Genomic DNA, 57,671 nt, shown 5'->3' on the forward strand with positions numbered 1-57,671 from the left:
TAGGGTGAAGATGCGATTAGAGTTTCACCATCAATTTTTGTTACAAAACCAAATTTGTCATTGGCCTGTGAGTTGAGGGCCTTGTTGTACGATTCAAAAACCCACTGATTATCTTTAAAAAGGTAAGTTGAAATTGAACCAGCGTTAGGTGCATCAATATCATTTGGAAGTGGTTGTGTACTCCATGATGCATTTCCTGTAGTTGAATCGCCATGTGCTGCGATTGCAATAGCGTTATGTGAGATAGAAACTTTACTACCAAAGTTTTGACTTTGATTTGAGTTTTCGGCTTTGAAATATGCTTCTTGCTCCCATAATGAATCAGAATTTCTTTTAAATAGATATGCTGAACCAGAGTTAGACATACCATTTGATTCTAAAAATGTAGTACCTACATGGACTCCAGAGAGATTGTTGTCTTCATATGGTGCACCTACAATTATTCTTTGGTCATAAATATCGACAGATGATCCAAAGTTATCCGAACTTCCTGGGTTTGAGGCCTTGAAAAAGGCAGCGAGACTCCAAGTTGAACCATCTCGTTGATAGACATAGGCTGCACCGGAATTACTGAATGAGTTATTTGTGGAAGGAGAAGAACTATTAGATACACCCGATAAACTCGTATCTTCTTGAGGTGAACCGACAACAATTGTATTTTCATAGATAGCAACAGAAGTACCAAAGAGATCATTTGAACTATTGTTAATAGGTTTTATGTAAGCTTCTTGAATCCAGTTTACACCTGTTCGTTTATAGACATAAACGGCACCAGAGCCTGTGAACGAGTTATTTATTGATGCTGATGGACCATTAGTGATTCCTGATGTACTGGAATCTTCGCCCGGAACACCTACAACAATCGTGTCTTGATGGATATCAATATCAAAACCAAAAGAGTCATTATCATCAGCATTTACGGATTGAAGATAGGCCTCTTGTGCCCATGTTGTTCCCGTTCTAGTAAAGATATAAACAGAACCACGATTATTGGCAACGTTGTCCGTACTTCCAATTGGGCCATTGATAATGACATTCGTTGATGAATCATCAAGAGTCGCTCCTACGATTAATGTGTCACCATTGATCGCAATTGAAGTACCGAACTCATCGCCAGCATCAGGCGCAGTCGCTTTGATGTAGGCTTCTTGAACCCAAGTGTCACCAGTTCTTTTATAAACATAGACAGCACCACTATCTGCGCTAGAGTTGTCAGCACTTGAGCCTACGCCATTTGTAATTGTCGTTTGATTGCTGTCTTCTTTTGGCGCACCGACTACGATAGTGTCTCCGGATATATCAGCACTAAATCCAAATGAATCATCAATTCCAGAGTTAGAGCTTTTAATAAAGGCTTCTTGATACCAACCTTTTTTGATTGTTATCATGTGATTGGTTAATGTCGCAGCAGAATTTGTAAAGCCCACAAAGTCTGAAATTAATCCTGCTCCAATATTGATCCCAATCACTCCTTCACCAGAAAGTCCACTTAGGGTTACGATGAAGTTGGTATTATCCCCAGTGTTCGTTATGGTTATTGTTGATGCAGTAATATTTGAGCCTGATGCAAATTGAATATCAGAAGTCGTGAAACTTGTGGCATCAATTTCTTCAGAAAAAGTTACTCTGTATCTCAATGGTTCAATTGATGCAGGATTGGCCTGATTGATATCGCGTGAAATAGTAAGAGTAGGGATATCCTGATCGTATTTGACGATATTATCTACAGAGGTAGAGGGAAGATTTCGGTTGTAATATGGATCATAGACAGTGAAGCGCTCAATCACGGGAATAATTGTTCCACCACCATTAATACTCGTTGTTGTGATTAAGAAGTTTCTGTTGTCACCACAGTTTGTGATTGACCAATCTAAACCACCAGCGCCAGCTGTACCCATATTTTTGATATCGGAAGTCGTAAATGAACTAGTGAGAATTTCCTCTGAAAAAGTTACGAGGTAGTTAATACTTGGATCATTTGTAAATGAAATCTGAGTTGAAACGATCGGACAAGAACCGACAACTCCACCAGGGTGTTTTTCAATTGCTACACTTGGAGCTGTGATATCAAAGTAGATCGAATTATTTATACTAGTAGAAGCGCTTCCTAAATTATTAAAAATATCTTCAACAAGATTTGCTCCAATTGTCGGTTGGATGAATCCATCACCTTCAACAGCGATGGCCTCTAAAAGAAAGGTCATGTTGTCGCCACAATTAGTGATAGACCAACTAAGATTTCCACTTCCCCCTGAACCAGCATTTGAAATATCACTTAAATCAAACGTTTCAGGAAGAATAACTTCATCAAATTGAACCAAATACTTAAGGGATAGTTCTCGTGTGATTTCTTCTTGCACTGGAATAAGTGCACAGTTTCCGTAAGTACCACCTGGATAAATTTCAATTGAGACTTCAGGACCTTTTACATCATATAAAACAGAGTTATCAACAGAACTTGAGGCCAAGTTGATATTACCCGCAATATCATTAACCATATTTGCGGGTAGAGTCGGTTGAATTGTTCCATCTCCAGTTATCGCATTTGCACTAACTAAGAAATTCAAATTATCCCCACACGAAGTAATATTCCATGTGAGTGCAGTAGAACCACCTGTTCCTACGTTTACGATATCTGAAGCTGTAAAAGTAGAGGGATCAATCGGATTATCAAAAGTTAAAATATAATTGATATCGAGGGCCGCTACAGGATCAGCTTGTGTAGTGATATTTGGACATGAGCCAATAACTCCACCAGGGTGTTGCTCTATGGTTGGATTGATGGCCAAAGAACTGTAAAGAACACTTCCATCACTACTACTTGATTCATTGTTAAAGTTTCCTAGTGTGTCTTGAATAGTGTTGGCCAAAATCTTAGGCCATATAGTTCCACCGCCTACGATTGCAGTAGTTGTGAGAAGATAATTTCTTTGATCACCACATGATGTAATATTCCAACTCAGGGTTGTCCCGCCACCAGTTCCAATATTACTGATATCACCGATTGTGAATGTTGAATTCGTGATTTGTTTTGAAAAAGTGATGAGATAATTTATTGTCTGTGAACTCGTCGGATCAACTTGTGCAGTAATATTTGGACAGCTTCCAACGACACCTCCAGGGTGTTGATTAATAACTACATATGGACCCGCATTATCAAAAGTAACTTGGTTATCAACGCCATAAGTTGGAAGAGCATTACTATTGCCGGCCTTGTCATAAACTTTACCGGCCTGCATATTTGGAATGATTGTTCCTGAAGTACCTACGGCAGTTGCTTGCAATGTAAAATTTTGATCGTCACCAGAGTTCACAATCGACCAAGAAGAAACGTAGGCACTGGCTCCAGAGTTTAAGTAAATATCATCAGTCGTAAATGATGTTGGATCTATGGCCTCATTGAATACAACATCAAAGAGGATAGGCGTTGTGGCCGTAGGATCTTGCTGAGTAGGTCTTTGAGAGAATATTACACTTGGTGCAGTGGTATCATATCTGACATTATTTCCATTTCCAGTAGGAATACTTGCTGGGAAGTCCTGTCCACCTAGAGCTTTAACTGTATTGGCATTTAGCGAAGGAATGACTGTACCATCATTACTTGCTGTAAGGGCCTTTAGGATAAAATTCTTACTATCTCCAGAATCTGTAATTTCCCAAGTAATACCTGTAACTGTCCCATTTTGAATAATATCAGATGTACTGAGAGTTGCTTGATCGACAACAGTATTAAATGTAATTAGAAATTCAATGGGCAAACTATTTGTACTTGCATTCACTCCGTGAGATGAAGCAATTGTCGGTGCTGCGATCAGAGTATTGTCTACTGTAACAATATTATCTGCACCATAGATCGGACTTGTATTAAAGTTTCCTGCCAAGTCTCTAACAACTCCTGCAGTCATTCTTGGTGAGATGGTTCCACTTGAACCGATTGAGACGGCTTCGATAACAAAATTCTGTCCATCTCCTGTGTTAATAACGTTCCAGCTTCCAACTGTGTTTGTTGAAGAACCATCAAGAACAATATCTAAACTTGAAAATGAACTCGTATCTATGGGCTCACTAAATTGCACATCGAATCGAACTGGTGCTCCCCCTGTGGGATCATCTTGATCAGCTCTTTGGGCAATTGTCATTGTTGGAGAGATTGAGTCAAAGGTTACGGTATTATTTAATGAAGATGAAGGAGTATTATTTTTTAGAGAAACAGTTTGAACAGAGGATGCACTCAATCGGGGAATGATGGTCCCTTGTCCAGTGATCGCTGTTGTTTGCAATTTAAAGTGAGTACTACTACCACAATTTGTAATTGACCAATTTAGAGTTGTTGCCCCACCTGTTCCATTATTAATAATGTCGGAAGTTGTAAATGTTGAGGGGTCAATAGGGTTGTTGAAAACGACTTCGTATTCTATGAGCTGTGAATTCGTAATACTTGGAGTTGTAGAAAAGGTACAACTACCAACACTTTTGGCAGTGGCCTTTTCAATTGTGACGTTCAAAGATGTATTGACATAGGTAATGGAAGAATCAGTGCCTGAAGAATTGTTGTTCAAAAGTCCTGTAGCTGTTTCAACAGAGTTTGCAGCGATTGTTGGAATTACTGAACCATCACCTTCAATTGTATTAACGACTAGTTGAAAGTTTTGATTGTCTCCACAATCAACAAGGCTCCAATTTAAGTTTAAGCTACCTCCCTTTCCAGAGTTCGTAATGTCAGAAATATCAAATGATGTAGGGTCAATTGATTCCGAAAACGAAATTTTGAAAGAGTTTCCAGCTGTTGTTGATGGGTCGAGAGTTTCTGTGAAAGTACATGATCCGATAGTTTCGTTAATGGCCTGATTGATTTCGACATTTAAAGTTGGACCGGGAGTAGGGCCGCCGGAAGGAACTTCTTCACTATTGTCGCCACCGAATAATTGATTAGACGTAGGGAGGCTAACTCTAATTTTAGAGTTATCACAGCTAGAATAGAGAGCTATCATTGTTAATAGGAGAAGAATCTTTAAAAACTTAATGTTGAACCCTACTTCTTTTTAAGTTTTGTTTTCGCTACCCATCAACGCAATTTATTTGCGCTTCCTAAATTATAAATTTTTATTGAAATTCTTTCACAAATAGAGTTTCGTTACGTGTTAAAAAGGTTGAAGAGTGCCCTAATGTCAGGCGGTTAAGTGAGGTGTAGGGGGTTTTTGTTGAGAATATTTTGCCTAATGAGTGAGCTAAAAAATAGGCAAATACGAATAATTGAGGTCCAAACTTGTTGGATTCTGATGACCTTTAGTCATTTAGTGGTATGTCGAAATTATCTAAGAAGCAAAGACAGTTGCGAACCATTTAGAGAGAATTTTTCGGTTTCCAGATTTGGTGTTGATTTTGAAGAGTTCGCCATTGGACTCAACATAGATGTACGTTCTGTCTTTGTTTATCCATATTGCATTGATTTTTGAAGGAATAATATTTCCTTTCCCTTTTTTATAAGGAGTACTGATAGACGCTTCGTTACCTGTTGTCGCATCTAATTCTGTAATATCACCATTGAGAGCTATGATGAATTGATTTTCATTGTCCGTTGAAAGCACTAGCGGCTGGTTAAAATCTAGGTCGAAGTTAAGTAATAGAGCATCAGTTTTTGTCGTTCTTTGAAGTGTTACAAGGTCTATCTCGACAAAACCAGAAGTTGAACAATTGAATGAATAGAGTTTTGTTTCGCTTTGGTTAATTGTAAAATCTTTTGGCCCACACAAAGAAACACCACTTCCAACTCCAGAATTGTCGGCAATTTTTATAAAACTTCCGTTGTCTACATCGAGGCGATATATTTCGTCATTAAATTGACTCGTAAAATAGAGATATTGATTCGTCGGGCCTAATTTCATTAAGGAAAATGTTGCGAATGGAAAAGACGGTGAAGACGTAGCGTCGATGATTATTGTTCTATTTCCTGTGGCAATTTCAACTTTCAATACATATTGAGACTTTTGCCCAAAATAATAAATGAAGTTGTCATCACTCGTAATTGCAATCTGCGGGTTGTCTTCATTATCGTAAAGTGGTCCTGTCCCTAGAGAGTTATCAGATGTGATTGATCTATTTCCAGTTTGGGGATTAACTTCTTTGATACCAAGTTCATAAGTCGATGAAAAAAAGATTCTCGATTCATCTGAAGTTACTACCATTGATGAACTTTTGATTATATTGGGGCCACTTGCGGTGTAACCAGAAGCGACTAAAGATCCTGATGGTGCTGTCAAATTCATTTTGTAGATTAAGGGACTATTGCTCCCTCCATTTAAAAAAGCAAAAGATTTGTCAAAAGGATCGAGTGTAAATCCTCTGTAGTTGAAGATGTCAAATCCAGGAATATCGCCATCATCAAAGAGAACAACTCTATCACCTGTTGTTTTATCTACTTCGAAAATATATCTTTCAGCATATGCATAAAGATAATTGTTATCAAATTGTTCTATATTTAAAATATTTCTGAAAATGAATGATGTTCCTGTTCCAATATCGTAGTTTGAAAAAAGAGATTTGTTTCCAGTTGTTAAATTAACTTTAAAAATATACCCCTGTGAGAATGGTGTGAAATAGCCATAATCTGTAATGTAAGCTTCATCGTTCAGCTCATCAACATAGATATCTTTCGGCGAATTAAATAAAGAACCGCCTGTTCCAATTGCGTTACTTGAAATTAGCGTAGCTAAACTTGATGTGAGGTTTAATCTTATCAATGATTGAGAACCACCATCTAAGATATAAAGATTTTCACAGGCCATATCGAGACGAGCACCATTGGGGAATTGAAGTTCTGCGATATTTGAATCTGTTGAAGTAATAACAGATGTCACTTTTGTAGAAAGATCTATTTTTAAAAATTCAGTAACATCTGTCTGTGTATTTTGAACTTCTAGAATTCCAAAGTTTTGAGAAGTACAGAGGTAGAGTTGCTTCATTCTTTTGTAATCAGAAGACTGCAATTCATAACGTAGAAAAATAGGATTGTGCACACCTGATGTTGTATTAAGTTCAAAAATGGCCTGCGCATTATTATCGAGAAAGTAAGACTTGTTATCTACACTATTTGTCTGAATGAGTCCTGGAGCAGAAAGGATGTAATTAAAATTATCATCTTCTGTTGCATCGGAATCATTGTTTGCATCGGAAGATTTTCCAGCAGAAGAATTGCCAAGAACTTTTTCAAAGGACACGGTAATGTTTGAGTTTATACAGGACGTAAACCCAAGTGCTAAAAATAGAATATAAATTAAGCCTCTACCCATAACTATATTATCGGTGTGTTTTCAAACTTTAGTTAAGGACCATTGAAAATCATATGAGTCAGTGTGGCAAAAATGAAAATTCCACAACAATGGAATGGATAATTTATTGTTAATAGGTGAGGTGCGCTAATTGACCGTACAGTGCTTTTAAGGCTTAAGCGGGGATCACTTAGCATCTTTTGGAGGCATTTACCTTATATTAGGCCCTTGAAGGAACGTGATTGATTAGGGTATTTTAATTAGATGAAAATATACGGTTTTACCCTTCTAAGAAATGGAATTAAGTTCGATTACAGTTTTCGCGAGTGCTTAAAAAGCTTATCGCCTCTGGTGGATAAGATTTATATCGCCGTTGGAGATTGTGATGATGGCACAAAAGAGGCCCTAAAAGAATTTGATAATCTCGTCATCATCGACACTATCTGGGATCCAGCCATCATGGGTGATGGTGGACAGATTCTTTCACAACAAACGAATATTGCTCTTGAAGCTCTACGTAAAGATCATGGTGCAGAAAATGATGCTTGGGGATTTTATCTTCAATGTGATGAACTTTTGCATGAAGATGAGATTGAAAGAATTAGGCATGATATTGAAGAGGCCCAGAAAACGGGTTGCGATGCGGCTCGATTTAGATATTTCCATTTTTGGCAAAGCCATTACGAGATCGCTCTTTCAAGAAGATGGTATCCTCATGAAGTGCGTGCCGTAAAACTTAATTCAAATATCCAAAGCTACGGGGACGCTCAGGGCTTCAGTGGCATCACAAAGGCCTATGAGTCAGAATGTAGAATTCTTCATTATGGTCACGTTCGTGAAGCGGGAAGTTATGCTGAAAAGCAAAAGCTCCTTATTCAAATGATTCGCCCAGCTGAAAAGTTCAAAAAATATTTCAATCGTGAGAAAAAAGCATTCGCTGCTACAGAAACGGCCAAAGTTCTCATGAAGCATCCTGCAGTCATGCAAAAACGTATCGAGAGAATGGGTGAGCCATACTCATTTGATACTCGTGAGATTGTTTATGTTGTCGGAGATTGGACTGAATTTTCTGATGAGCTTGTTGCGAGTATAAATGCTAAAGAAGTTCATTTCGTTAGCTCGACAGAAGAAGTTCCTTTTGAACACAGATTCAAAAATATGGTAGTCATGAATCCAAGTCTTATGGATCGCTTCCAATATAGTCAGAAAAAAGACTTCAATATGAAGTCTGATTTCGCAAGACCTTGGGGAAAAGATCTAGAACTACTTATGAGATTGTCTGCGATTGGCGTCTCTCAAAGATAGGTGCCACGTTCCCTAAATATATCTTTAGGGAACATGGCACATCTCTTTTTATTTATCACAACTATTGTAATCCACTTCAAATGATAGATTGGAATTATTAAATCCTGACGATGTCCAAGATGTGCCGTTAAAGATGTTAATATCTGAGACGGCGATTTTGGTTGGTGAAACGTAGGGGATCGTGAAAGAGCCGCCAGTTGGAGAGAGAACGAAGTAGTAGCTGTTTCCAACTTCAAAATAAATTTCAGATGAAAGCATGAATTCAATTTTCGTTCCTGTGTCACTACTTCCAAGGCCGGAAGTTACTGTCGTTGACCCAAGTAGCGTTCCTGTATCATTTGAGCCAGTGTCACCTTTGTAAACGTCTAGTTTAATCGCAGTAAGATTACTTGACTCCATTTGGAAGGTGACTTTATTGGAATAAATCTTAGTTCCAACAATGCCGTTCATGTGCATTCGTTGGGAAATTTTTTGAGTGGCCCCAACCGTAACAGAGCTTGTGTTGCCATAAAAGGTTTCTTTGTCTGGACAGGCGAAAATTGATTCAGGGTCAATTTCTCCACATGATTGGAGAAGAACAAATAAAGGTAGCAAAAATAATAACTTCATATCTCTATTGTATTCTTTTTGGAATTATTTTCACTATCTTTATTGTTAATTTATCTTAATCTAGCATTTTGATTATGCAGCAATTTTTGAATTTAGCTTTTGGTAAATAATTTGATTTTGATAATCAAACATTGCTCCAATTTGTGAAATACAAATTTTCCCGTCATTTAGGTCCATGTAGAATTGTCTTTCAATTGATTTAAAATCAACATCATCACGCAAAATCTCATTTCGAACTATTTTTAAATTTTTCAAAAAACCCATATGCTCTTTTGTATTTATTTCTTTGAAAGCTTGAAGAGTTATATTTACAAAAAACTCACTAAAATTCTTATGGGCCCACAGGTCATCATGAAGTATTTCAAGTGCAATTGCGGTGGATTTTAAGAGGTAGGCATCTTTATTGGGAAGAGTATTTTTAGCTAGATCATCCATATATTTATTATAGCTATCTAAGCAGCTTTTAAATTGTGAACTTTTCCTTGAGTATAATTGCCAGGTTGCAACACTTATAAAACCAAAGATTGCTGCAATAAAAGAAAGGAGTCTTTGTTTTTTAGTGTTTGCAATCGCTAGGATGATATTCGCTCTTTGGTACTCTAGAGATGGCGAATTAACATTATAGCTTAAGTTTTTGTTATCTGTACTAGCATATAGTCTACCCTCATCTTTGATGAAGTTAGTTACAACTAACGCATCTTTTTTTTCTAAGAAATTTAGATTTGATGAGTGTCCAAGAAAGGAAGAATAATTCAGAGTTAGAAAAATGAATCCATGCAAAAAAATTGGAAAAGACATTCTAAAGAATATAACGTCCCATTTTGGATAATTTCGAAAAGTACTAAACTTCAAGAATAAAATTTTATTAATAAAGTGATTAATTGTTTTTATGAATGAATGCGTGATCTTGTTTATCTGATCCATTCTAAATCTATTTTTAAAATATCTATTTAAAAACTCTAGGATAAAAATCAGAGAATAACCAAAGAGTATGTAGAAGTAGTATGTGTTTTTATTAGTTTCAAAATTGTAATATGTTGTCGTGTCATTAAAAAAAGATACTAGAAAGTAAGTTCCGAGAGATATAGGAACTAAAAGATACATCCATCCAAAAAAATCATCCTGTGTTTGAGTCTGTAGCTTAATTGGAGAATGGACCTCATCTATAACTCTTTGTCCGTTCTCTTTGATGGAAAAGTGTGACATGTTTATACACTCCTGAATGGTTAATGTTTTAGAAGCATAAATAACTTTTGACTCATATCTATATCGAGTAACGCCTAAGATTTAAAATTTATTTTAATATCAGAGAGTTATAAAACTATTTTTCTGCAGAGAGTTAAGGAATCTTGATTTTAATAACGATTGAGATGTCTTGTTTTTGTGTCGCTACTAACAATGTGTCTTTTACAAAATTCAAAAAATGAATTAATTTATTTACTTAAATTATTGATTACTTGTATGGTTTTACGCCATGCAAATTGAGAAGGTTTGGGGTATGAAGGGAATTATTCTCGCAGGCGGTTCTGGAACACGATTAAATCCTGCAACTTTATCGATATCAAAACAAATTATTCCCATCTACGACAAGCCGATGATTTATTATCCGCTGTCAGTGTTAATGCTCTCTAATATCAGAGAGATTCTTATTATCTCGACTGAAAGAGATATCATTCATTTTGAAAACCTATTTGGAAATGGCCATCAACTTGGTCTTGAGATTTCTTATAAAGTTCAACCTTCTCCGGATGGTCTTGCACAGGCCTTTATTTTAGGTGAAGACTTTATTGGTGATGATAGTGTTTGTCTTGTTTTGGGAGACAACATCTTCTACGGACAAGGTTTAACTGGAAAATTAGAAGAGGCGGCAAGACTTGAAAAAGGGGCCACTATTTTTGGTTACTATGTTCAAGATCCTGAGAGATATGGGGTTGCTGAATTTGATAAAGATTTAAAAGTTTTATCTCTTGAAGAAAAGCCTGAAGTTCCTAAATCTAATTATGCAGTAACTGGCCTTTACTATTTTGATAATAAAGTCATTCAAATTGCTAAGAACGTTAAGCCATCTGATCGTGGAGAGTTAGAGATTACAAGTGTAAACCAAGAGTACTTGAAAAATGGCGAGCTCTCGCTTCAACTTCTTGGAAGAGGAGTGGCCTGGTTAGATACGGGAACTCACACTTCACTCCTAGAGGCTTCAAACTTCATTCAAACAATTGAGAAAAGACAGGGGCTAAAGGTCGCTTGTCTTGAAGAAATTGCTTATAATAAAAAATGGATTACGAAAGACGTTGTAAAAGAAGCGATTCAAAAAATGAAAAATAGTGAGTACGGAAAGTACTTACAACGTATTATAAAAGAAGACTAAAATGAAAAATATTCTTGTTACTGGCGGCGCAGGCTTTATTGGTTCAAACTTTGTTCACTACTTTTTGGCAAAGCATAGCGATTACCACCTCATTAACCTCGATCTTCTAACTTATGCGGGAAATCTTGAGAACTTAAGTGGTGTAGACGAGTCAAAACATACTTTTGTAAAAGGTGATATTTGTGACCGCCCTTTAGTGGAAAGTCTTTTTGAAAAATATGATATTCAAGGTGTGATTCATTTCGCAGCTGAGTCTCACGTTGATAATTCAATTCTTGACCCTGATGAGTTTGTGAGAACAAATGTAATGGGTACATTTACTTTAATTGATGTTGCTAGAAAGTTTTGGATGGATGGTCCGTTTAACTACAAAGACAAATATAAAAATTGTCGATTCCACCATATTTCAACTGATGAGGTTTATGGAACTTTGGGAGATACTGGTTATTTCACTGAAGAAACTCCTTATGCTCCCAATTCACCATACTCAGCGTCTAAGGCATCTTCAGATATGATCGTAAGATCATATTTTCATACTTTTGGTATGAACGTCGTAACCACGAATTGTTCAAATAACTATGGCCCTCGTCAACATGATGAAAAGCTTATCCCAACTATCATTCGTTCGGCGCTTGCTAGTAAACCTATTCCTATTTATGGGGATGGGAAAAATATTAGAGACTGGTTGTTTGTAGATGATCACTGTTCGGCAATTGATGTTGTTTATCACAAAGGTAGAGCAGGAGAGACATACAATGTTGGTGGAGATGCTGAGAAAACAAACTTAGAAGTTGTTCATACGATTTGCGAAATTTTAGACAATAAGAAGCCACGTGCAACTGGAAGCTATAAAGACTTAATTACTTTTGTAAAAGATAGACCAGGTCACGATAAGAGATATGCTATTGATGCTAGTAAGCTCAAGAGCGAGCTTGGGTGGAAGCCCGAGCATACTTTTATGCAAGGGCTTGAGACAATAGTTTAATTGATTATTTCAAAAACTTTATTCTTAAGAATATTGTTTACGTAATAAGATAAGTGGTCTGTGTCAGTGAACAGAAATTCCATGTGGTCAAAACCATAGCATTTATTTTCTGTTCCTGAGCAGGTTATATCCATAGGGTCGATAAAGACAATATTTGGATACTTCTTCTGCATTTCATAGAGAAAATCTGTTACTTTACTTCTTCTTTTTTGAGCAACATTCTTATCAATCACAAGAAGTTCTTTGAGCTCACTTGGAGTTTTTACTCTTTTTTCAAGTTTAATTGCACGACTGATTACATCCCATCCATTCGTATGTCCTGGTAGAATTATGATAAGTTTATCAGCATTCAAAGACATTTCAGTTACACTCTTCTCAAGTGATTTAAAAAACAAAGCTTCTCTTTGTGCTAGAGGAAGTCTTGGTTCTGTTGAGGCGTAGTATGGCTCTCTTTTTTCAACACCACCCATTTCGTTATCAAAACCATCACCGTAAAGATAAAGAGGAAGTCTCGCTGTTGTCACGATAGTAAGATTATTCTTTATTTCTTTTCTCAGTTTTCTAAAATAAGAAAGTCTCTTGTTCTGATACTCAGGTGTACATCTTGTTGTGTGGTGATTGTGATAAATCTGAAGATCAAGTAAGAAAGGACATCCCCCACCACTTAGATCATAAAAATTTGAATAACCAGAGTTGTCTCCATAAAAAGACTCAGTCAGAACACGAGCGTGACTGTCTCCAACAATAACGACACTCTTGTCTTTCTTTTGCCCGCTTGTATTACATACATATTCATCAATCGGTGGAAATGGACAACTTTTCTTATTCTCTTCATGGCCACCGTATTTAACAGGAACTTCTTTTTCATAGAAAGGGAAAGTTACTTTTTCAACAGGCTTAGTTGTTAAGCTACCATATCCACCAACGGCAATGAATATTACTGATGATACAACTGCAAAACGAACAAGTGATGGAATAGAAATTCGTTTTGAGAATCGAATTGGTTGTTCAACAAATCTCCAGCTAATATATCCAAGTGCAAGTGATGAAAATACGAGCATTGATTTTTCAAAGACTGTAAACGAAAGCATTTTGTAGGCATGGTAAAAGGCAATAAGTGGCTGGTGCCATAGATAAGTACTGTAGCTTATCATTCCAATCCCAACGAGTAACTTGTTTCCGAGAAGTTTTGCCGTGATTGATTTTTCGTTGTAGAAAAATAGTATCAGTGCCGTACCGATTGTTGGGAAAAGGGCATAGAAGCCTGGAAATGGAGTGTCTGCATCAAAAGCAAAGATACCAATTAGAATTAGTGTTAGTCCAAGAAGTCCCATGGAATTTGATTTTCTTAATGTATAGGCCTTCACTGGAAGAAATGCTAAAAAGGCGCCAAGGGCGATTTCCCAAGTTCTCCACGGATGTAAATAGAAATTTGCAGTTGGATTATGGCGGCTTGAGTAACAAGATGCCGCAAAACTTAGAATCATAAATCCTGTTAAAAATTTAAATATTTGGTTTTTACTCCATTTTTTATACGCAAAAAGCATCAATGGAGGAAATATCAAATAATATTGTTCTTCTACCGCTAAACTCCATGTGTGAAGTAGTGGTTTCAGCTCAGATGCCGTATCAAAGTAGCCGCTTTCATACCAAAATAAAAAATTTGAAGAAAACAGTGGCACAAAAAATAAACTTTCAAAAAAGTTCTTTAAATCAAGGGCCGGTAACAGTTGGGGTGCGATAATTACACAAGCAACCATGACAACCGTCAAAGCAGGCATCAAGCGTTTAACTCTTCGTAAATAAAAGTCCTTCAAACTGAATGAATTATCATCTAACGATTTAAGAATAATTGATGTGATGAGGTATCCACTAATGACAAAGAAGACATCGACTCCGGTATAACCACCTTCGAAAAGTTTAAATCCTGAGTGAAATAGTATTACTGGCAATACAGCAATGGCCCTAAGACCATCTATATCTCTTCTGTACTTTATGGACATGAAAACGCCTTATTGAACTGATTTTTTTAGAATAAATGTTATGAAAATATAAAGAAATGAATGCCGCTGTGTCAATGTGCGAGAGGGATGACGCACTTCTGTGTATCAATGAAAAAATCCAAACTTAGAGTAAGCAAGTGCTGGAAGTCTCGTAATTTCTAGTGTTAAATGAGTACATCAAATTTATTTTTATGAATCTGACCTTTAGAGAGAGAGTCTTTCGTAAATAAGTAGAGAGAAAAAGGTAATATATGAATGAGGTCACTAAGCGTCAGGCTAAGTCTTTGTTGAATCTCCAATCAATCAATAAATTAATGAATACGGTGGAAAATAACATTCCATTGTCCCTTAAAAACATCATCAGCTTCTCTCTCTTTTTCTTCCTTGCACTTTTCTTAATGAGTTTTGGCTATTTCCAAGAATTTAGTGAAATGCGCTTCAATATTTATTTTGTGGCAATACTGTCTTGGGGAGTATTTTTTGTTCTATGGGCATGGCGTAATTTAACTTACTTTCAAACATTTTATACTTGGCTAATTTTTCTTCTCTTTTTTCCTAAGAAAGAACTAGTGGGGCAGAGCACGCTTAATCTTTTTAATCTCGGGTTTGGCCTTTTAGAAGATGCGGGATCAATTCATCTTATATTGGAGTTCTTTTTCATCATTGCGCTCTTATTCAATTTAATAAAAGAGCGTAAGAGTGTTCTGAACTTTGAAAATAAAGTATTCAAATATATTTTCTATTCATTATGTACGGTAGGGCTTATTGGTCTTATGCACATTCTAGTAGTGGGTCACAGAGTGGACAAAAACCCATTCATCTCGTTATTTGAATTAGATCAAATATTTTTAGCAATTTTTGCCCTGTTGTTCGCTCCACTGATTCAGACAAAGAAACAAGTGAAGACAATTTTGATTCCATTTGTCGTAATGGGGACACTGCTTGCTCTTGAATACTTCCTTGGAAGATTTAGAATTTCACCATTATCTGTTCGCTATTATTCTTTCAATTATAGAAATGCTTTTAGAAGCATCTTTATGGCGAACGATTTGATGATGGGACTCATGAGCTTTGCAGCGATTGGTTCTGCATTCTATTTTTATTTAAATACTAAAAAGAATAGATATTTGATTATGTTTATTGCTTTTCACTTATTAGTTCTTGAAACATTTAATAGGGCACATAGTTTTCCACTCTATATTGCAATTTTCTTGGCCTGTTTAATAAGCCGAAAAATAAAATTTATCGCCGGCTATATTGTTATTGTGATTGGCTTAAATTTAATATCACTTAAACTTTCAACAATTCAACCGCCAAAAGATATGGGTAGAGATTCTTTGAGTGAATATGAGTGGGTGGCAAATTATTCTGGTTACTCAAAACCTGTTCATTATGGATATGACAGACCTGGTGGTTATCTTTCTAAGACTTCATCACTAGAGAGATTCGGTGCATTTTATAGAGCATTTGATTTAATTGTGACAAATCCTCTTATGGGGATTGGACCAGGAAATTCTAAGAAGGCCATGATGTCTGATAGATTTAAATCATATTTTGATTTATCAAGTCTTCCTTATTCTTCTCAAGAATTTTATCAAAAAATCAAAAATGGTGAACATCCATCGAACTCGCATAATTTGTATATCCATCTTGTTGCTGAGTACGGGATAACTATACTTCTCGCATTACTAGCGATTGGATATCTGATTTTTAGGAAAACGGCGCAAATAATTGTGAAAGGCGTAAGTGCAAATAATGAGAACTTATCTTTTCTCTTTGTAACTTATGCCATGGCCGGATACTTTTGTTTTCAAGTAAAACCATTGTTATTGGCCTTATTTATTCTGTTTATGTATTTATTTATTAGATTTGATGAATTGAGAGAGGAGTAAAATGGAACAACCATTTGTTTCAGTCATTATTAATTGTTTAAACGGCGAAGACTACCTTAAAGAGGCCATCGATTCAGTTTACGCACAAACATATACAAATTGGGAAATCATTTTCTGGGATAATAACTCTACGGATTCCACTGCTGAAATTGCCAAGTCTTATGGTGAAAAAGTAAAATACTATAAGGCAGATGTTACTGTTCCACTTGGCGAGGCAAGAAACCTTGCTTGGAAAAAAGCGACGGGAGATTTGATTGCTCTTTTAGATGCCGACGATATTTGGCTTCCAACAAGACTAGAAGAAGGGATAAATGCTCTTTGGAATTCTCCCCACTCTGTTTGTTATGCTGGATTGGAGAAAATTACAGAGGATGGAGCTCACATTGATAATGCTCTCCCACTATATGAACCAGGAAATTTATTTTCAAAATTACTACGCCAATTTGATGTGAATATTTCGACACTATTGATTAAGCGTAAGGATCTTGAAAAGTATAATTTTGAATTTGATAAGAATATTACAGCAAGTGAAGAGTACAATCTCTTCGTTAGAATTGCTGCAAAATTGACTTTCTGTCCAATTCACAAAGTATTGGCAAAACTTAGAATCCACGGAAATTCTCTTACAGATAAGGCCATAAGTAAGTGGGCCTATGAGAGAGAATATACTTTAAATCAAGTTCGTAATGAAAATCCTGGAATTGAAAAAGATTTTCCTAGAGAGTTCGAAGAAGCTTATGCGAGAGGAAATTATTATAGAGCAAGATATTTAATGAGCTTGAATGAAAAAAGTAAGGCGAGAGAGGAAATGGGCAAAGTAAAAAGTGTCGATTTCAAATACTTCCTTCTTTATGTGACACTCTTTTTCCCTAAAGAAGTATGGCATCTAATTCATACACCAGAGATGAAACACAAAATTCTTCCTCTGGTCTTTGGAATAAACAATAAAAAAAGCTAGCATAAGCTAGCTTTTTTTATATTTCGAATCCTTCAACCGAATCCACTAATTTATACTTTTCTCTCCATTGATCATCAGCACAGTAGATCTTGTATACAAGTTCCATTGTTTTGAAAGCATCTCTAGAAGTTCCAAACTTAATTGGAGTATTATCAAGAACGGCATTAGCAAACTCTTGAATTTCATCACTCCAAGAATTGTCTTGGTTGTAACGAATAGTCGTTTCCATTGGGTCTCCAGCATCATCTTCACCTGGGCGAACAATTGTAATTGTCTCTGCACCATAGCTCTTTGACCCTGAAAGGATACCAGAGAGAATAATTGCACCTTTAGAAAGTGAAATTTCTAGGTGAAATCTATGTCTCCATTGAGTTGCAGTAGAATTAAGGAAGGCCACAACGCCTCTTTCTGATTTCATAAGAGCGTATGCGTTGTCTTCTACATCATGACCCCAGAAATGATTGTCTACATAGCTTTTGAATTCAACAAATTCTCCAGCGAACATTCTCATCAAGTCGGCCATGTGGATACCTTGATCTAGAAGGATTCCACCACCTGCGATATCTCTTTTTGCACGCCAAGTTGACTGGTAAGAAATAATTTTCGATTTACCATAAACACCTCTCATATTGATTAGTGTTCCCAGTTCACCTGATTCAATGATCTCAAGCGCCTTTAGAATTGACTCATGATATCTGTGGTTGAAACCATATTTAAGTTTTAAATGTGGGTTTTTTCTCTCTGCTGCGATCACATCTGCAATATCTTTAAGATTACGGCCTGGTGGCTTCTCGCAGAAAACGTGCATATTGTTATTTAATCCAGCGATTGTTACTTCTGCTGCAATATCGTTTGTTAAACAAACAAAAAGAACATCAATCTTTTCATTTGCAAGCATGTCTTTATAGTTTGTGTAAACATTTGCACCTTGCTCAGAACTTACAGGATTTTCTTTGTACTTAATGTCGCAAACAGCAACTGTGTTAAAGTTTGGATGAGAATCGATGTATCCTCTTCTTCTTTGACCAACAACTCCATAACCAGCTATGGCAACATTATAAGTTTTGTTATTCATATTAGACTCCAAAAGTTTCTCTGTATGTTTGGAAAAGGGCTTCAGACTTTAAGTAGTCTTCCACGATACCTACGTGTTCAGGAATATCTACATATAGACATTTTTGTTCAGCAAGAATCATTCTTACTTTGATCCCATTTTCAATTAGTCTCATCATATCTACTGACTCAACTTCTTCAAGCATCGTCGGCGCCATATTGTTGAACTCGATCAAGAAGTCTCTCTTAAAGAAGATAAGTCCCGTTTGTCTGTATTTAGGATAATCTCCACTAAACTTCTTATTACTTGGGATTGGCTCTCTAGAATATGTAATGGCATTTGAGTTTTTATCAATGATTACTTTTACAGAATTTGGAGATCTAAACTCTTCATCTGAAGTAATCATATTCATGATATTTACGATAGAAAGATCAGATGATGCTTGAAGAGCATCTAAGGCCTTAACGAAAACATCTGGAACAACAGTTGGCTCATCTCCTTGAACCATACCGATAATATCGTATTTAATTCCAGAAGCAGCTTCGATTTTTTGCAGAGCTTCAGCAGTTCTGTCAGTACATCTTTCGTGAGTATTGGCCGTCATCACAGCTTTACCGCCAATGCTCTCAACGTAGTCATAGATTTCTTGGTCACATGTCGCTACATAAACTTCATCAAAGCACTTCTTCATAATTGTTCTTTGATAGATGTGACCGATCATTGGAATACCGTTAATTTTTGCTAATGGTTTTCCTGGGAACCTAGTCGCTGCCATCCTTGCTGGAATGATTGCAATTGATTTCATTTTATCCTCTCTAATATTTATAATATCTCTATTGCTTTTCTACATGAAACATCGATCATTCTAATGTCGACACTGTAAGCGATAAATCGAAGTTTCTTTGCGATTACTTCTTTTAACTTTTCAGGATCTGGTTCAACAATGTGAAGCCCTCCCGGTTTGTTATATTTTGTAATAGCATCTTCAATTTTCTTCATCGCGCTCAAAAAATCTGGGTGTTGGAAATCTCCAGGGACACCAAGTGATGCTGAAAGATCGTATGGTCCAATAATGTAACCATCAAGTTCATCCATCGTTAAAATCTCTTCAAGATTATTAACGGCATCAATATGTTCAATTTGAGCAATCAAAACAGAACTCTCATTCAGCCATTTTTTATAATCTTCAAAACCAGCACCATATTTTTGAGCTCTAGCAAGTCCAACTCCTCTAAAACCTTTATTCGGATAGTGCATTGCTTTGTAAGCGGCCAAAACATCTTCTTTTGAATTAATCATTGGCACGATGATGCCGTGAGCACCTGCATCCATAACGCGCTTAATTTGAACAGGATCATTTGAAGAAAGGCGAACTAGGGGGGCGCAGTTATTGGCATCAATAATGGCAATAAGATCACCGGCCTGTTCGATCGTTGTTACTGTGTGTTCAAGATCTACACACAACCAATCAAATTTTGCGTTGCACATGATCTCAGCGATGGAACGATTTGGAATTGTAATCCAACTTCCAAGGGTAACTTCTTTGTTTTGTCTAAGCTTGCTTTTTAAATTCATATATCTACTTCTTAGCTAGCACCCAAGTGTGTGAGCTTAATTTATGTTTTACTAAAAATTCTTGGAATTCTTTTAGGGCGTTTTCACCACGTCTTTGAAGAGCATTGATGAAATGGTTGTCAGTTGTTGCATTGCAAACGATATCGACATCGAGCTTGCCTGGCGTCCAAACTTCTACTTCCTTGAATCCAGCGCCTTTGAATACTTCTTCAAAACCTTGAACGCTTAGGAAATTTAAATGGTGTGGAGCAGAAATTGAATTCGACTTTCCTTGGAGAGTCAGAATGTCAAAACCTTCGTATCCAAGGCCAGTGATCAGAACATAGCCGCCGTCTTTGGCAAGATTGTAGAGTGAGCTGACAAAATTAAATGGCGAATGAACGTGTTCCATAACCTCTAAGCTTAGAACTAAGTCGAAGCGATTATGCCATTCTGTGGCATTTTCTGAAACTTCAAGAAGAACTTCGATACCCTTTTTACGACATTCCGCGGCCGAATCTGAATCTGGTTCAATAGCGTGAAGCTTGTAGTCAGAAGAAATCTTCGAAATCTCCTCTAGGAGCAGTCCGTGGCCTGCACCAACGTCACAGATATTTTTAACACCTAGGTTTTTCTCTTTTATTAAATGAACAATATCATGGGCTTTCGGTTTGAACATCTTCTCACGACGCGCTTCCTTCACGGCCGGAAAGAACTTTGTAGACCAGAATTTAGAAGATTCACTCGAAAAGTAAAACTCATCTAATTGAGTTTTGTTAGGACGAGGTGAGCAAAACAGCGTATGGCATTTTGCACATTCGTTGTAATTGTAGTCATTTTTTAAAAATTTATTGGAAGAAGAGTCAGTGTTACAGGCAGGGCAGGAAATGTGTTCAAATTGGTCGTGGTTGAGCTTTTTCCCATCAAGTTCGCTTAGCCTAAGATATTCTTCAAATATCTCCTTAGGTCTGATTTCTGCCTCTTTCATATCAATCCTTTATAAATAGAAAACATTCGCAAGCAAGGATGACTCAAAAAACGCTGTCAGACAAGCCCTAAAGGGGTTTATAATACAATAATATTTAGTAAGTTCTATTGACTTCAAGAAAAGCACTCTGTTAGTATTTTCCGTAATTATTATAACGTTATTTTCAGGGGCCAGAGCAATGAATCAAGTTGAAAAAATCTTTAGCGAAAATAGAAGTGCATCTAGTTTTTGCAAGTCATACGTGACTTACCTTGGATCATTGTTACAGACTCTAGACTTCGACGCAATCGAGTCATTCGTAAACGATATTCTTAAGGCCAGAGAAGAAGGTAAAAGAGTAATCTTCCTAGGTAACGGTGGAAGTGCTGCAACAGCTTCTCACTTTGCAAATGATATCGGTATCGGAACAAGAGAATACGATAAGCCATTTAAGGCCATGAGCTTCACAGATAACAATGCTATTATTACAGCTCTTGGTAACGACAATGGATACGAAGAAATCTTCAAAAAACAACTTCAAGTTTATATGGAAAACGGCGACGTTGTCGTAGTTATTTCTGCTTCAGGAAATTCTGAAAACCTTGTAAGAGCTGTTGATTACGCAAAATCAAAAGGCAATAAGACTGTAGGTCTTCTTGGTTTTGATGGTGGTAAGCTAAAAGATATGTGTGACAGCAGTATTGTTGTTACTACAGCTAAGGGTGAGTACGGTCCAGTTGAAGACGTTCACATGGTACTAGATCACATGATCGGAAATTACCTTTACCAATTAATCAGAAACTAAAAGGTCTTTTAAATGATGAACCTATCTGGCAAAAACGTTTTTGTCACTGGCGGAACTAGGGGAATCGGGGCTGAAATTGTAAAATCATTTTTAAACGCTGGAGCTACCGTTCACACGAACGGTAGAAACCAGGTTGAAATCAATGAACTCAATGAAAAAGCTGCTGACAATCTCTTTTATCACTGTGTCGATTTTCAAAACAACGAACAATTCGCAACATTTCTAGAAACTATAAAAAATCTTAATATTGATATCCTTATTAACAACGCAGGAATTAACAAAGTTTCCTTGGCCCATGAAATTGCTACTGAAGACTTTGATAATATCCAGTTGATTAATGTGAAAAGACCCTTTGAACTAGTGAAGGCCGTTATTCCTCATATGCGTGAGAATAACTGGGGAAGAATTGTTAATATCACTTCTATTTTTGGTCATGTGACGAGATCGAAAAGACTTTCTTACACAACAAGTAAGTTTGCTATCAAGGGCATGACTAAAACATTGGCCGTGGACTATGCCGCAGACAATGTTCTAGTGAATTCTGTCGGTCCAGGTTTTATTGACACTGAATTGACTAGAACAATTTTATCTCAAGCTGAAATAGATGAACTTGTTTCAAGTGTTCCAGCGAAAAGACTTGGCAAGCCTGAAGAAGTTGCAAATCTCGTATTATTTCTTGGAAGTAATATGAATACATTTATTACAGGACAAAATATTCTAATTGATGGGGGATTTACCTGTGTCTAAAACATTTGAAATTCAATCTTATACTGGTGCATATCAAGTATATTTCGAGAACGATCCATTTAGCATTATCGGAAAGTATGATGCCAATCAAACACACTTCATCATTGATGAAAATGTATTGAATCTATATAAAGACCAATTTTCTAAATTCGAGAATTTGAAAATTGTTCCCGTGAATGCAACGGAAGAAAATAAGAGCTTTGAGAAGGTTGATACTTATCTTGATCTTCTTCTTGATAATGAAATTAAACGTGATCACAAATTAGTGGCCATAGGTGGTGGTATTACTCAAGATATCACTTGTTTTATAGCCTCAACTCTTTATAGAGGAATTGATTGGGATTTCTTTCCATCAACACTTCTTGCTCAATCAGATTCTTGCATCGGTTCAAAAAGTTCTATCAATTACAAAAAATATAAGAACTTAATCGGAACTTTCAATCCACCTCGTTCTGTTTATATCTCTACTGAATTTCAAAAAACTCTTCAGTACGATGATGTCAGATCAGGTATTGGTGAAATGATTAAAGTTCATATCATTGATTCAATCGATTCATATCGTAATCTTATCAAAGACTACGACCAATTAAACAATGCTGAAACAATGATTAAGCACCTCTATCAATCACTTCAAATTAAGAAAAAAATTATTGAAGTTGATGAATTTGATAAAGGTATTAGAAATGTAATGAATTACGGTCACTCATTTGGTCATGCCATTGAGTCTGCTACAAATTTTGGAATGCCTCACGGAGTTGCTGTAACTCTAGGAATGGATATTGCAAATTATGTTTCTATGAGAGAAGGATATATCTCAGAAGAGCTTTACAACGAAATTCATGAAGGTCTTGTTAAAAATTATAAAGGCTTTGAGAAAACTGTAATTCCTTTTGATAGCTTCATTGGTGCCCTAGGAAAAGATAAGAAAAATAAGAGCAATCAATTTGCAGTAATCTTGATTAACAAAGATTTAAAAGTTCAGAAAATGTTCTTTGATAAGAACACTGTTCTTGAAAGTCATTGCCAAGACTTCTTTAATAAAGTGCTTAAGGAAATTTAATGAAAATTGCAGTCACTTCACGTTCGTTTTCAGCTAATAAAGACCTGACATCAAGTCTTTTAGAGAAGTATTCAGATGTTAAGCTAAATACTGAAGGGCTTAGCCTGGCAGGTGAAGAGCTTTATGAGTACTTAAAAGATGCTGATGCTGCAATCATTGCTCTTGAGAAAGTCGATAAGAGTATTCTCGATAGACTTCCTAACTTAAAAATTATTTCAAAGTATGGTGTTGGGCTTGATAACTTAGATCTTGCGGCCATGAAAGAGAAGGGCATTAAGCTTGGTTGGGCCAGTGGGGCCAACAAGCGTTCCGTTGCAGAGCTTACTCTATGTTTTGCAATTGGTATGATTAGAGATGTTTTCTCATCTTACGAGTTTGTAAAAAATGGCGGATGGAAACAATTTCTTGGAAATCAGCTAACTGATAAAACTTATGGAATTGTTGGTCTTGGTAATGTTGGACAAGATCTTGTTAAACTTCTAAAGCCGTTTAATTGTCGCATAATTGCTTGTGATGTTTTAGATAAATCAGATTTCTGTAAAGAATATAATGTAGAACAAGTTGATATGAAGACTGTATTCAGTCAATCTGATGTCGTCAGTATTCACGTTCCTTGTCAAAGTGATACGATCAATCTGATCAATAAAGATTCATTCGCTCTTATGAAGCAAACGGCAATTCTTATCAATACAGCAAGAGGCCGTATTGTTAATGAAGACGATCTTTATAGTGTATTGATTGAAAAGAAAATCGCTGGTGCCGCTTTTGATGTACTAGCTGAAGAACCACCAAAAAATAATCCGTTAATTTCTCTGGAAAACTTTTACATCACTCCCCATATTGGCGGGTCTGCAAAAGAAGCTGTTCTCGCTATGGGAATGGGAGCAATTAACGGTCTGGAAAATTTTGTAGAGTATTAAATGTCATTAATCTACTTGTCTCATTTTTTAGAAGAAAGCACTCCTGGTTACGGCGGTAATCAGGGTTTCTTTGTTAAAAAAACAAAGAATATGTGCTGTGGAGATAGCTGTAATCAGCAAGAATGGGTGATTAATAATCATATCGGTACTCATATAGATTGCCCAAAGCATTTTTCAGAAAATGGAAAAACAATAAGTGATTACGATCCAAGCTTTTGGGTTTCTGCAAAAGTTCAAATGATTGAGATTCCTAATATGGATAATCAACTAATCAAATTAGATGATTATTTAGAAACCATCTCTAAAGATACTGAGTTTCTCATTATTAAAACAGGACACCAAAAACACAGAGGCAATCTTGAGTATTGGAATAATGGACCTGGGATGAGTCCTTGCTCTGGTTCACTTTTAAGAGAGAATAGACCAAGTTTAAAATTCATTGGTTTTGATTTCATTTCATTAACAAGTTATCAATTTCGCCCAGAGGGGAGAGTTGCTCATAAAAATTATCTCGATCCAAGTTTAGAGGGAAATCCTATCTTGATTGTCGAAGATATGAAGTTAGATGGACTTAAAGTAGCACCTAAGTCTGTTCAAATATTTCCACTGTTAGTAAAGGATGCTGACGGTGGACAAGTAACAGTCGTTGCCGAGGTATAGTTTCATGGAAGAGAAACAATTTATTGATGTTTCCGGTGTCGGCAGTTCTGGAAAAAGTGCCGTAGTAGATATTTTAAGAGAATTTGAAGGAATATTTGTTCCCGCAAATTCATTCGAGTTTGATCTCGTGAGAGCACCTGGTGGTGTTCTTGATTTGTATCACGCACTTTGCGAAGACTGGTCACCTGTTAGATCTCACAATGCTGTTCGCAGATTTCAAAAGCTTGTTAATCTTGTAGGGCGTTCAGAGTCAAGTTTGAACTTATGGGCGGCCGCTCAATCAACTGGTAATCGATATGACTCTGTTTTTCATGGTCAATTTACAAAACTTGCCAATGAGTTTTTAGATAGCTTCATCAAAGGGTCATATAAGGCATATTGGCCATACGATTCGTATGAGATGGCCGCACCTCAAAGATTTTTTAATAAGTTCTATCGTAAATTCGATTTTCATAAGAAAGTTTGTTCAGAAGTTCTTCTTTGTGATGGAGAGAACTTTGCGAATGAGTTTTCAAAATTTATGAACGCTCTATTTAATCAAATATGCAAAGATTCAAATAAAGTTGTTCTTAATAACGCATTTGAGGCCTTTAATCCTGCTCGCAGTCTTAATCTTTTAAAGTCTGCAAAATCAATTATCGTAACTAGAGATCCTCGCGATATTTATGTTTCTGGATTGAGTTCATTTAACGTCAGCGAATCGGATAAGGCGCTGCAAGCGGTTGAAAATGACGGTATCAATAAGTCATTTCTAGCGACAGATAATTTGAATAATTTTATCACACGCTACAAATTATATATGGATCATTTAACTAAGAATCAAGACGATCGCGTATTGATTTTAAAATTTGAAGATCTTGTAGAGAATTATGATGAATCCCTTAAAAAGATAATTTCTCATCTAGGTCTAAAAGATAGTGATCATGTGAGAAAGGGAATGTGTTTTGACCCGTCGAAATCGGGACAAAATATTGGCAAATGGAAGTTGTTCTCAGACCAGAAGACAGTTTCTATTATTAGCGAGCATCTATGTTAAAAGACAAGAATCTCGTATTCGTTTTTCCCTATAGAGGTACAGGTGGTGTATCTCTTTTATTTTTAAGATTGGCCGAATATATTGGTCAAAACTTTAAAGATGACTTTAAAGGAATTTATCTCGTCGATTTCGAAGACGGATTTATGGCCAAGAATAAAAAAGATCCTTCAATTCAATTGATTCCCTATTCGGATGATCAAATTGAAATTCCTGAGCAGGCGATCATGATTTATCAGTCCATGACACCATGGACGATTTTTAAGAATTTTAATTATAAACAAGATACAAGAATTCTCTTTTGGAATTGTCATCCTTTTAATCTCGTGCCAACTTTCCCTGGATTAAGAGAGTTAATGGGAAAATCGAGAAAATTCTCTCGTTTTGCCTTTTCAACATTTCTGTTCACCTTCAAAAATACTTGTGTGAATTTTCTAAGGCTGTTGGAAAATAAAAGTGCGATTGTTTTTGTCGATGGACCAAATGTAACTAATACTGAAGCCTATTTGGGCCTTAGGATTCATAATCCTTTTTATCTCCCTATTTTTCTTGGTCAGGATCAATTTGTTGGCAATGAAGTTTCTAGGGCCAAAGATGAACTCCACTTTGGCTGGGTTGGTCGTGTTGTAGATTTTAAGTTCTTCATATTAAAACATACTCTTGAGCGACTAGAGAAGCTCAGTGCTAAATCTGGTCAGAAAATTAAGTTCACTGTGGTCGGAACAGGGGATTATATTGGGCAATTGAAAGATGCCGTTAAAACTTTCAATCATTTAGAGATCGAGTTTATCGATCATATTGGTCCCTCTGAGCTTACTGGATTTATCAAAGAGCTCGATATTTTATTTGCGATGGGAACTTCTGCCCTTGAAGGTGGAGCTGCCAAGGTGCCAACTGTGCTTCTTGATTTTACTTATGGAGAGTTGGAGCAAGATTACATATTCAAATTTCTCTATGAGTCACAAAATTTTTCAGTGGCCGATTACATAGGTTCAGAGCACTACCAAAATAACAATACAAGTTTGGATACTATTGTTGACGAGGTGCTTCGTCGCAAGGAAGTCCATGGGCAAAAGTGCTACGAATACGTTAGTAAAAACCATTCCATAGATGTAATATATAAAAAATTTGTTTTAGCTGTTATGAATACTCAGTTAACATATAGCAATCTTCAAGAGGCGAACTTGCTTCGAGTTCCCTTAGTTTATAGAATTTTTAAGAAAGTCAGAGCTTTAATAAAAGGATGAGTATGAAAGTTGTAATTTTAGCAGGTGGTCTAGGAACAAGATTGGCTGAAGAAACAAACTTAAGACCAAAACCAATGGTTGAGATCGGTGGAATGCCAATTTTGTGGCACATTATGAAAATTTACTCTCACTATGGTTACAACGAATTCTTACCAGCACTTGGATACAAGGGTCACGTTATTAAAGAATTCTTCACAGATTATCTAACAAGAAGTTGCGATATTACAGTAAATCTTGGATCTGGAAAGATTGAGCATAAGAATAATAAAATTAGTGAAGATTGGATTATTCGTTTGAATGATACAGGTAAAGATTCTCTAACTGGTGGAAGACTTCACCGTTTGGAGTCTGAGCTTGCTGGTGAAGAAACATTCATGCTTACTTATGGTGATGGAGTTGCAAATGTAGATATTGAAAAGCTAGTTGCGTTCCACAAGTCACACGGAAAAATTGCGACTGTAACAGCAGTTCGTCCTCCTGCACGTTTTGGTGCCTTAGAAATTAACGAAGGAAAAGTAACTCAGTTCCACGAGAAACCACAAGTAGGTGAAGGGTGGATCAATGGTGGTTTCTTCGTATTCAATAAAGAAGTATTCAAGTATTTAAATGGTGATATGACTATTCTTGAAAAAGAGCCTCTAGAGAATCTTGCAAAAGATAATCAACTAATGGCGTTCAAGCACGACGGTTTCTGGCACTGTATGGATACAATCAGAGACAAAGATACTTTAAATAATCTTTGGGCCTCTGGCGATGCTCCTTGGAAAGTTTGGAAATAAGCGATGTTTGGAAATATTTATAAAGGCAAAAAAGTAATTGTAACGGGCAACACTGGCTTTAAGGGATCATGGCTAACGACATGGTTACTTGAGCTAGGGGCCAATGTCGTTGGAATTTCTGACTGTGTTCCAACAACTCCTTCAATGTTTGAAGAGCTAAAGCTTCGTGAAAAAATTAAGTATTACGAACTTGATATTAGAAACTTCGAACAGCTTAAAGAAGTCATTGTTGCAGAGAAACCTGATTTTGTATTTCACTTGGCCGCTCAGGCCATCGTTTCAACTTCATATTCAAACCCTCTTGAAACAATTCAAGTAAATGCAATGGGAACTGCCCATGTTCTTGAATCACTGAGAGCTCTCACAAACAACTGTGTGGCCATCATGATTACAAGTGATAAGTGTTACGAAAATGTAGAATGGTGTTGGGGATATAAAGAAACAGACGCTCTTGGTGGAAAAGATATTTATTCTGCTTCTAAGGCCGCTGCTGAAGTAATCATCCACGCATACCAAAAATCATTCTTTGCTGATGAAAATGGCAACGTGAAAATTGCTGTTGCTCGCGCTGGTAATGTTATTGGCGGTGGTGACTGGGCAAAAGATAGAATCGTTGTTGATTGCGTGAAAAGTTGGAGTAATGGTGAAGTTGTTGAAATTCGCTCACCAAGTGCAACTAGACCATGGCAACACGTTCTCGAGCCACTAAGTGGTTACTTGGCCCTAGGACAAGATATTTCATCTGATAATTCTCTTCATGGTGAAGCATTTAATTTTGGTCCAAGAGCAGAGCAAAACAGAACGGTTCTTGAGCTACTAGAAGACCTTTCTAAGTTCTGGCACTTTGATAATGCAAATGAAGCCTACTCTGTAGTTGAAAATAGACCATTTAATGAAGCAGGACTTCTGAAGCTTAATTGTGACAAGGCCCTTTTCTCAATGAAGTGGCAAGCAACAATGAATTACAAGAGCACTGTTAGCTTTGTAAGTAAGTGGTACTACAGCTTCTATAAAGAGAAAAAAAATATGTTCGATTTAACTATTGGGCAAATTAAAGAATATTCAGAAATGGCATGTGAACAAGAGTTGAAATGGACAAAATAGAAGGACTCGTTCTTACTCCATTAAAGATCATTGATCATCCTCTTGGCAATATTATGCACGGGATGAAGGCCTCTGATGAGACTTATAAGTCTTTTGGTGAGGCCTATTTTTCATTCGTAAATTGCGGCTCTGTTAAGGGCTGGAAGCTACATACTAAAATGATTTTGAATTTGGTTGTACCACTTGGGGAAATCAGATTTGTGGCCTTTGATGATAGAGAGAACTCTAAAACGAAAGGACAATTTCAAGAAATCATTTTATCGCGCAATAACTATCAAAAATTAACTGTTCCTCCTGGTGTTTGGTTGGCCTTTCAAGGTCGCTCACAAGGTGAGAATCTGTTGTTAAATATGGCCTCGATTGAACACGATCCTAGTGAGGCCATCAATAAATCTCTTGAGGAAATCCAATATGACTGGAACTAATATTCGTCTTTCAAAATGTTCAATTTCTCAAACAGAAAAAGATGCGGTAATGCGCGCATTGAATAATGAATACTTTGGAATGGGAAAAGAAGTTCAAGCTTTTGAATCTGAACTAAAAGAGTATTTTGGATGTGAAGGCGAAGTTATTTGTGTAAACACTGGAACATCTGCTCTTCATATTACTCTGGCCTGTTTAGATATTGGTCCAGGAGATGAAGTTCTTGTCCCTTCTTTGACATACGTTGCTTCTTATCAGGCGATTTCTGCAACTGGGGCAACGCCTGTTTCATGTGATGTGGATTTAGACTCAGCATTTATCAGTATTGAAGATGCGAGAAAAAAAATTACAAAAAAGACTAAGGCGATTATGCCTGTTCACTATGCAAGCAACAGTTTGCAAATTGATGCCGTTTACAAATTAGCAAAAGAGTTCAATCTAAGAGTCATCGAAGATGCTGCTCACTCTGTGGGATGTGAACGTGATGGGAAGAGAGTTGGCGCAATCGGAGATATCCTGTGCTTTAGCTTTGATGGAATTAAAAACATCACAAGTGGAGAAGGTGGGGCCGTCGTCACTGCTGATCAAACCCTTGCTCAAAGAATTAAAGATGCCCGACTTTTAGGCGTGGAAAAAGACACAGAAAAAAGATTTTCAGGTGAAAGATCTTGGGTATTCGATGTGAATCATCAAGGATTTCGCTATCATATGAGCGACATTATGGCCGCTCTAGGTAGAGCACAGCTGTCTCGCCTCGATTTCCTAAAGCAAAGAAGACAAGAGATTGCTCTCCAATACTTTGAGGGCCTTAACATGAATTCGGCCATCGAACTTTTCAATTTCGATTATAAAAATATCTGCTCACATATCTTTGTTATCAAAGTAAAAGATGGCAAAAGAGACGCCCTGAGAGATTATTTACAAGACAATAATGTGGCCACGGGTGTTCACTACTATCCAAACCACTTTTTATCTAAATACAAGTCTGAACCTCTCGCTAATGTTGAGACTTTATACGGACAAATTTTGACTCTTCCAATTCATCCGGACTTAACTTCTAGTGATATTTCTAGGGTGATTGAGCTGATCAATAAATTTGGCCTCTAATTAGAGGCCTTTATTTTTTTTGCAAAATTAATAAATTTATTTTCGATAAGATAATAAGATAGAAGAGAAAATAGAATACATAGTCCGAATATAGAAAAGAATTCTAAATATGGGTTTCCTAATTTATTTAAACCTATCGCAGTAGTTATGCTAAAGATTGGGAAATGATAAATATAAACACCATACGAAACATCTGGCATTTTAATTTTTATTGCAGGAATGAAAAGTCCAACGGCCAACACTAAAATTGCGAGAACGATTGGATAACTGAAAGAGTGGATCCAAGGACTTAAAATATGGCCGTAAAATTTGTCATAGAACATTGGAATAGAAAATAAAATTAGGAATGCAAACGTTTTCCTCTTTTTTATGCGATCAAAAAACAGTTTTAAATATATGCCACTTAAAAAGTACGAAGCAAAAGAAAAAAATGATGTTCTAAATGATAGGGCATAATTTAGAGTTTCAGCGCTATAATAGCTTTGATGAATCACTTCAGAGCAATAACCACTATATAAAAATAGGATTAGACTTATGTAGTGAAAATAACGTTTATCTTTAAAGAAAAGTAGAAAAGGTGCAAGAATATAAAACTGAACTTCTACTACTAGTGTCCAAAAAGCACCGTGGGCGTAATATCTGCCATGTTCAGGAAGATTGAAAATCTTTCCCCCCACCATAGGCATCATATCTTGAAAAGCAAGCATATTAAAAACTGATAGAAGATATTCTCTTTCATTAATCCCATAATAGATTGAGCTCAATAAAACGACTGTAACGGTTATTACTATGGGTGGATAAATTCTAAAAAATCTTTTCAAAGAATATTTCATAAAGCTCTTACTGTTTAAATAGCTTGATGAAATTAAAAGGCCGCTAATAATAAAAAATGACTTTACTGCAAAGTCACCATCTAAGAAGTTAAGCTTTAGTTTTTGGTGAATAAAATACATGACTTCAGCAGCACTCGGGAAATGACCAAAAAGAACAATTAGTGCTAAAAATAACCTCAAAAGATTCCAGTTATTATTCTGACCATTATCATCAAGAGATGAATTTAAAAAGTTAGAGAATCGAGACATATAAAAAACTCAAAAATAAAAAGTAATAAGTAATATGTTTATCTGAAAATTTTTTTTCGAAAAAAGCTTCAAAACTTTTGAATTTTCCTGATACTTTAGGAAGGAATTTTAAAAACATCGTTTTACCATCATTTTCTAACCAGTAAAAACCAACTATAAAATAAGTTAAAATTGAAGGCATAATTAATCTTGGTGTCCAGTATCCGGCCTTGTAAGTATTGAACACAAATGGCAATGGAATTAAGATAATTGAATGAAAACCAATCGCTAATAGTAGTGCAGAGCTAATATAACTTGAAGTGACATCAGACTTCTTTTCATTTATTAATTGTTTTGTAATTGTCACAAACATAGCAAGTAGCCCAAATAAACTAATAAATGAAATAGGCAAAGATAAAACAAGAGCCAAGGGATTTAAAACTTTTGTGATTTTATGCCTTTTTCTTTTAGGATTTTCTAATGAATCAATTCCTGCCTCTCTGATGTTTTGATTTCTACTTCCAAACTTTTTAGGCCAATCCTTTGCAGCTAATCTCTGAAAGAACGTTTGTGCATCAAAGTAGAGTGAGTAGTGGATTAAACCTAAATAACTGAATCGATGATTTTCTCTTATCGACATACTATCATCAGGCGCCATTAATAGTTTTAGATCATTAAATTTTGGGAAGGTAATGTCGATGATATTCATATCGGCAGGGCCACCCCTTTTATCCCAGTGTTGATGGGTTGTAACACTTTTTGCCTTGTAGCTTAGATACATTTGATTGAGAAATAAACTAGTTGGTATAAGAAGTGCGATAAATGGAATCAGGACATTATGAATAGTTTTTTTATCTTTGAAAAAATTGACTATATAAAGAAGTCCAAGAGGAGGAAGTAGTCCTACGAAAGTATATTTAAACCAAAGACCGATCGAAACCATGAAACTAGTAATTAACCATGCTTTTGATTTTTCGTTATTTGTCGATTGTGTAGAAATAATATCCTTTACATAAAATACAGAGAGAATAAACGGAAGAACTGTTAGTGCGTCACATGAAATAACGATTGAGTGAATTACTCTGAAGGGGACGAACGATAATAGTAATATAAGTCCATTTTGGAGTGCTTTATTTTTGATGGTTTTTAAAATGAGAATATCAAAGAAAAATACAGCAAGAATATTAATCAGTAGTAGTAGAAATGCATAAGCTTCGAATACATATTGAGTTGATACGACACTTTCAACAAGATAACCGAGAACATAGAAGCCTGGGGGGTTTGTATTACTATATGAAAAACCAGTGTCTTTATAGGCAAGTATCTTAGAAGAGTGCCAACCCCAATCCTGGGCAATGTATCCATATCCATATATTGCCCAAATGCCTTGTATTACTAATATTATCGAAGATATTAGGATTATTTTTTTTTGAGTTTTATCTAGTTCTATAATTTTCATCTATTATCAATTTCTTTTAATGTTCTAATTAATAAATCAATTTCACTTTTTATATTGAATTGATGATTTCCAACAAAAAATCCATTTTTATCAATGTAATCAGAATTTTTTAGATCTTGATGAATTTCATAATCGAAATATTTAATGACATCATTTTTTGCAAAATTACCAGCAACGATAGGTCTACAATCAATATTCTTTTCAATTAAAATTTTGACAAGTTCATTTCTAGAAACAGGTGAATTCTTATTTAGAATAATTGCAAAGCCAAACCAGCTACTTTCTTCTATTTCCTGCTGATATCGTAAGAAAGATATTTCTTTAATTTGTTTTAGAAAGTACTTTGCATTTTCTCTTCTTTCTTTAATAAATTTTGGCAGTTTTTTTAGTTGCTCAATACCAATCGCTCCACTCATTTCTACAGGACGTACATTGTACCCAGGCAATACAAATTTGAACGATTCTTCGAATGGATTATCAGATTTCATACCTGTGACAAGGTTCTCTTTAGGTAGATTTCTAGTCCAACCATGAGCTCTTAATGATAAGAGAATATGGTAAAGTTCTTCGTCATCTGTATTAATTACCCCGCCCTCCATTGTGGAAATATGATGGCTGAAAAACGTACTGAATGTACCCATTGTTCCAAAAGTACCGGCTTGTTTACCTTTGTACTTCGCACCCATTGATTCACAGTTATCTTCAATTAATATTATGTTTCTTTCTTTCATCAATGAATTAATACTGTCGAAGCAATTAGGATTTCCTAATAGATTTACAGCGACAATCATTCTAGTCTTATCAGTAAGAGATGATTTCAATGCATCTAAATCATAATTTAGAGTATTAATATCAATATCAACGAATTTAAGTTTGAGGCCATATTGATACAGAGGATAATAAGTTGTAGACCAAGATACTGCTGGAACAATGACCTCATCTCCACGTTTTAATGGATTATTTTTTTTATAAAATAAAGCTGCAACAGCGAGAAGATTTGCAGAAGAACCAGAATTAACCATTACTGAATACTTTGAACCAGTGAATTCTGAGAAAGCTTTTTCGAAGTTTTGAACTTCTTTACCCATCGAAAACATATTACTATCAATTACTCTTTGAATTGCTGTAATCTCTTCTTTGTCCCAACTGCTAGATGCAAGGCTGTAGCTGTCCATTTATTTAATACTCCTATAGAAATCAATTGTTTCACTTAATCCTTGTTTTAAGGAATATGATGGCTTCCAGTCTGTTTCACTTAATAGAGAGGTATCTACTTTTTTCCTAAGCATTCCTACTGGTTTTGTAAGATCGTGTTCAAGAACTCCTTCAAAACCTAAAATTGCACAAACTTCATTATAGTATTGATTAATTGTGAAATCAGACTCTAAACCTACGTTTAGGATATTTGGTATCTTATCAAAGTTAAGAATTGAATATTCAATGAAAGAAGCGAAATCCTTAGTATACATGAATTCTCTTCTTGCATTACCATCCCCCCAGACAACAATTTTATCAAGACCTTTTTCTTTAGCCTCAATCACTTTTCTAATTATTGCAGGAACTAGATGAGATCGTTCTTCTGAAAAGTTGTCATATTTTCCATAAAGATTGCATGGGATAATTGTTTTATAGCTAAGATTTGTTGATTCATTTAAATATTGGCATAATTTTAAAACTGTAATTTTCGCTAGAGCATAACCTTCATTTGTTGGTTCTAGCTCACCCGTCATAAGGTGTGACTCTTTAATTGGTTCGCTATAATTTCTAGGATAAATGCAAGAACTACCGATATTAAGAAAATTTTGGATATTATTTTCTTTAGCAGCAAGAACCAAATTTTTACCCATTTCAAGATTCTCGTATAAAAAATTGAAAGGATCTTTCATATTTGCTTGAATTCCGCCGACCTTACCAGCGCAATGAATTACAAAATCAAATTTTTTTCCTTTTAAGTAGTTTGAGACATCTTCTTTTTTTAAAAGGTTAAGAGTTTTGCTAGAGGGAGCATCTATATCAAAGTTTTTGTTTTGAAGTTGCTCAAGCAGGTTTCTTCCAACCATACCTGAGCCACCAGATATGAATATTTTCATCTTATTTGCCAAATAATTCACTTAGAAATCTTTTAATGAATCTGATTCCTGTAGGGATACTCGGTGCCCCAGTGTCTCCAGCAAGGCGATTACCTTCAATCGTCGGAAATTCTACAATATTCAATTTGTTTTTAAATGCTCTAATTGTCATCTGATATTCGATTGTATAATCAGGTGCTGTTAAATTTAAACGTTCGAACGCTTGTCGAGTAAGTGCCCTGTAGCCATTTATCGAATCATAAATAAATGGACCAGTTTTTTTAAAGCATAGGTTGGCCATGATGTTAAATGCGTTATTGGCCCATTTTCTCCATTTGAAAAATTGATCATCTTCTTCATTTCGAGACTCTTTCATCATCCTTGAGGCAATAACAAGATCAGCTCCAGACTTAATAATATTTTTAAACTTTGGTAGATCTTCAATTGCTTCATTTCCATCAGGAGAAAAGAAAATAAGAAGATCTGAGTCTAAATTTTTAAAAGCTTGCATAAAAGCATCGCCTCTACCTTTTTTACTTTGACCAATAATACGAACACCTTTGTTTTGGAAGAATTCAACAGTACCGTCTGTCGAACCACCATCAACAGCAACAATCTCATCGTATCCTGCCTCTGGAGATGGCTTTGGAATTTTGTCAAAGATGAGGTTAAGGCATTCAATTTCGTTAAACGTCATTAGTACAAGTGTTGTTTTCATATAAGATCCAATTTTTCAATGTTAATACCTTCGAGTTTCAAATCTTCGACTAGCATTAATTTTACAAGTTCATCAAATTTCGTTTTAGGTTCCCAATTTAGTTTCTCTTTTGCTTTAGAATAGTCACCAATCAATAGATCTACTTCTGTTGGTCTATAATATCTTGGATCAATCTCTACAAATTCTTCCCAATTTTTGTTAACCATAGAAAAGGCTTTATCTAGAAAATCTTTAACTGACCAGGTCTGACCTGTGGCAATTACGTAGTCGTCAGGTTTTTCTTGTTGGAGCATTAGCCACATTGCTTCGACATAATCTTTTGCGTATCCCCAATCTCTTTTCGCATCAAGATTTCCTAGGTAAAGTTTTTTATCTTTACCAGATAAAATTCTTGCAATACCTCTAGTAATTTTTCTTGTTACAAATGTTTCTCCACGTCTTGGACTTTCATGATTAAACAGAATTCCGTTTGATGCATGAAGATTGTAACTCTCTCTATAGTTTATTACCTGGTGATGAGCATAAACCTTAGCGCATGCGTAGGGACTTCTTGGATAAAATGGAGTGTTTTCATCTTGGGGTACAGCGTGCACTTTTCCATACATTTCAGAACTTGAAGCTTGATAGAATCTAATATGCTCTAAAGCTCCTGTGTTTTTAATAGCTTCTAATAATCTAAGTGTCCCCATTGCAACACTGTCTACGCAATAAATAGGAGCATCAAATGAAACTCTAACGTGACTTTGAGCTCCAAGATTATAAATTTCATCAGGTTCAATTTGATGGATTAGTTTTTCAAGATTACTTGCATCACTTAAGTCACCATAGTGAAGGATTAATCTTCCATCTTGTTCATGGATATCTTGATAAATATGCATTATGCGGCCAGTATTAAATGAAGATGATCTTCTTATGATACCGTGAACTTGATAGCCTTTACTGAGTAGAAGTTCTGCTAAGTAGGAGCCGTCTTGCCCAGTTATTCCAGTGATAAGTGCTTTTTTCATGATGAATCCAAGTGATGTGTTAAATAATTCTGTTCGAGAATTATCCATAAAAAAATTATATTTGCATAGGTAAATATGCAAAGTTCTTGAGGAATTCACCAATGAAAATAGTGAGAAAATGGGTATTGAGCTTTATGATATTTATCTCAAAGTAGTTCTTTTTTTTTTCTTTAAATTTTACTTTTAATAAATTTAAAAACCTTATCCTTTTCATTTTTTGATAGGAGAAAAATGAAGAAGGTCGCACCTAAACCAACGAGAATAAGTGTAAAAAAGATTACAGATTCTTTAAGTGACTGAATATTATATAAATTTATAAGCGCCAGGTTTGCTAATCCACTTAAACCAAGTGCTGTGATAATTTTTTTCCAATCAATGTTGAATGAAAAATATCTTTTTCCATAGTGCCAAATCATCGCCGGGCCAATGCAATACGTAAGAACACTACTTCCAACAGCACCCCAGACACCGAAATTTCTAACTAAAAAGAAATTCAGAGCAATGTTAATTATACATAGGATATTATAACTTTTTGCAATGTATCCAACTTTTCTTTCGAAGATTAGACCGGCGCAAAAGATGTTTACTGAGCCATTAATTAGAATTCCCAACCCAATTATGGGAGCAAATTTTAAAGCGGGTAGAAAGCTGCCACCTTTAACAATGTATGGACCTGCAAGCATAATAAAGGCGCTTAGGGCCGTGCACAAATAAGTTCCAAGGATGAAGTAGCTTAGAGTTATAGTTGAGAAGAGTTCTTTAACTCCTTCTTTTTTTCTATACTCAACCATCATGGGGTTCCATATTTGGATAAAGGGTGCAATTAGGACAATATTAATAACACTTCCTAGTTTGTAGCCTAGAGAGTAAATACCAACATCAGAAATTGTTAGAAATTCATTAATAAAAAAACGGTCAGACCAATCAATAGACATTCCAGCTAGACTTGAAAGTACTGTAGGAAAACCATATTTGAGCATTAGTTTGGCTTCAGTTTTATCGAAGATTATTCTGAAATGCTCTCGGTAAATGAAAATAAAGAATACTAAAATTAATAAAAAAGTACCGAGGCGGCTGTATATTGGTGCCCACAGGCCAATGTCCTTATAAACAAGGAGATAATAAGTTGTGGAAAAATTAAGAATCATTCCGAAGATACTTAGTAATGAAACTTGTATCGACTTTCTTAGAAGTCTTGCAAAGCTATAGAAGTATTGATTTAAAAAGTTTAAAGCAGAAGAAATGGAAATATAAAATAAGTGCTCTCCATACTCTGGTGTTTTAAATATAAGTAGCGATAATGTACTTTTAAAAAGATAGACTAAAAGAACTTGGGCAAATGCGCCCATAACGATTAGGCTAAATCCTGTAGAGAACACGCCTTTTCTTTTTTCACTACATTCGTAGTCAAAGTATGACCTTGGCAGTGCCGATGTAATTCCTAGGTAGAAAACTGAGCCAATAACTAAGCTGAATAAATCAATAAAAGAGAATGTACCGAAAATTTCAGTAGTGAAATGCTTTGTGAAAACAGGAATCAGAAAAAATGAAACAGCAGATTGAGCTATACTCCCAATTGCATAAATGACTCCGTGTAGTCCAATTTGTTTGATTTTATCTAGCATTTTATCTCGATTCGTTTTAACTCTTACTTCACATCAATAAATTTATTTAATAACATCTCAAAACAATAATTATATTGAATTGAAGGGCTAATGCGAAACATCATTAATAAATCATCTATATACTATCTTTTGATAACGCTATTAACAATTTTAATTTTTAAAATCGCTGTCATACAAGATTTTAGTATTAGTGATCCAGCGTTTGACATCTATTTTGACGCTATGAATATTCATGTGGCCATTAAAATGTTTCACGATGGTTTATGGTGGTGGGATAACCTGACTAGGGTATCGTTTCCTTACGGTGCTCCAATGGGGGGATTTCCTGTCTCAGGTGGCCAATTGGATTACTTCTTCATTTGGATATTCTCTTTAATATCTAAAAATGTTTTTCTCGTAGCGAACTTGTACCTATTGTTTACAGTTGTATTAACAGCTCTGCTCACATACTACTCTTGTTTAGAACTTAGATTTAATAAAACTTATTCGATTATAATAGCAATTCTGTATAGCTTTATTCCCCATATGTATTTTAGGAATACTGCTCATATTATGCTTACTTATTATTTATTCCCTGTTGTATTGATGTACTCAATTAAATTTTTAACAAATGAATTTGGGAATCTTTCAAAATTTAAAAAGAATATTTTCTATCTTGTGATGCTTTTAGCTGGATTGCAGTACACATATAATGGAGTCTTCATTTTATATGTTTTGTTCGCAGTTGGAGTTATTAAAATAATTGAGAAAAAAAGAGAGCATTTCAAGCCACTAATTGTCGGTACGGTTGTATTGGTTATTTCAACAATTATAAATATCGCACCTGTAGTTAAATCTTATAAGAGTAATAGTGAATTAAATCAAAAAATGACGACCTTTAAAAAGGCCAATATGATTGATGATTACCCTTTAAATTTAAGAGATATGCTAATACCTGTACAAGATAATCATTTTTTTGTCCTTAAAGGGATTCGTTACGTTTTTGATAGAGCTGAATATAAGTACAATGGAGAATTGAGAAGTTCATCACTTGGATTAATTGGTTGCTTAGGATTAATCATATGTATTGTTACACTTGTATTCAACACTAAACTTAAATCATTAAGGTACAGTAAAGAAATATCCCAGTTATTTATGTTTTTGTTTCTTCTTGCCATGCCAGGAGGTCTTGCTTCATTTATTAATTTAGTTAGTCCACAAATCAGATGTTATAATCGAGTGGCCCCAATGATTTCATTTTTAGCAATATGTTCTTTCTTTGTATTTTTAGAAATGAAATTAATTAATGTAAGTAAAATAAAAAAAAATGTGATTTTATTTGCGTTATTCCTATTTGGTCTAATTGATCAAAATCCAGGTTTTACAAATTTATATTCAAAAGGACAAAGGGGAAGCGGAAGATTAGAAGATATCGCAAATTTAGGTCCTCTACTCAATGAAGTAGAATCAAAGTTTCCTATGGCGAATAATGTCTTTTACCTGCCCTTTAATATTTACCCATCTTCTCCAAGAGTAAATAAAATGCCAGCACAAGCAGATGGATTAGCATATTTACTATCAGATAGATTGAATTGGTCGATTATGCCTTTACTACCTTCTGCTGAAGAAGAGCTGTCCAAGGTTAAAAAACTAACAGGTAATGAACTATTGTGTTTTTTATCAAAATTAAGCTACGATTCAGTTTTAATAGATAGAAGAGGCTATAGCGATAATGGAAATGAAATTTTAAACTCAATTAAAGAAAATTATGTTCATGAAAATCTTTTAGAAAGTAGTAATAAAAATTACGTGTTTATTAAATTTTTAGCGACCGAATGTGAAAGTTAGGAGCATCTCAATCTTTTGAGATGCTCTTGAACTAATTACTAAATCTAAAACGAAGAAGAGTCCATACTGCATTAAATCCATCTTTTGGACCAATTTTCTTTCCCTCGGCCTTTGTACGTGGAATGTATCTAATAGGCACCTCGAATATTTTAATGTTTGACTTAATAAGTTTACTCGTAATCTCGTGATCAGTTTCAAACCCATTAGTTTTAATAATATTCTTTTTGAAAAAATGAGAAGGATAAATTTTGTATGCAGTTAATGTATCAGTTATCCATTTCTGGTAAAGTATAAATGTCCAGAGGGTTAAAATTATTCCAGCTAACCATGGCGCAAATTCTTGTTTTTTATGTCTTCCTGGAAAAAATTTCATTCCATCTTTTTTTTGATACTGCCAGAGAGTTCTACTTCCATAAATTGCTTGGTCAGGATTTTTGTTTAGCTCTTCGAGCATTGCAGGATAATCTTCTGGAAAGTATTCTAAATCAGCATCTTGAACAAGAATGTAGTCTCCTGTTGAAGATCTAATACCGTTTTGAACTGCTCCACCTTTTCCTGTGTTTTTTTGCTGTATTAAAGTAACCTCTTTAAAGTCAGAGACTACGCTAGAAGTATTATCCTTGGAGCCATCGTCAACCACAATGATTTCTTTTTTGAATTGTAATGTGTCAGTATCGACAGCAAGAATACGCTTTAATAAATCTCCAATATATCTTTCTTCATTGTATGCAGGAATAATTATAGAAATTGTTTTCATTTTAAATCTCACTATATTTGAACTTTAAAAGATTAATGATGCATTTGATGCCATCAAGCATTGTGATTTTTTTTCCATCTTTTTTTGTTCTTGGCGAATATTTCACTGGTATTTCATTAATGAAGACCCTCTTCCTGCCTAATTTTGCAATAATTTCTCCATCAAGATCGAAACCTGATGACTTCAAATTTAGATCATCAATAAGATCTTTTTTAAATACCTTAAGAGAAGTTAAGGGGTCTGTAACAAAACGATTATAGAGGAACAAGCTTATTGAGCTTAATAGCATCCCTCCATATTTACTTACAAAGTAGTCTTTAAATTTATTGTTGTAGACTTCTTTAATCTGCAAATCTAGATTGATACATTTAACTGTTCGACTTCCAAAAACTACTGAGTTTTCGTTATTATTCAAGGTTTTGATAAGATGAATTAGATCTTTCGTATCGTATTCGGCATCTGAAGGAAAAAAAGCAATAATATCACCAGTGGCATTTTTGATTCCGTGTCTTAGTGCTGCCCCTCTTCCAAATTCTCCAACTGGAAGCTTGAGTGATTTAACATTCTTATTTTCTTTAGCTATTTCATAGCTATGATCTGTTGAACCACCATCAACAAAGATAATTTCTTTTAGAAGTCCCATGTCCATGAAGTTTAAGAGGTCTAGATCGTGAAGAACTTGTTTAAGTGTCTTCTCTTCATTTAGGGCCGGGACAACAATTGATACTTTGAAGTTCTTTCTATTTATTTTTTTAGAAAGCTTATTGTTTACAATAGAAGTAAGCTCGGCAAGAACCTGATCACCTGAGTGTGCACCTGATGCCGATTCCCAATCTAGTAGATTGACATTATTTTTTGCATAAGGAAAAGCATCTTGATCAAAAGTCACATAGCTTGCGTTATCACTTTTTGCATTTTCAAGAGAAGAGGTTTGAATAAAGAAAGTTGAAATAATATCTTTCCACTCCAATTCAATACTGTTCTTGCGCTTCATGTAAAAAAGAAGTTTTTGAGTCAATGAAGAAACCGTTTCATTTTGAATTTCATTATCTTTTAAAATATTAGAAATAAAGATCTTTTGAGAAGCTTTATTTGAAGCAATAAGCTCTCCTAGATCTTTTGTAATATATGAAGGAAAGAGTGAAGAGTGCTGTGTTCCCGGTCCATAGATTACAATATCTGCATTTTTGATAACAGGTACGACTTCTTGATTAAGTTCTGGAAAAACTTGTTTGCTTGTGAGGTAGGAATGTTTTTGTTCAAGAGTCATAGACTGAATTTTGTCTAGTTCTTCTGGGTTTAAATAGTTTTCTAGTAAGAAGATGTCTTTAATTGAGCTGCTGTTTTGAGGGGATACGATTTGAGCTTCATCAATCAAATACGTGCCATCTTCTTTAAGACCTGTGAGTACTAAATTTTGTCCGTCAGTGATATTGATAACATCGCATTTTATATTTGCGACTTCTGATAATTTTGAAACAGTCTGATTGAAGTTTTGATTTTCTTTTAAATAGCAACCGGCAAAAAGAATATTTCCAAAAGAGCAATCATTGAAATCGAAAAGATTGTTGTTTGCAGCTTGTTCCATAGCATAGCTTGAGAATAATTTACAATAGTCGTTAAGATAATTTGCCGTTTCAACTTTTAAGTTTTTTATGGCGTCAGCAATTTTTGGAAATTTCTCAAGAGCATCATAGTTCAAGAAATTATTTAATAAAAAGATCCCTTCATCAAATGATGTTTGAAGAGGTAGTCTGATTTCAAATAAAGTATAGAGGGCCTTACCTGATGGGATATTTGTATCGATAAAGCGAGAGATATTTTTTCTGAAATCACTTGGTCCAAGTAGTCCCGGGATGAATCGTCTCATGGCCCCTGTAGATAATCCATCATCGTAAGCATTCACTAGTACTTTAAGCTTGATTTGTGGATGTTGGAATAGTGATTTGCAGATCGTCTCGGTTCCTCTTCCGCCTGAGAAAACGACGACATTTACAAAGTTTTGTTCTTTCATAAATTCCTCAATTTTCTGTACATCCTCTTTCGTATTTACGCCGATGCTTTCGAATTCATCTTCAATCTGTATCGAAACAAGACCGTCTGATTCATTTTCAAACTTCGGAATAAGTGGGAGAAGATTATATTCTTGAGTGGATTCCCCAATGGCCACATCCGAGTTTTTATATTCATTTAAGATTTTAAAGAGCTCTTTAGTATCAAAAAGAAAGACTCCTATATCACTTTCCCCATTCTTTACTATGTTGGAACTCTCTCTTGCTTGGAAAACATGAGTGATGGTTTGGTTTTGATTTCTTTCAAAGTGAATATAAGGTTTTGTCTTTAAAACTGTAGGAAGTGTTAATAGAGGATTTTTTCTCGAATTATGTATTTGAATTGCGGATGCAATTGTTTTTCTCTTAACAGTAACTTGATCTCCCCAGATAACAAGAGAGTTTTTTGTTTTAGTGGATTTTTCTGCTTTTAAGATGGCATCGGCCATTCCTCGAGGAGTTTCTTGAATAACAATTTCAAATTTCCCAGGAATGATTTTTTGCAACTCATCTCTAACAAGTTGCTCTCCCTCTTTAGAGAGGATGAAAATAAAACGGGAGCAATGCTCACTGATCGTTTCAATAATATGTTGGAGGATTGATTTGTCTAAAATTGGATAAAGAATTTTTGGTTTATCGTGACCAAGTCTTGAACCTTTTCCAGCAGCTGGAATAATGGCCGTCCACTGGTCTGCGTTTGTAGCTTCTTCATTTAAAATAATGTTTTTGATCTTAATTATTTTATTCATAAATACTCACTATTTCTGAAAGAGAATCGATGATTTTATGAGGAGAGAGCTTTTTAAGTTCTTCTCTTTTGTGTGCCGTTGTTATTGCGACTGTTTCAATTTCCGCAGCTAAGCTTGCTTTAATTCCAGAAAAAGAGTCTTCAATAACGACGAGATTTTCTTTGGGAATTTTCATCATTTTGGCGGCCAAGTTGTAAATCTCTGGAGAAGGCTTAGCGTTTTGAACATCTTCACCTGAAATATAGAAGGCGAAGCATTCAGTCAGACCTGATTTTTTTAAGAAAAGTTCTATGTTTTTTGATCTTGATGAACTTGCAATGCAGAGCTTGAATTTTTTATTAAGATCTTTTATTGAAGAGCACGTATCTTTATAAATGAAATCAGATTCATTTAACAAATTTGTGGCAAGACTTCTTTTTTTCTCAGTGAGGGACATGATCATATTATCATCAAAAGAAATATTATTTTTTGATAACGTTTCTTTGAAAACTTCATCCGTTCTCATCCCTGCGTAGCCGTGATAATTGAAGTTTGTAATTTCAAATTGGGCAAGAACACTCTTGAATGAATTTTCGTGTGCAGATGACGAATTCCAAAGGACACCATCTAAATCAAAAATTATTCCTTTTTTAGAGATCATTTTTTTCTCGCTATAACCAGTGTTTGACCAATGTAATAGGTGCAAGGGAGCTTATCTAGTCTGAGCAATTCAACTGCCTTTCTGAAGTATTTGAAAAAACCAAAATAAGACTCTGCTCTTTTAAGAACATAACCAAGTTCAAGAGTTTGATAGTATGGGGAGATTGTCTCAACTTTAAAATCAAACTTATTGAGATACTCTCTAATTGTTTTTGGAGTGAAATAAAATAAATGAACACTTAAGTAAAATGGCCACTTCTTCCCTAATAGTTTGCATGGCCATGTGTCGATATCTGGATAGTTTACAACAAAAATACCATCATCTTTTAAAATTCTTTTAATCTCTATAATCGTTTGGGCAGGATCAGTAATGTGTTCAATAACATCCCACAAAGTTACGATATCGAAAGTCTTGTCATCAAAATGATGATCTAGCAGAATTCCTGGTCTAATGTCGAGTTTATAGGTTTCGCGACCTTTATTTGCGAGCCATTTTGCGGGTTCAATCCCTGTCACAGTAAAGCCTAGGTCGTTGGCAGCTTTTGGAAAAGCAGCTCCTGCGCACCCAATATCCAGAACTTTTTTATCTTTTGATGCCGTTATATTGTTCTTTGAAATAATTTTTTTTAGTGATTTAGAAAAAGTTCGGATTCTCTGTGGATTTTGAGAAAAGAAAGTATCGTCCTCTGCAGATGAATAGGACTCCATGATAATATCTTCTTTAACTCTAGGATTAAGATAAGATAAATCACACTTGTTACATTTTACGAGTTGATCGTATAGAACTTGATCGCTAGAAGAAGAGTAAACTTTTAAGAAATCTTCTTCCGTTTTAAAATTTGAATAATCGCTATTGAAAACAATCTTGTAATTGTCTGAAGAGCAATTGATACATTTTACATTTTCAAGAACATTTTCAATCATTGGGTAACCTTTTTACCAAGAATCCCTTTTAACATAAGAGTTGTGTGTAGAGCTCTATAGGGAACCATTTCCATTTTTGTATTGAATCGTCTTCTTAAAAAACGAATGCACTGGATGGCCATTTTTATGGGTGAATAAATTAATTTATGAATCATGAATGTTCTATAGAGAGAAATTCTAAATTTGCTTAATTTCTCATAATCATCCCTCCATGTAGGAGAGAAGTTCAGTTCGGAATATTCTTTGTAACCAGAAAACTTGTTGTCGATACTTGAGCCTGGTACTGGAGTCACAATAAAAAGAGCTGTTTCGTCGAGACCATTTTTTGTTAAGTCTTCAAGCATTTTCTTTGTGAGTACCCTGTCGGCATCAGTTTCTCCAGGAAAGCCTAGGATGAAACAGGCCTGAGAATAAATTTTACACTTATTCATGTGGCGAATTAAATTAATCGCAAGAGAAATATCAAAAGGCTTGTTAATAAGCTTCATCAGCTCTGGAGAACCACTCTCGGGAGAAATTGAAATATAATTACATCCAGCCTGTGCCATTTTTTCAATTGTGCTGGTATTTCTTAGTGTTTCAACTTTTGTGCCTGCACATAATTTCCATTTAATATTTAATTTATTTTGGATGATGTCATCGCAAATTTCGTTAATTCTTTTATTGTTAACAGTCGGGTTAACATCTTCGAAATGAAATTCTGTGACACCAAAAGTTTTCATATAGAATTGAATTTCTTTAGTGACTGCACTGGGCGTCTTTGCACGCCATTTTCTATCATTGGTATCTGGAATAACACAAAAGTTGCAAGCGTAAGGGCAACCTCGAGAAGTTAAGATCGGTAAATATTTACTAGAGGACTGTGGTCCATGGGCATATCTAAGATTCCAATAATTTTGAATTGGAAAGAGATCCCATGCAGCGTATGAAAGGGTATCTAGGTCTTTGATCTTATTTGAAGACCTATTGAAGTAATCAACTCCATTTAGACGAATACCAAAACCATCTTCCTTAGAGAGATCAACTTCAATTTTGTTTTCAAGATAGGCGAGAAGCAGCTTTACTCTTTCTTCAGGCTCTCCTGCGATAATATAATCAACACCTAGGTCATGAAATTCTTTTTGCACCTTGCGAACAGCGTAGGCAGTGACCGCCTGAGAGTTTTCGAGTATTGCGATCTTTTTTTCAGGAAATTTATTTTTTAATTCTTTGATAATTTCAACAATTGAATCATGGGCAATAAGGCTCATTGCGTAAATTGCGATTAGACTCGAGTCCCTCGATACCATTGAAGAAACTTCCTGTGGAGTGAGGCCGCGGTAGATGAAATTTCCTTTCTCGCGCCATTGATTGGGTGATTCTCCAAAGGAATCAATGACATTACATTGATAATTGTGGGTACGTAATTCTCCGGCAAGATAGGCCAGGGAGACAGGCATATAGACAATGCCAGTAGTCATAATATCGTTTTTCTGCAAAACAAGATTAGGGCTTATGAGTGTAACTGCAGTCATGTTAATCCAAAAAAATATTTAGGAAATTATGCCTCAGTAAAAATCATTTGCCTATTTTTTTTGTTTTAAAAAAGGCCCACAATCTCGCACAAAGAAGTGATCTCTCTCACTGATTCTGGCGTCGGATATTTGTGGTAGATTCCATTTGCATTAATGATGCGAATGCTTTGCCAGCCGAGCTTTTCGGGGGCGATGAAGTCTTTTTTAGGATTATCTGCGATATAAGTATAATCACAATTTGGGAATTTTTCTTGGATCATTTCAAAGCAATTCGTATCAGGTTTTGGAGTGCCAAAAACACCTGTTCTAATAATAAAATCAATGTACTTTTCTAGTCCAAGAGATTGAATCTTATGGAGTTGTGTTTTTTCGTGTCCATCTGTCAAAAGAGCAAGTTTGTGTCCTTTTCTTCTCAGTTCTGTGAGGACAAATTCTGAGTCGATGGGAAGTTTGATATTTGGCGTGTGAAAGCGATAGATATCGATAATTTCCTTTAGATCAATTTCTTTATATTGATCACAGAGAACGTTGAGGTTTTTACCACTGCCATTGGCCACAAAGTCATTCATAAGTTCACAAAATATTTGTGATGAACAGAGATTGTGTTTTTCGAAAACATAATTGGAAACGGCCTGAAACCCACTTTTTACAAAGTCTAGTTCAAAGTAAAGAGTGTCATCCATATCGAAAACAATAACTTTAGAAGAAAATTCCTTCATCATACCTCAACATGTGTAAATTATTTTTCCACTCCACTTTAGAGGGAAGATCTTTGCCAAGTTTTTCTAATAAAATGAGTTCAAAGAAGTTGGCCCCGGCATTGTATGTAAGAGGATAACCACCTCCAAAACGTGGATTGATTTCAATTACACTCACGTCTTTGTCAGAGAGAAAAATTTGAAAACAAAATGTCCCTCTAAAACCATCAATATTTGCAACGATGTCGTGAGCGATCTTTTCAATTTTTTCATGATACTCAGTTTTCGCCTTAGAAACCTCTCCAGAGCGAACTTCCAGCCTTTTTCTCGGAACGCAGGCCAAAAGTTTCTTCTCTTTGCTAACAAAGCAGTCCACTGTGAACTCTTCGCCATGGACTAATTCTTGAAAAACATAGTCTGATGACTTTTCTTTAAGTGATTTTGCATGTTCGTAATTCAATACTGTGCAAGCTCCAATAGAGCGACTTGAATTATCGAGCTTAGCGAAAAGAGGGTAATTTGAAGACTCATTTGGTTCAACAATTGTTGGAGTTGGAATCTTGTGAGTATTGAAAATATCCGCAGTCGATTTTTTTGTTCTAAAAATACGGCAAATCTCAGGTGAGCTCACTTCAACGTGAATGCCTTTTTCTTCAAATAGATCGCGATCATCTGCGAGATATTCAAGTTCAGTGTCAATTGTAGGAATAACTACTTTGATATTGTGTTCGATACAATAATCCAGTACGAATTTAGTATATTCTGGATTCGAGGCCCTTGGACATGGGGCCGATTTATCAGCAACATGGCAAGCACTACTAAGTTCGGGATGCATATCAAGGGCATGAACTTCACCTTGAAGATTTAACTTAGAAAGAGTTTCTTTAATCTGCTTAATTAGTGAAACTCTTCGGCCCGCTGATGTTAAAAGAACGTTCATAAAAAATCCTAATATGTGTTACATGCAGAAACAATTTGTGCCAATTCTTCTTCAGTAATAACTGGAGACATTGGCAAACTAACGATTTGTTCGTGAATTTGTGTCGTTAGTGGATAATTGTCAGATAGATTTAAATCTTTTAATGCTTCTTGCTTATGTGGTGGAATAGGGTAGTGAATGAGTGTCGCTACACCCTTTGCTTCCAAGTGAGACATAAATTTATTTCTATCTTCTACTCTGACTGGGAATACGTGCCACACATTATTTTCTCTGTGTGAATCAAGAACAGGTAGAGTAATTTTATCATTTTTAATATTGGCACAAAGAAATTCTGAGGCCTTTCTTCTGATTTCATTTTCAGTGTCTAAGTATTTCAGTTTAACATTTAAAATTGCTGATTGAAGTTCATCAAGTCGGCTGTTTACACCTTTATACTTATTTACATATTTAACTTCAGAACCATAATTTCTAAGAACGCGAACAGTTTTTGCAAGTTCATCATCATTAGTTGTGATGGCCCCTGCATCTCCTAAAGCACCTAGGTTTTTGCCTGGGTAGAAGCTAAAACCTGAAGCATCTCCAAGGTTTCCGGCCTTTTTCTCGTTAAACTCAGCTCCTTGTGATTGAGCAGAGTCTTCAATAACAAGAAGGCCTTTCTCTTTAGCAAATTTATTAATTTCTTCCATGTCGCAAAGGCGTCCATACAGGTGAACAGGCATGATGGCCTTAACTTTATCTGTATAGTTTGTTTTTACGGCTTTAGGGCATAGGTTATAAGTATGAAGATCTGGCTCCGTTAAAACTGGAACGAGTTTATTTTCAAGAATGGCCAAAATTGTCGCAATATAGGTATTGGCCGGAACGATGACATGGTCGCCTTCTTTAAGTTTACCCATCTCTTTGTAGGCCCTAAGAATAAGAACGAGTGCATCTAAGCCGTTGGCCACGCCGATTGCATGTTTTGTTCCACAGTAAGTCGCAAAATCTTTTTCAAATTTAGTTGTATCGTTACCTAGAATATACCAACCTGAATCAAGGACTTTCGTCATTGCTTCGATGATTTCATTTCTGTACTGAGCATTGATTTTTTTTAGATCGAGAAAAGGGATCATTTTTTATCCTTAATTAGTTCACGAGCAGGGTTACCTATGACTGTTGTATTTGCTGGAACGTCCTTTGTGACGACCGATCCGGCCCCAACCATGGCATTTTCACCGATTGTTATTCCTGGCAATATTACAGCACCAGCACCGATTGATGCACCTTTTTTTATAATGGTTCTCAAAAATTCTTCAGGGTATTGCTTCGATTTCGGAGTTTTATCATTGGTAAAGGTTACGTTAGGGCCAATGAATACATTGTCTTCAATAGTGATTCCATCCCAAACATAAACGCCACACTTTACTGTAACGTTATCGCCGATGATGACATCGTTCTCAATGAAGCAGTGAGCATTAACATTACAGTTCTTGCCAATAATTGCATTTTTTAAAACTACAGAGAATTGCCATACGTATGTGCCTTCTCCAATATTGTTGGATTGAACATCTGAAAGTTTATGGATCATGAGCTTACCTATTGTTATTAATCAAATTTTTGAATTGTTCGTAATCTCTAATGTAGTCGGACTCGTCATAGTAATCACTTGCAAGGACTAGGAAAATGCAGTCGGGGCTGAAATTGTGCATTTCATGCCAGACCATTGGTTCAATCAAAACACCTTGGGAACGTGAGTCAATTTTGATTGTCATTTTCTCTACACCATCATCAAGAATCATGTCACAACTGCCATTGAGGCATAGCGCCATTTGTCTTAACTCTTTATGGGCGTGAAATCCCCTTGGCTCACTGTTAAGAGAGTGGAGGTAATAAACTCTTTTAATGTCGAATGGAATGTTTTTATTTCCCTCGAGTGCCACTAGGGCCCCGCGAGAATCTGAAATGGTTTTGAAATCTGTTATGAAGTTCTTCATGTCTCTCTCGTAATTTAGGTTCAATCATTATTCAATATATTGAACCTTTCAAGTTTATAATTATTTGTCTATAATTCCAAAAACAATTTTAGTTGGTGACGTATGAAAGAATTAGAAAACAAGACGATTTTAATTACTGGTGGAACAGGCTCTTTTGGTAGCACTGTGTTAAAGAAGCTTTTAAGCTACAACGTGAAAGAGATTAGGATTTTCAGTCGTGATGAAAAGAAACAAGACGACATGAGAAATACTTTTAGAGATCCAAAACTAAAATTCATTATTGGTGACGTAAGAAATTACAAAAGTGTTTATGATGCAAGCAAAGGTGTAGATTATATTTACCATGCAGCTGCACTGAAACAAGTTCCTTCATGTGAGTTCTATCCGTTAGAAGCAATTAAAACAAATGCACTTGGTACAGATAATGTTCTTTCAGCAGCAATTGAGAATAAAGTTTTAAAAGTCGTCTGTCTTTCAACTGATAAAGCGGTTTACCCTGTGAATGCCATGGGAATGACAAAGGCGCTAATGGAAAAGATTCTTGTTTCTAAATCAAGAATTACTTCTGAGACTTCATTCATTGGTACTCGTTACGGAAATGTTATGGCCTCTAGAGGATCTGTAATTCCACTTTTCATTAAGCAAATTAAAAATAATGAACCTATTACAATCACTGATCCTAAGATGACTCGATTCATGATGTCATTAGATGAAGCAGTTGATTTAGTTCTCTACGCTTTCTCAGACGGAGAGAACGGTGACATTTACGTTCAAAAGGCCCCTGCCGCAACAATTGAAACTTTGGCCTTAGCTCTTAAAGAAATTTTTAAATCAGAGGTTCCAATTAAGGTTATTGGAACGAGACATGGTGAGAAGGCCTACGAGAGTTTATTAAGTAGAGAAGAATTTGTTAAGGCCGTTGATAAGGGCAACTACTATAAAGTTCCAGATGATAATAGAGATCTAAACTATCAGAATTATTTTTCTGAGGGTGAAATTGAAGTTTCAAATGTTGAAGACTACAACTCGAATAATACAAATATTCTAAACGTAGCTCAAATGAAGGAAGTTCTTTTAAATCTAGATTACGTAAAAGAAGAGTTAAACAATGCCTAAAATTGTAACAGTTACTGGTGCGAATGGTTTTGTTGGAAAAAATTTAATTATCCACCTCGAGAGAATGGAAGGCGTAGAAGTCCTGAAAGTCTCTCGAGAGACTTCAGAGTCTGATCTTAAAAATTTTCTTTTAAAATCTGATGCTGTTGTTCACCTTGCGGGCTCTAATCGTCCAAAGTATGAGGGTGAATATCAGGAGATCAATGTCGATTTCACTGACAAGATTGCCTCAATCCTAAAAGACTCTTCAAAATGTAAAAAAATCATCTATTCATCAAGTCAAAAAGTTCACGATCAAAATGATTACGGTAATTCTAAACGAGGTGCTGAAGATGTATTGATCAATACTCTTGGCCCAGCGATGAATGTTGCTATCTTTAGATATACTAATATTTTTGGTAAATGGTCTCGTCCATTTTACAATTCAGTTGTTTCAACATTTTGTCACCAAATCGCTCGAAATGAGAGCATCTCAATTTCAGATCCTGCAAATGTTGTAAACCTTGTCTATATTGAAGACGTAATCACGTCGATCCTCTCGGTTCTTAATAATGACAAAACAAATGGTCATGAAATCATTGAGAAAATAGAAGGAGAGAGGGAAATAACACTGGGAGAACTAAGCTCTTTAGTGAAAAGTTTTGGTGAAATTAGAAAAACGTCAATGGTTCCCGATTTTGCAGATTCATTTGTTCAAAAACTATATGCAACGTATACGTCTTACTTACCTGAAGATAGCTTTGCATATGATTTAGAATTGAAGACGGACAATAGAGGTGATTTATTTGAAATCATCAAGTCGCCACATTTTGGCCAAATGTTTTTTTCAACAACGAAGCCTGGTATCACTCGTGGTAATCATTACCACCATACTAAGATAGAGAAGTTTATCGTCGTTAAAGGTGAGGCACTTATTAAATTTCGCCGTATCGATAGCGATGAAGTTATTGAATATAGAGTTACAGGTGGAACGGGGAGAGTTGTAGATATCCCAATTGGTTATACTCATTCAATTACAAATATTGGCAGTGAAGATATGCTAGTGCTTTTCTATTCAACTGAAGTCTTCAATCCAGAGAAACCAGATACATACTTTAAGGAAGTTTAATGAAGAAGTTTAAAGCTGCTACGATTGTGGGGACTCGTCCTGAAATTATCAGACTTTCAAGTGTCATCAAAGAGCTTGATGCGAACCCAGCAGTGGAACATATTTTAATTCATACTGGTCAAAATTATGATTACGAACTAAACCAAGTTTTCTTCGATGATCTAGGACTTAAAAAACCTGATTATTTCCTTGAAGCTGCCGGTAAAAATGCCGTAGGTACTATTGGAAATGTTCTTATTAAAGTGAGTGAGCTCCTTGAAGAAATTAAACCAGACTCTGTTTTAGTTCTTGGAGATACAAATAGTTGTTACGCTGCTCTTGCTGCGAAACTAATGAAAATCCCAACCTTCCATATGGAAGCTGGAAATAGATGTTTTGACCTTAGAGTTCCTGAAGAAATTAATAGAAGAGTTGTAGATCATATTAGTGATATCAATCTTTGTTACAGCGATATCGCAAGAGAGTATCTAACAAGAGAAAACATTCCTCCAGAAAGAGTTATTAGAACAGGTTCTCCAATGTATGAAGTTCTTCATAGCAATATGGATAAGATCGATAGCTCTGATATTTTAAATCGTTTATCTCTTGAAAAAGGTAAGTACTTTCTTATTTCTTCACATAGAGCAGAAAACGTAGATTCTGAAAAAGGGATCAACAATTTTCTAACTATGCTTGAAAATCTTAATAAAGAATATGGAATGAAAGTAATCGTTTCAACTCACCCAAGAACGAGAAAGAGTATAGAAAAGACGGGAAGAAAGTTAAGTGATGAAGTTCATTTCTTGCCTCCGTTTGGCTTTTTCGATTATGTAAATCTTCAAAAAAATGCTTTTGTAACATTATCAGATAGTGGAACGATTTCAGAAGAATCTTCTATTTTAAACTTTCCGGCCCTTAATCTTCGTGAGGCCCATGAAAGACCTGAGGCCATGGAAGAGGCAAGTGTTATGATGGTTGGTTACTCTTGGGAGAGAATTAAACAAGGTGTTGAGACTCTTAAACACGATCAAAATCTTGATAAAAGAGATTTCATGATCGTTAAGGATTACTCATACCCAAATATTTCAAAGAAAGTCGTGAGAATCATGCTTTCGTATAAAAACTTTGTAGACCAAAAAGTTTGGTATAAGTTCGATTAATGAGAATATTATTAGTTTCACAGTGGTGTTATCCAGAACCGGATTTAAAAGTATTGCCTCTTGCTGAGCAAATGAGTGAACTAGGCCATCAGGTGGAGATCTTAACGGGTTTTCCAAATTACCCAGGTGGCGTAGTTTATGATGGCTATAAAATTAAATTCTATCAAAAAGAAGTTATTGGAAATATCACAGTTCATAGAGTTCCTTTATATCCTAGTCACAGTAAAAACAAATTCGAAAGGATAGCGAACTATCTTTCTTTTTTAATGTGTTCTGCGATTTGGGGATTGTTTGTAACTAAAAAAGCTGATGTTATCTATGCCTATCATCCTCCAATTACTACAGTATATAGCGCTATTTTTTTAAAAATCTTTAAGCGCGCAAAACTAGTTATTGATATTCAAGATATGTGGCCTGATACGTTGAAGACAACGGGCATGATTAGTAATGATAAGATCATTAATATCATCGGTAAGGGTTGTCTTCTGGCCTATAAATTTGTCGATAAGATCGTTGTACTTTCTCACGGATTCAAAAAAGTCTTAGCAGGAAGGGGTGTTCCTGAAGAGAAAATTGAAGTCATCCATAATTGGTCTCTCGATATTAATGACCAAGTTGATACAAAAGAAGTTCTAAGACAAAAAGTTGGCTTTACGAAATTCACAATTTTATTTGCAGGAAATATGGGCCCGGCCCAAAGCTTAGAAACAATTATTGATGCTGCAAAAGAACTACAAGATGAAAATATCGAATTTGCATTTGTAGGCTCAGGACTCTCTAAAGAACAATTAGAAAAGTCGGCCCAAGGGCTAAATAATGTAAAGTTCTACGGTAGAGTCTCAAAAGAAGAAGTTGGAAAGTACTTAGATGCTTCGGATGCCCTTCTCGTACACTTGAAAAGAGATGAGCTTTTCGAAGTTACTATTCCATCTAAAATTCAGGCCTATTTAAAATGTGGAAAACCAATCCTTGTTGGTGTTCTTGGTGATGCTAAGAATATGATTGAAGGAAATGGGGCGGGGATTTCATTTTTACCCGAAGATGCACAATCGCTAAAGAGTGCTGTTAAAAAAATGATCTCTTTAAATAGTTCAGAACTTGAAAGTATGGGAGAGAAGGGAAAGAGGTTTTACAATGAAAACCTCTCTCTTGAAGTCGGGTCAAAGAAATTTGATAGCGTCTTTTCTAGCTTTCAATAAATCCTTTTATATTATTGATCACAGTAATCTGTTCTTCTAAAGTCATATCACATGCACTTGGAAGACAGATGCTTGATTCAAAAAGTTTCGAGCACACATCTTCTTGATCACAAATATAGTCAGCATCTTTGAAAAGTGGTTGAAGGTGCATTGGTTTCCACACCTGTCGTGCTTCAATATTTGATTCATTAAGAGCTTTTACAAGGGCCACCGTTTTTTCAAAGCTAACATTTTTAATAGTTAGGCAAGAAAGCCAGTAGTTTGAATCTGTACCAGCAGATACATTCAACATTTTATATCTATCAGAACCCTTAAAGGCCTCTTGATAACGTTCGTGAATGGCCTTCTTAAGTTCAATTTTATTTCTTAGTGTCTCTAGTTGAGCAACGCCGATGGCCGCGCAAATATTACTCATTCTATAGTTGTAACCCATAACTGAGTGCTCGTAATAAGGAGCATTGTCTCTGGCCTGAGTAATTAGAAATTGAGCTCTTTGTGCTAATTCTTTCGTTTTAGTAACGAGAGCACCACCACCTGAAGTTGTGATGATTTTATTTCCATTGAAAGAAAAGATTCCGTAATCGCCAAAAGTTCCACAGGCCTTGCCATTAAAGCTAGATCCTAGGGCCTCTGCAGAGTCTTCAATAATCTTAACATCGTATTTCGTACAGATTTCTTGAATTTTATTGTAATTGGGACTGTTTCCAAAAAGATCGACACAAATTAAAGCTTTTGGCCTTTTTCCAATTTTCTCATATTTAATCAGGGCCTTTTCTAGCGACTTCTCGCAGATACACCATGTTTCAGGGTCAGCGTCGATAAAAACGGGAACAGCTTTTTTATATAGAATTGGATTTGCACTTCCAATGAAAGTAAAGCTTGAGCAGAAGATAATATCCCCTGATTGAACTCCAATAAGATCAAGAGCAATATCGATGGCCCCTGTCCCACTGTTAAGGGCAACAACATATCCACCGTCTTTAATTTCAGTGCGAAGATCTTCTTCAAATTTATTTACGTAAGGTCCGAGAGGAGCAACCCAGTTTGATTCGATTGCTTCAGTTACATATTTGATTTCGTTACCTGTAACGTGAGGACAAGAGAGGTATAGCTTTCTATCCATTTTAATCATTTTTTGATCCTTTAAACTTTTCCATTGTTTGGCCGTTTGACTGATACACACCATCACTCTTAATAACTTTTAAGAATGTCATAAATAAAATTTTTACATCAAGAGCGAATGAAATATTCTCTGTGTACCAAACGTCGTTTGCAAGTCTTTTTTCCCAAGTTGTATTATTTCTGCCATTCACTTGGGCCCAACCAGTGATTCCTGGTTTTACATTGTGTCTTTTTCTTTGAGTTTCATCATATAGATCAAGATATTCTACTAGGAGCGGTCTTGGTCCAATGAGGCTAAGTTCACCCTTAATTACATTTATAAGTTGTGGAAGTTCGTCGAGACTAGTTTTTCTAAGAAATTGACCAATCTTTGTCGTTCTTTGCTCGTCTGGAAGCAAATTACCTTGCGAGTCTTTTAGGTCGCTCATTGTTTTAAATTTATAGATTTTCAGGATTTTTTCGTTCTTGCCCGGTCTTGCTTGGGTGAAGAACACTTCACCCGTTTTAAGTTTTAGAAGTAAGCAAACAACCAAAAAGATCGGTAGCAAAACAATGAATAAACAAAGGGCAAAAGTTCTATCAATAAGGCCCTTGATGCAATTACTGTACAATTTCATTATCGTCGCTTTTATTCAACTCTGGTGAGTAAGTTTTAATTAAATCACTAATAAATAATTTAATATCGTTATTATTCAAAAGGTGAACAGTTTTTTCTAATTCTCTAATCCTATCGATAAAATTAGTTTCAGGAATAGTTGCTGCCGCACTTTTTACTAAAGTATGGGCCGTATCAGTGATGGCCTCTGAAGAGTTAAAAAGTTCTTCATAAAGTTTTTCACCAGGTCTAAGTCCAGTGAATTTAATTTCAATATCTTCATAAGGTCTAAGACCTGAGAGTTTAATGAGCTCCTCTGCAAGCCTTGTAATCTTAATTGGCTCTCCCATATCAAGAACAAAAATATCTCCACCTTTTCCTAGAGTTGCTGCTTGTAACACAAGCTGACATGCCTCAGGAATAGACATGAAATATCTTGTAATATCTTGGTGGGTGATCGTGATCGGTCCGCCATTTTTAATTTGTTCTTTAAAAAGAGGAACAACGCTTCCTTTACTTCCTAGAACGTTACC

General features: G+C 35.5%; 50 protein-coding genes (1 of these 50 running past the window's edge). 21 read left to right on the forward strand and 29 right to left on the reverse strand.

The window, feature by feature from the left end:
- A partial coding sequence (locus M899_RS17845) for a beta strand repeat-containing protein (protein WP_021271891.1) occupies window positions 1-4,991 on the reverse strand: 4,991 nt, incomplete at its 3' end.
- 324 nt (window positions 4,992-5,315) lie between these two features.
- Window positions 5,316-7,289 (reverse strand): hypothetical protein, encoded by a 1,974-nt coding sequence (locus tag M899_RS11975; RefSeq protein ID WP_155897203.1) that lies wholly within the window; start codon window positions 7,287-7,289, stop codon window positions 5,316-5,318.
- Between the two features lie 243 nt (window positions 7,290-7,532).
- Here M899_RS11975 and M899_RS17850 point away from each other — a divergent pair, with 243 nt between their 5' ends.
- Entirely contained in the window at window positions 7,533-8,573 is a 1,041-nt protein-coding gene (locus tag M899_RS17850) for a glycosyl transferase family 2 (RefSeq protein WP_021271775.1), read from the forward strand.
- A gap of 48 nt (window positions 8,574-8,621) precedes the next feature.
- On the opposite strand, the gene M899_RS11985 is transcribed toward M899_RS17850, so the two are convergent.
- Together M899_RS11985 and M899_RS11990 are read right to left on the reverse strand one after the other, a co-directional pair.
- The gene (locus tag M899_RS11985; RefSeq protein WP_021271725.1) at window positions 8,622-9,182 is read right to left on the reverse strand and encodes a hypothetical protein; all 561 of its coding nucleotides are present in this window, start codon (window positions 9,180-9,182) and stop codon (window positions 8,622-8,624) included.
- A 72-nt stretch (window positions 9,183-9,254) separates the two neighbouring features.
- Window positions 9,255-10,388: a hypothetical protein gene (locus M899_RS11990; protein WP_021271875.1), complete on the reverse strand. Its 1,134-nt coding sequence runs from the start codon at window positions 10,386-10,388 to the stop codon at window positions 9,255-9,257.
- Window positions 10,389-10,680: 292 nt separating this feature from the next.
- Here M899_RS11990 and rfbA point away from each other — a divergent pair, with 292 nt between their 5' ends.
- Both rfbA and rfbB read left to right on the forward strand, forming a co-directional pair.
- Window positions 10,681-11,550, forward strand: coding sequence for a glucose-1-phosphate thymidylyltransferase RfbA (rfbA, locus tag M899_RS11995; RefSeq protein ID WP_034729237.1), 870 nt, complete (start codon window positions 10,681-10,683; stop codon window positions 11,548-11,550).
- 1 nt (window position 11,551) lies between these two features.
- Window positions 11,552-12,535: a dTDP-glucose 4,6-dehydratase gene (rfbB, locus tag M899_RS12000; RefSeq protein ID WP_021271910.1), complete on the forward strand. Its 984-nt coding sequence runs from the start codon at window positions 11,552-11,554 to the stop codon at window positions 12,533-12,535.
- Here the strand turns inward: rfbB and M899_RS17855 are convergent.
- Window positions 12,532-14,538: an acyltransferase family protein gene (locus M899_RS17855; RefSeq protein WP_021271843.1), complete on the reverse strand. Its 2,007-nt coding sequence runs from the start codon at window positions 14,536-14,538 to the stop codon at window positions 12,532-12,534. The two genes, rfbB and M899_RS17855, sit on opposite strands and share 4 nt — an antisense overlap.
- A gap of 314 nt (window positions 14,539-14,852) precedes the next feature.
- Here M899_RS17855 and M899_RS12010 point away from each other — a divergent pair, with 314 nt between their 5' ends.
- Both M899_RS12010 and M899_RS12015 read left to right on the forward strand, forming a co-directional pair.
- On the forward strand, window positions 14,853-16,430 hold the full coding sequence (locus M899_RS12010) for an O-antigen ligase family protein (protein ID WP_155897204.1): 1,578 nt from the start codon (window positions 14,853-14,855) through the stop codon (window positions 16,428-16,430).
- Between the two features lies 1 nt (window position 16,431).
- Window positions 16,432-17,388, forward strand: a complete 957-nt coding sequence (locus M899_RS12015; protein WP_021271786.1) for a glycosyltransferase family 2 protein — start codon at window positions 16,432-16,434, stop codon at window positions 17,386-17,388.
- Window positions 17,389-17,404: 16 nt separating this feature from the next.
- Here M899_RS12015 and M899_RS12020 read toward each other — a convergent pair whose 3' ends face one another.
- Genes M899_RS12020 through M899_RS12035 form a run of 4 tightly spaced genes read right to left on the reverse strand, consistent with a single transcriptional unit; the run spans window position 17,405 to window position 20,984 of the window.
- On the reverse strand, window positions 17,405-18,463 hold the full coding sequence (locus tag M899_RS12020) for a Gfo/Idh/MocA family protein (RefSeq protein ID WP_021271893.1): 1,059 nt from the start codon (window positions 18,461-18,463) through the stop codon (window positions 17,405-17,407).
- 1 nt (window position 18,464) lies between these two features.
- The gene (locus M899_RS12025; protein WP_021271756.1) at window positions 18,465-19,247 is read right to left on the reverse strand and encodes a 3-deoxy-manno-octulosonate cytidylyltransferase; all 783 of its coding nucleotides are present in this window, start codon (window positions 19,245-19,247) and stop codon (window positions 18,465-18,467) included.
- A gap of 17 nt (window positions 19,248-19,264) precedes the next feature.
- Entirely contained in the window at window positions 19,265-20,017 is a 753-nt protein-coding gene (locus M899_RS12030) for an HpcH/HpaI aldolase family protein (RefSeq protein ID WP_021271899.1), read from the reverse strand.
- 4 nt (window positions 20,018-20,021) lie between these two features.
- Window positions 20,022-20,984, reverse strand: coding sequence for a methyltransferase domain-containing protein (locus M899_RS12035; protein ID WP_021271737.1), 963 nt, complete (start codon window positions 20,982-20,984; stop codon window positions 20,022-20,024).
- Window positions 20,985-21,162: 178 nt separating this feature from the next.
- On the opposite strand from M899_RS12035, the gene M899_RS12040 reads away from it, so the two are divergent.
- From M899_RS12040 to M899_RS12090, 11 genes are read left to right on the forward strand one after another with little or no spacing between them, the layout of a single operon-like run.
- Entirely contained in the window at window positions 21,163-21,768 is a 606-nt protein-coding gene (locus M899_RS12040; RefSeq protein WP_021271837.1) for a D-sedoheptulose-7-phosphate isomerase, read from the forward strand.
- 12 nt (window positions 21,769-21,780) lie between these two features.
- Window positions 21,781-22,515, forward strand: a complete 735-nt coding sequence (locus M899_RS12045) for an SDR family NAD(P)-dependent oxidoreductase (RefSeq protein WP_021271813.1) — start codon at window positions 21,781-21,783, stop codon at window positions 22,513-22,515.
- Window positions 22,508-23,575 (forward strand): AroB-related putative sugar phosphate phospholyase (cyclizing), encoded by a 1,068-nt coding sequence (locus M899_RS12050; protein WP_021271777.1) that lies wholly within the window; start codon window positions 22,508-22,510, stop codon window positions 23,573-23,575. Before M899_RS12045 ends, M899_RS12050 begins: the two co-directional genes overlap by 8 nt.
- Window positions 23,575-24,495 (forward strand): phosphoglycerate dehydrogenase, encoded by a 921-nt coding sequence (locus M899_RS12055; RefSeq protein WP_021271889.1) that lies wholly within the window; start codon window positions 23,575-23,577, stop codon window positions 24,493-24,495. Before M899_RS12050 ends, M899_RS12055 begins: the two co-directional genes overlap by 1 nt.
- Complete coding sequence (locus M899_RS12060) at window positions 24,496-25,155, forward strand: cyclase family protein (protein WP_021271825.1); 660 nt, start codon at window positions 24,496-24,498, stop codon at window positions 25,153-25,155.
- A gap of 4 nt (window positions 25,156-25,159) precedes the next feature.
- Window positions 25,160-26,191, forward strand: a complete 1,032-nt coding sequence (locus M899_RS12065; RefSeq protein WP_021271947.1) for a sulfotransferase domain-containing protein — start codon at window positions 25,160-25,162, stop codon at window positions 26,189-26,191.
- Complete coding sequence (locus tag M899_RS12070) at window positions 26,185-27,435, forward strand: hypothetical protein (RefSeq protein WP_021271822.1); 1,251 nt, start codon at window positions 26,185-26,187, stop codon at window positions 27,433-27,435. The genes M899_RS12065 and M899_RS12070 overlap by 7 nt, the downstream gene beginning before the upstream one ends.
- A gap of 2 nt (window positions 27,436-27,437) precedes the next feature.
- Window positions 27,438-28,214, forward strand: coding sequence for a glucose-1-phosphate cytidylyltransferase (gene rfbF / locus M899_RS12075; protein WP_021271922.1), 777 nt, complete (start codon window positions 27,438-27,440; stop codon window positions 28,212-28,214).
- A 3-nt stretch (window positions 28,215-28,217) separates the two neighbouring features.
- Window positions 28,218-29,318, forward strand: a complete 1,101-nt coding sequence (gene rfbG, locus M899_RS12080; protein ID WP_021271856.1) for a CDP-glucose 4,6-dehydratase — start codon at window positions 28,218-28,220, stop codon at window positions 29,316-29,318.
- The gene (locus M899_RS12085; protein WP_021271835.1) at window positions 29,306-29,743 is read left to right on the forward strand and encodes a dTDP-4-dehydrorhamnose 3,5-epimerase family protein; all 438 of its coding nucleotides are present in this window, start codon (window positions 29,306-29,308) and stop codon (window positions 29,741-29,743) included. Before rfbG ends, M899_RS12085 begins: the two co-directional genes overlap by 13 nt.
- Window positions 29,730-30,848, forward strand: coding sequence for a DegT/DnrJ/EryC1/StrS family aminotransferase (locus M899_RS12090; protein WP_021271834.1), 1,119 nt, complete (start codon window positions 29,730-29,732; stop codon window positions 30,846-30,848). The genes M899_RS12085 and M899_RS12090 overlap by 14 nt, the downstream gene beginning before the upstream one ends.
- Here M899_RS12090 and M899_RS12095 read toward each other — a convergent pair.
- From M899_RS12095 to M899_RS12125, 7 genes are all read right to left on the reverse strand, one after another.
- Entirely contained in the window at window positions 30,845-31,930 is a 1,086-nt protein-coding gene (locus M899_RS12095) for an acyltransferase family protein (RefSeq protein WP_021271799.1), read from the reverse strand. The genes M899_RS12090 and M899_RS12095 overlap by 4 nt on opposite strands.
- Window positions 31,914-33,368 carry a hypothetical protein gene (locus M899_RS12100; protein WP_021271730.1) on the reverse strand — a complete coding sequence of 485 codons (1,455 nt, stop codon included), beginning with the start codon at window positions 33,366-33,368 and terminating at the stop codon, window positions 31,914-31,916. Before M899_RS12100 ends, M899_RS12095 begins: the two co-directional genes overlap by 17 nt.
- Window positions 33,365-34,543: a DegT/DnrJ/EryC1/StrS family aminotransferase gene (locus M899_RS12105; RefSeq protein ID WP_021271782.1), complete on the reverse strand. Its 1,179-nt coding sequence runs from the start codon at window positions 34,541-34,543 to the stop codon at window positions 33,365-33,367. Before M899_RS12105 ends, M899_RS12100 begins: the two co-directional genes overlap by 4 nt.
- Window positions 34,544-35,458, reverse strand: coding sequence for a GDP-L-fucose synthase family protein (locus tag M899_RS12110; RefSeq protein WP_034729248.1), 915 nt, complete (start codon window positions 35,456-35,458; stop codon window positions 34,544-34,546).
- A 1-nt stretch (window position 35,459) separates the two neighbouring features.
- Complete coding sequence (locus M899_RS17860; RefSeq protein WP_021271801.1) at window positions 35,460-36,155, reverse strand: glycosyltransferase family 2 protein; 696 nt, start codon at window positions 36,153-36,155, stop codon at window positions 35,460-35,462.
- Complete coding sequence (gene gmd / locus M899_RS12120; protein ID WP_034729177.1) at window positions 36,152-37,162, reverse strand: GDP-mannose 4,6-dehydratase; 1,011 nt, start codon at window positions 37,160-37,162, stop codon at window positions 36,152-36,154. Before gmd ends, M899_RS17860 begins: the two co-directional genes overlap by 4 nt.
- Before the next feature lie 170 nt (window positions 37,163-37,332).
- Window positions 37,333-38,787 (reverse strand): oligosaccharide flippase family protein, encoded by a 1,455-nt coding sequence (locus M899_RS12125; protein WP_021271823.1) that lies wholly within the window; start codon window positions 38,785-38,787, stop codon window positions 37,333-37,335.
- A gap of 90 nt (window positions 38,788-38,877) precedes the next feature.
- Here M899_RS12125 and M899_RS12130 point away from each other — a divergent pair, with 90 nt between their 5' ends.
- Complete coding sequence (locus tag M899_RS12130; RefSeq protein ID WP_021271753.1) at window positions 38,878-40,614, forward strand: hypothetical protein; 1,737 nt, start codon at window positions 38,878-38,880, stop codon at window positions 40,612-40,614.
- A 31-nt stretch (window positions 40,615-40,645) separates the two neighbouring features.
- On the opposite strand, the gene M899_RS12135 is transcribed toward M899_RS12130, so the two are convergent.
- From M899_RS12135 to M899_RS12180, 10 genes are all read right to left on the reverse strand, one after another.
- Window positions 40,646-41,371, reverse strand: coding sequence for a glycosyltransferase family 2 protein (locus M899_RS12135; RefSeq protein ID WP_021271845.1), 726 nt, complete (start codon window positions 41,369-41,371; stop codon window positions 40,646-40,648).
- Between the two features lies 1 nt (window position 41,372).
- Window positions 41,373-44,171, reverse strand: a complete 2,799-nt coding sequence (locus M899_RS17865; protein WP_021271931.1) for a glycosyltransferase — start codon at window positions 44,169-44,171, stop codon at window positions 41,373-41,375.
- Window positions 44,164-44,811, reverse strand: a complete 648-nt coding sequence (locus M899_RS17870; protein WP_021271865.1) for an HAD family hydrolase — start codon at window positions 44,809-44,811, stop codon at window positions 44,164-44,166. The genes M899_RS17865 and M899_RS17870 overlap by 8 nt, the downstream gene beginning before the upstream one ends.
- A complete protein-coding gene (locus M899_RS12150) occupies window positions 44,808-45,734 on the reverse strand; it encodes a class I SAM-dependent methyltransferase (protein WP_021271748.1) in 927 nt (308 codons plus the stop codon). The genes M899_RS17870 and M899_RS12150 overlap by 4 nt, the downstream gene beginning before the upstream one ends.
- Entirely contained in the window at window positions 45,731-47,248 is a 1,518-nt protein-coding gene (locus tag M899_RS12155) for a B12-binding domain-containing radical SAM protein (protein ID WP_021271885.1), read from the reverse strand. The genes M899_RS12150 and M899_RS12155 overlap by 4 nt, the downstream gene beginning before the upstream one ends.
- Window positions 47,249-47,313: 65 nt before the next feature.
- Window positions 47,314-47,970, reverse strand: coding sequence for an HAD family hydrolase (locus tag M899_RS12160; RefSeq protein ID WP_081653823.1), 657 nt, complete (start codon window positions 47,968-47,970; stop codon window positions 47,314-47,316).
- Window positions 47,948-48,886 carry an ATP-grasp domain-containing protein gene (locus M899_RS12165; RefSeq protein ID WP_021271817.1) on the reverse strand — a complete coding sequence of 313 codons (939 nt, stop codon included), beginning with the start codon at window positions 48,884-48,886 and terminating at the stop codon, window positions 47,948-47,950. Before M899_RS12165 ends, M899_RS12160 begins: the two co-directional genes overlap by 23 nt.
- Window positions 48,887-48,894: 8 nt before the next feature.
- A complete protein-coding gene (locus M899_RS12170) occupies window positions 48,895-49,998 on the reverse strand; it encodes a DegT/DnrJ/EryC1/StrS family aminotransferase (protein ID WP_021271925.1) in 1,104 nt (367 codons plus the stop codon).
- Window positions 49,995-50,453 carry an acyltransferase gene (locus tag M899_RS18735; protein ID WP_021271826.1) on the reverse strand — a complete coding sequence of 153 codons (459 nt, stop codon included), beginning with the start codon at window positions 50,451-50,453 and terminating at the stop codon, window positions 49,995-49,997. Before M899_RS18735 ends, M899_RS12170 begins: the two co-directional genes overlap by 4 nt.
- 4 nt (window positions 50,454-50,457) lie before the next feature.
- A complete protein-coding gene (locus M899_RS12180) occupies window positions 50,458-50,859 on the reverse strand; it encodes a sugar 3,4-ketoisomerase (protein ID WP_021271935.1) in 402 nt (133 codons plus the stop codon).
- Window positions 50,860-50,961: 102 nt separating this feature from the next.
- Between M899_RS12180 and M899_RS12185 the strand changes: the two genes are divergently transcribed.
- The 4 genes from M899_RS12185 to M899_RS12200 are packed head-to-tail and all read left to right on the forward strand — an operon-like array spanning window position 50,962 to window position 55,421.
- Window positions 50,962-51,975 carry a polysaccharide biosynthesis protein gene (locus M899_RS12185; RefSeq protein ID WP_021271815.1) on the forward strand — a complete coding sequence of 338 codons (1,014 nt, stop codon included), beginning with the start codon at window positions 50,962-50,964 and terminating at the stop codon, window positions 51,973-51,975.
- The gene (locus tag M899_RS12190; RefSeq protein ID WP_021271923.1) at window positions 51,968-53,083 is read left to right on the forward strand and encodes a polysaccharide biosynthesis C-terminal domain-containing protein; all 1,116 of its coding nucleotides are present in this window, start codon (window positions 51,968-51,970) and stop codon (window positions 53,081-53,083) included. Before M899_RS12185 ends, M899_RS12190 begins: the two co-directional genes overlap by 8 nt.
- Entirely contained in the window at window positions 53,083-54,222 is a 1,140-nt protein-coding gene (wecB, locus tag M899_RS12195) for a non-hydrolyzing UDP-N-acetylglucosamine 2-epimerase (RefSeq protein ID WP_021271793.1), read from the forward strand. The genes M899_RS12190 and wecB overlap by 1 nt, the downstream gene beginning before the upstream one ends.
- A complete protein-coding gene (locus M899_RS12200) occupies window positions 54,222-55,421 on the forward strand; it encodes a glycosyltransferase family 4 protein (RefSeq protein WP_021271860.1) in 1,200 nt (399 codons plus the stop codon). The genes wecB and M899_RS12200 overlap by 1 nt, the downstream gene beginning before the upstream one ends.
- Here the strand turns inward: M899_RS12200 and M899_RS12205 are convergent.
- The 3 genes in view from M899_RS12205 to M899_RS12215 are tightly spaced (each overlapping or abutting the next) and all read right to left on the reverse strand, a layout consistent with a single transcriptional unit that may run on beyond the window.
- A complete protein-coding gene (locus M899_RS12205) occupies window positions 55,408-56,553 on the reverse strand; it encodes a DegT/DnrJ/EryC1/StrS family aminotransferase (protein ID WP_021271932.1) in 1,146 nt (381 codons plus the stop codon). The genes M899_RS12200 and M899_RS12205 overlap by 14 nt on opposite strands.
- Complete coding sequence (locus M899_RS12210) at window positions 56,546-57,160, reverse strand: sugar transferase (RefSeq protein WP_021271926.1); 615 nt, start codon at window positions 57,158-57,160, stop codon at window positions 56,546-56,548. The genes M899_RS12205 and M899_RS12210 overlap by 8 nt, the downstream gene beginning before the upstream one ends.
- Window positions 57,144-57,671, reverse strand: the 3' end of a protein-coding gene (locus tag M899_RS12215) for a polysaccharide biosynthesis protein (RefSeq protein ID WP_021271831.1). Its footprint extends 1,335 nt past the window's final position; 528 of the gene's 1,863 nt are visible here — the last part of the coding sequence; its start codon lies off the right edge, out of view — the gene reads right to left on this strand; its stop codon occupies window positions 57,144-57,146. Before M899_RS12215 ends, M899_RS12210 begins: the two co-directional genes overlap by 17 nt.

The sequence above is a fragment of the Bacteriovorax sp. BSW11_IV genome (assembly GCF_000447755.1).
GTDB lineage: Bacteria > Bdellovibrionota > Bacteriovoracia > Bacteriovoracales > Bacteriovoracaceae > BSW11-IV.

Coding starts and splice junctions, on each gene's coding strand:
- M899_RS12155 (WP_021271885.1), bottom strand. CDS start 47,248: ATGACTGCAGTTACACTCATAAGCCCTAATCTTGTTTTGCAGAAAAAC.
- M899_RS17855 (WP_021271843.1), bottom strand. CDS start 14,538: ATGTCCATAAAGTACAGAAGAGATATAGATGGTCTTAGGGCCATTGCT.
- M899_RS18735 (WP_021271826.1), bottom strand. CDS start 50,453: ATGATCCATAAACTTTCAGATGTTCAATCCAACAATATTGGAGAAGGC.
- M899_RS12150 (WP_021271748.1), bottom strand. CDS start 45,734: ATGATTGAAAATGTTCTTGAAAATGTAAAATGTATCAATTGCTCTTCA.
- M899_RS12160 (WP_081653823.1), bottom strand. CDS start 47,970: ATGATGAAGGAATTTTCTTCTAAAGTTATTGTTTTCGATATGGATGAC.
- rfbF (WP_021271922.1), top strand. CDS start 27,438: ATGAAAGTTGTAATTTTAGCAGGTGGTCTAGGAACAAGATTGGCTGAA.
- M899_RS17860 (WP_021271801.1), bottom strand. CDS start 36,155: ATGAAAACAACACTTGTACTAATGACGTTTAACGAAATTGAATGCCTT.
- M899_RS12010 (WP_155897204.1), top strand. CDS start 14,853: ATGAATACGGTGGAAAATAACATTCCATTGTCCCTTAAAAACATCATC.
- M899_RS12185 (WP_021271815.1), top strand. CDS start 50,962: ATGAAAGAATTAGAAAACAAGACGATTTTAATTACTGGTGGAACAGGC.
- M899_RS12210 (WP_021271926.1), bottom strand. CDS start 57,160: ATGAAATTGTACAGTAATTGCATCAAGGGCCTTATTGATAGAACTTTT.
- M899_RS12180 (WP_021271935.1), bottom strand. CDS start 50,859: ATGAAGAACTTCATAACAGATTTCAAAACCATTTCAGATTCTCGCGGG.
- M899_RS17870 (WP_021271865.1), bottom strand. CDS start 44,811: ATGATCTCTAAAAAAGGAATAATTTTTGATTTAGATGGTGTCCTTTGG.
- gmd (WP_034729177.1), bottom strand. CDS start 37,162: ATGAAAAAAGCACTTATCACTGGAATAACTGGGCAAGACGGCTCCTAC.
- M899_RS12030 (WP_021271899.1), bottom strand. CDS start 20,017: ATGAATTTAAAAAGCAAGCTTAGACAAAACAAAGAAGTTACCCTTGGA.
- M899_RS12100 (WP_021271730.1), bottom strand. CDS start 33,368: ATGAAAATTATAGAACTAGATAAAACTCAAAAAAAAATAATCCTAATA.
- M899_RS12190 (WP_021271923.1), top strand. CDS start 51,968: ATGCCTAAAATTGTAACAGTTACTGGTGCGAATGGTTTTGTTGGAAAA.
- M899_RS11975 (WP_155897203.1), bottom strand. CDS start 7,289: ATGGGTAGAGGCTTAATTTATATTCTATTTTTAGCACTTGGGTTTACG.
- M899_RS12040 (WP_021271837.1), top strand. CDS start 21,163: ATGAATCAAGTTGAAAAAATCTTTAGCGAAAATAGAAGTGCATCTAGT.
- M899_RS12130 (WP_021271753.1), top strand. CDS start 38,878: ATGCGAAACATCATTAATAAATCATCTATATACTATCTTTTGATAACG.
- M899_RS12035 (WP_021271737.1), bottom strand. CDS start 20,984: ATGAAAGAGGCAGAAATCAGACCTAAGGAGATATTTGAAGAATATCTT.
- M899_RS17865 (WP_021271931.1), bottom strand. CDS start 44,171: ATGAATAAAATAATTAAGATCAAAAACATTATTTTAAATGAAGAAGCT.
- wecB (WP_021271793.1), top strand. CDS start 53,083: ATGAAGAAGTTTAAAGCTGCTACGATTGTGGGGACTCGTCCTGAAATT.
- M899_RS12125 (WP_021271823.1), bottom strand. CDS start 38,787: ATGCTAGATAAAATCAAACAAATTGGACTACACGGAGTCATTTATGCA.
- M899_RS12170 (WP_021271925.1), bottom strand. CDS start 49,998: ATGATCCCTTTTCTCGATCTAAAAAAAATCAATGCTCAGTACAGAAAT.
- M899_RS11985 (WP_021271725.1), bottom strand. CDS start 9,182: ATGAAGTTATTATTTTTGCTACCTTTATTTGTTCTTCTCCAATCATGT.
- M899_RS12065 (WP_021271947.1), top strand. CDS start 25,160: ATGGAAGAGAAACAATTTATTGATGTTTCCGGTGTCGGCAGTTCTGGA.
- M899_RS12105 (WP_021271782.1), bottom strand. CDS start 34,543: ATGGACAGCTACAGCCTTGCATCTAGCAGTTGGGACAAAGAAGAGATT.
- M899_RS12200 (WP_021271860.1), top strand. CDS start 54,222: ATGAGAATATTATTAGTTTCACAGTGGTGTTATCCAGAACCGGATTTA.
- M899_RS12015 (WP_021271786.1), top strand. CDS start 16,432: ATGGAACAACCATTTGTTTCAGTCATTATTAATTGTTTAAACGGCGAA.
- M899_RS11990 (WP_021271875.1), bottom strand. CDS start 10,388: ATGTCACACTTTTCCATCAAAGAGAACGGACAAAGAGTTATAGATGAG.
- rfbA (WP_034729237.1), top strand. CDS start 10,681: ATGAAGGGAATTATTCTCGCAGGCGGTTCTGGAACACGATTAAATCCT.
- M899_RS17850 (WP_021271775.1), top strand. CDS start 7,533: ATGAAAATATACGGTTTTACCCTTCTAAGAAATGGAATTAAGTTCGAT.
- M899_RS12205 (WP_021271932.1), bottom strand. CDS start 56,553: ATGATTAAAATGGATAGAAAGCTATACCTCTCTTGTCCTCACGTTACA.
- M899_RS12070 (WP_021271822.1), top strand. CDS start 26,185: ATGTTAAAAGACAAGAATCTCGTATTCGTTTTTCCCTATAGAGGTACA.
- M899_RS12085 (WP_021271835.1), top strand. CDS start 29,306: ATGGACAAAATAGAAGGACTCGTTCTTACTCCATTAAAGATCATTGAT.
- rfbB (WP_021271910.1), top strand. CDS start 11,552: ATGAAAAATATTCTTGTTACTGGCGGCGCAGGCTTTATTGGTTCAAAC.
- M899_RS12055 (WP_021271889.1), top strand. CDS start 23,575: ATGAAAATTGCAGTCACTTCACGTTCGTTTTCAGCTAATAAAGACCTG.
- M899_RS12165 (WP_021271817.1), bottom strand. CDS start 48,886: ATGAACGTTCTTTTAACATCAGCGGGCCGAAGAGTTTCACTAATTAAG.
- M899_RS12110 (WP_034729248.1), bottom strand. CDS start 35,458: ATGAAAATATTCATATCTGGTGGCTCAGGTATGGTTGGAAGAAACCTG.
- M899_RS12020 (WP_021271893.1), bottom strand. CDS start 18,463: ATGAATAACAAAACTTATAATGTTGCCATAGCTGGTTATGGAGTTGTT.
- rfbG (WP_021271856.1), top strand. CDS start 28,218: ATGTTTGGAAATATTTATAAAGGCAAAAAAGTAATTGTAACGGGCAAC.
- M899_RS12090 (WP_021271834.1), top strand. CDS start 29,730: ATGACTGGAACTAATATTCGTCTTTCAAAATGTTCAATTTCTCAAACA.
- M899_RS12045 (WP_021271813.1), top strand. CDS start 21,781: ATGATGAACCTATCTGGCAAAAACGTTTTTGTCACTGGCGGAACTAGG.
- M899_RS12025 (WP_021271756.1), bottom strand. CDS start 19,247: ATGAAATCAATTGCAATCATTCCAGCAAGGATGGCAGCGACTAGGTTC.
- M899_RS12060 (WP_021271825.1), top strand. CDS start 24,496: ATGTCATTAATCTACTTGTCTCATTTTTTAGAAGAAAGCACTCCTGGT.
- M899_RS12095 (WP_021271799.1), bottom strand. CDS start 31,930: ATGTCTCGATTCTCTAACTTTTTAAATTCATCTCTTGATGATAATGGT.
- M899_RS12135 (WP_021271845.1), bottom strand. CDS start 41,371: ATGAAAACAATTTCTATAATTATTCCTGCATACAATGAAGAAAGATAT.